This is a genomic window from Tenacibaculum xiamenense (assembly GCF_964513065.1).
GTDB lineage: Bacteria > Bacteroidota > Bacteroidia > Flavobacteriales > Flavobacteriaceae > Polaribacter > Polaribacter xiamenense.
The window spans coordinates 115,344-155,718 of record NZ_CAZEQU010000034.1 but is presented as its reverse complement, the minus strand read 5'-3'; the positions used below and the strand labels follow the sequence as shown (position 1 = coordinate 155,718).

Genomic DNA, 40,375 nt, shown 5'->3' with positions numbered 1-40,375 from the left:
CCCCCCGCCATATCATTATCGGCAGGGCTGGCAGGACAATATGATATTCCTTCAGAAAAAATAAATGTAACTGTATCCTCTTCTATCAACAACCCTATCGATGTTTCTTGGGTTACGGACAACAACACCAAAGACGCGATGCAGGTGGCCCTAACACAAGGAATTGGTATTAATGGAGAAATGAGATTAGTACCCGATAGCGAAACAGTACCCGAGCAAATAATTCCAGTTCGTGTTACCATTGCAGATCCCAGAACCATAGGACGCTTTACATTACAACCCAATCAATGGCGTGGTGAAAACTGGGTAAATCAAACCGAGTTTCCAATTAAAATGAAGAAAATTCACGCACTCATCATCGAAAAACAAGGAAGTAAATCCATTCCTTTAATTTATTCATGGGATTTAAATGATACTGATGTTCCTTCGAAAGCCAGTGTAACCTTTAACGCTTCTAAAATGCCTAAATGGATTGAGACTAAAAACAAAACTGAACGTATTTGGATAGATTACAGCATTAATGAATGCACCACCTGTGTAAATACCATTATTGACAATCTTATCGATGGAACCATTAACAAGGAAAAAACCATCACTTTTGAAACTTTGAAAGTTATTGAAGCTACAAATGCCGCTTTCTTAAAAGTAAAAATCCGATCGATTCAAGCTGATCCTAAAAAGGAACGCTTGTTAGAGCTTCCTTCAGTAAGAGTTACTGAAGATATGACCGTATACTCAACAGGTCCCCTCTATTTATCTGATGAAGAAACACCGAATTTTGAATATCAGTTTACCTTAGCCATTAACGACGATGATGGAACCATTTATAAATCTACACAATGGATTCCTGGTAATGACATCGAAGTTTTTATCAATATGCAACAGATAAAATCTGCCATACCTGAATTAGAACAAAATTCTACAGAAGACTAACAAAAAACTAAAGCATTTCAATACATCATGTCATTTTTAAAAAACATATTGTTTTTAGCATTCCTTGTACCCAATATTCTGGTAGCACAACCACGATCAGAAAGCAAACAAGTAATTGAAAAACTAGTTATTTATCAAGATAGTAACAACAAACAAGTTTTCTACTATGCTCCTGAAGGACTCCATTTGGTAAAAGATAAAAACGGCAAACCTTCCTTTAAATTTATTCAGATGCGCTATACAGGAACAAAAGCAAGAGGAGATCAAGGAAAACATCGTTTTAGAAGTTTACTGCAATTTAAAGTAGCGCAATTACTCCCTGATAAAAAGAGGAAAGAAGCAATTATAGATTCACTGAACAATCGAGGCTATAAGGTTTCTAAGTTATCGCCGATTGCCCTGAGTAATATCAAAGCAATATTGGTGCATACTGCTGTTATAACCGATTCAACAAAGAATTACCAACATGGCTTTTTTGAAAACAACAACGTTAAAAACACTACTTGGAAAGAGCTTGACTTTACCTTAAGACTTAATAATGAAGATGCTCAAATTTTCTGGGACAACTTTCATGGAAACCAACCAACCATTAGCGTTAACTATTCATTCTTTGCCAAATTAAACACCAAAAAAGTAGATGATTTAACCGTTTCTGGAAGTGACGAATTCAAAGAAACTATGGAAGCTCATCTTGAGGAAAATGATTCTTCCAAAGTTCAATTAAAAGAGTCTATCATTAACGCGGATGCACTTTCCATCAATATTGATACAGATGAATGGCCTGAGCTGATCCAACAAATTGACATCAATGAACAAGTACCTCCAGATTATGCTGCCTTAGATATTTATTGCTTCGATTTTAATAATGAAATACGTCCTGATTTATATGCTAAGAGAATTGAGATTATTGCTACTGGTGTAGGTGGTAGAGATGTAAAGCTCAGAAAAACTTTTAAATACAACGAACCTGAAATCTATGCGCAAACTCTACAATTTATCAATGCGATTAAACTCAATGAACCTTACCGGTACCGCATTACCGAGATACTACATGACGGGAATTATAACAAATCCGAATGGAAAGAACGTACCACTTGGAATGAAATTCTTGACATCACCACAAAACCCAAAAACGAATAAAAATCAAACATCATGAAAACTTTAAAACGAACTAAAATACTTCACTTTTTCATTCTGTTTTTGTCCTTCCAATTATCTGCTACCGTTAAATACGACGAAGGAAGAGTTGAAATCGATGGAATTCAACTACTACAAGATAGCGAAGATGAAAATGCCTATTATTATTTAACCAGATTCGTTCGGCTTTCTCAAAAGGAAGATGGTTCTTACGAATTACTATGTGTAAAATATGTTGGTGAAAACGAAGCCTCAAGTGGTGGACTTTTCCATGCATTAGTTGAATTTTCTTTACCTCAAGATGTCATCGATGAAGTTGCTGCTAAACTAAAAACCAGAGTTGGTGAAAACGCTCGTATCGTCGGTCCTGTTCCTATGCAACAATACACCAAAGATGGTGATAAAGGTATTGGAAAATTTGATGTAGTATCATCAATATTAACAGATACGGAAGGAGATAACGCCTTTACGAGCAATGTAGTTACTTCGGGATTTGCTCCATTACTTCCCAATTCAAAAGCGGCAATCGCTGCAAAACTAAACCCAGCAGGTGCAACACTATTATGGGAATCATTATCTGGAAACACTTCCGACATCTCAGTATCTGTTCATGGATATTACGAAGCGGTGGTAAAAGGATACAATGCCATTATCACTGCAGAAGCAAGCACTATTTATGAACATTACAGCAAGTTGAGCAATTTTCAAGAAAAATTCACCAGAGAACAAATGCGTAAAATTAACGACGGGCTAATTCAAGACCAAATTATTAAAGTTGAAGTATTTGATCGTTCAGAAGGTTTAGGTATTGATAACAAAGCCATGGAAGGGATGTTGAACATTATTAATGAAAAAATTATTGAACTAATGTTTGATACCAAAATGGGCTGGGCTCAAAAACCAAAAACAGAAGTGGCTGTCGAATTAAATCAAATTAAAGGAAGACAGAAGCGCGGCTGGTTTAGCAATGTCTTCGGAGGAAAAGACAACACAGAATACTACTCAGACAATCAATATGTGATTAAACGTAGAAAAGACGTTCGCATGAACAAATTCTATTTAAACCTGAGTAAGACCACTACCATAAAAGTTCCTATTCACACCTCTGGAAATATTGGAGGGTTGTACGGAGCCATGCAAGATGATGACCGTTACTTTAGAGTGATAAACCTCGCTGACACCGATTTCCAAAAACGAACAGTTCATTTTCAAATAGATGGTGAATTCAGCGATGCTTTCAATGACATTCTAAATTCTGTATCTGTTTCTTTTAGAAAAGTATATGGTACAAGTGCCGATGATGCTACAGGAGACTTATTATTTACCGCCAAAGATCTTAAAGCTGGAAAGGACTTTAAACAATTGTTTTATCCAAGACTCGGTATCGAAAGTAGCGATTGGCTAGATTATGAATACAAAATTAGCTGGAATCTAAAAGGAGAAGACAAACCTATTCTCATTCCAAGAAACGCCGAGTTATGGAAAAAAGGAAATTCTTCTTTAACCACTTTATCTCCTCCTTTTAAAAAGAGATCTGTTGACATTGATGCGGATAGACCTTCATTCAAAGAGAGCGGTATTCGATCAGCAGTGATCCAGTTTTTCACTGTTCTAAATGGCAAAGCCATCCCTCATAAAACAAAGGTTATTAGAGAAAGTGATACTGAGAACACTTCAAAAGTAAATCTATTTTATGATGAAAAGGAACCTATTGCCTACCAAGTTGTTTGGTATCATAAAAAAGGGAAATACTCTGAAGATATCAAAGTACTAGACACTGATTACTTGTTCTTAATGACACCTACAACAGAAGATTTAAACGAATAATCTTATGAGAAAAATTGTCCTATTTCAAATCTTGTGCTGTTTTCTTTTTGTGAAGGCAGCGGCACAACAGGTGTACATTGATCAAGGCATACAGGTAAATGGCTTATGGTGTTTTCCAACTCATAATAACCCAAAACATTATTTGTATTTACCTACACGATCACGCTTGGCACTCGATGAGGAAAAACACCCCAAATTCTCATTTATGAGATATATCACAGAACGCCCTCAAACAGAAGCCTCTGCTAATAGCATTACAGAAGCTGGTGGAGGTGGTATTCTACATTTTTTAATACTATACGACACTCCAAAAGAACAAATTGAAGAAGCTGATTCACTTTTGAAAGAACGCTTGGAAGATGACACTGTAAAGATTAAAGGTCCAATTATTTTCGAATCAGGAAAATACGCTTTGGTTTCTTCTATTCTAAATGAAAACAACGAAACTACACAAAACGTAATCTCTATGGGACAAGCTCCTGTTATGGAAAACAGTAGAATTGCCTTATCCTTTGATGTTGATCCCTTACAATCAAAAATACTTTTGGAGAGCTTCAAAATGGACACTCCTGATATCTCTATTGTTTTTGATCTATCTTTTTCTGGACTCACGGAAGCTTATGATGCCACTCTTGAAATCGATTGGTCAGAAATTAAAAAAAGTAAAAGCTTTGGCGCTGGAGGAAATGTGTATTTCGTTGGAGCTCAAGTTGAATTAGGATTGGATGAATTATTCAAAGACAATCGTATAAAACTAACTACCAACGGTTCTGATGCTCGATTAGAAGGATTATTGAATACTGTTTACAACAAGCTTCTCGATTTAATGTTTAAACCTGTTGAACCTGAAGTTGTTCCTGAGGCACAGCAAGGTGGACTTATGGATGCAGTAACGGCACTTGTTGGTCAAAACGGACCATTATCAAGTGGGAACACTACTGGTTTTGGCTTAAATGCTTCTTTTCAATTAAAAGAATTACGTACCGAAGGAAAATCAAGATTACTTTTTAAAGGTCGCTCTACTGTTGACCGCCATCATTTTATCACCTTTAATATTGGCGATTTACACCAACGTTATGGTAATGATGAACGTTTTTTTAGAGATGTTCCTATTTGGGACCCAGCCTTTCAACAACGAGAAGTCTTTGTGGGAGTTGATGGAGATTTAGAAAAAGAGTTCGAAAATATGTTGAACAGTGTTACGCTTTCATTAAAAAAGCAACACGCCAATGGTAACGTTACCTTGGAAGAAGTTTTTATAAATAAAGAACGCTTCAAAAACTACGAAGGAAACTTATCAATGCGCTATTTAAACCAAGGAGATTCTATTCGAACCGATTGGTTGCAATACGAGTACAAAACCATATGGAAGTTTAAAGGTGGAGGTAGTTACGAATCTGATTGGACTCCCGAAAGCGGCGCTATGGTCAACCTTTATATTCCTTTTAAAAGGCGAAATATCTATCTAGAAGGAGATTTAGAAAAATTAAAAAGTGAATCTGTACGGGCTGTTTCTATAAAAGTGGATTATCCCTTCTTCAACAAAGAAAAAAAACACAGAATTACCATTCGTCCTAATGATAATTTAGAAGAAAAATTCTTCAACATCACACTTCCAAATACTGAAGAAGAAGTTAACTACACCATTACATGGTTTAGAGAAAATGAAGCACCATTAAGTAAGGCATCCAAGGATAAATACGGGCTCATCTTCATTGATGAGATACCTAAAGATGAATCACCAGAATCACCTTAACCAAACAATAAAAATAAACAGATGAAACCAATATTCTACATACTATGCTTCTCCTTAGCATTTCAAATAAATGCACAAGTAATATGTAAAGAGACGAAGACTCTTATTCAACTGAGAAATGGAAATACCGTTCATATTTACAAAGAGAGGAATTCAAAGAATAGTCCTATATACTACTATGTTCCTAACCAATTAAAACTAGTAAAGAAAAACGGAAAACCCGGGTATTCTTTTCTCGATTATAAAAATGCAAACAATAGTACAACTGACGGTGCAATTTTTCACATGCTTGTTACTTGGGGGCTTAATAAGAAAGAGTTGCAAGAGTTAAAGCTAAAAATCAAAAGTAAATATGGAGACAAAGCTTCATTAGCAGGTGCAGTTTATCTAGACAATATGCGATCTAGAATAAGCTTTAGTACTCACACGAATGTAGGAAAAATTCTATCACAATCTTTAAAGAGCAAAGGCGCTCCTCCAACACATGCCAGTGGAAAAATGGCACTTTCCTTTCGTTTCAAAAAGCACCAAGTAAATATTGTTAAGCAAGCTTTAAAAACACCTTCGAAATTGAAAGGCACGAATATGAGCATTAACTATACATACAAAACAAATACTTGTAAACAAGGATTGAGTGTTGCTCAAAATACCTCAACTGTATTAAAAGGAAAACTTCAAAACTGGTTTTAATGATGCGTATTTCAAGACATATAATACTTGCTATTCTTTTGGTTTCCTTTAGCATTTCTGTAAAAGCTAAAGACATATACCTAGTATACTACGCAACCATTAATGGTAAAAGTGGCCATGTTGGAATAGCTATTGATAATTATAAAATAGTTATTCGGGATAGCATTGTTGAAGGGCATACTACTTCAAAATATATTTCTATTCAAAACAATACGCTAACCTACTATGACTTATGGCCCGAAAAAGACGATTTTAATGCCTTAAACGTAGATAAAAACACAACAGGAATATACTACAAACTTCCAGCTGCTTCTTGGGAAAATTCTATAACCGTACAAAGTCTTCTCCAAAAAGGAATTCCGCATGAAGAACATTATCCCATCGATGGACTAATTCGGATCTCATCACCCCCTCAAAAAGATCAGCAACTAAAGAAAGCCATTGAAAAACTAATCAACAAAAATATTCCCTTTAATGTAAGAACTAACAACTGTGCCGATTTTGTAGAAGCAATCATTGAAATGCATTGCAATTGCAGTATTGAAGCAGAAGAATCAATAGTACTGAGAAAATCAACCACCCCGAATAGATTGTATCAGGAAGTATCTAAAATGGAAAATGTAACCATCCTAAAAGATGGTAGTGAAAAAGCAAAAGGCTCCTTTACAAAAGAGCGCTTGTTAAAAAGAAATAACACCAAACCATAATACATCTAACCCAAAAACAAAAACAGATGAAAACAATTATAACACATGTAAAAACAACTACATCCAAACGTATTTTTACCTGGATTGTATGCTCTTTTTTCCTGATACAAGGATTAGAAGCGCAAGTGATATTAGACTCACAAAACAAAGTAAATATTTCTCTTGATGATGGTGTAGAGATTACACTCTTTGGAAAAGCTAAAACTCGAAACAATCGTTTTTCAAGTGAATATTACTACTTACCTACCAACCTTCATTTATCAAAAAGAGAAGATGGAACTCCTGAATTTCTATTTCTAAAATATACTTCAGAAAATAGAGTTGATGCCGGAGGTGCGCAAGGTGCTTTAATGCATTTCTTAATGGAATGGGGATTGAGCTCCGAGCAAAAAGCCGAAGCTCAAGAAAAATTGAAAGAGAAGATTAAAGAACTCAATAAAAACAGAGGAAGTAAATACAGAGGTGTTAGAAATCCAGTTATTGTAGGTGCTGCTGATGTGACTGTTGAAGATGGAAAATCTTTCCGAATTATTTCATCTGTGCTTACCGATGAAGGTATTGCTAAGGTTGTAGCTTCAGGAAACGCTTCGCCAATCGAAGGAAATAAAATTGCAGTAGCAGCTAAACTTGATAAAACAGCAGCACAACTATTAGCTGCTACTTTCGAAGAAAATCGTTCTATAACCGATGTATCCATTGAACTAAGTTTTAAATACAACGTACTTTTCCCTGCAGTAGACGGTAAAATCGTTATCGATTGGAAGAAAATTGAAAAAACCTTCGAAAAGTTCGAGTCTAGGTATTCTCATAATGATAGAGATACCAAAAGCGGTTCAGACGATAGATATTCTTATTCAGAAGTAGATAGCATTTACAATGCAGTAGTAGAAAGTAAAGCGGTAGACTTTCAGATAGATAAAAACACCACCGACGATGAAACCGCTGATAAAATCGTAGAAAGCTTTATGAATGTTTTTACAGAAGCCTTAACTGATAGAGATACTGATTCACGTCCTACCCCACCCTCTGAAGAGGAGAAAGCGCAAAACCCAAATGCTCGTTATGGATCAAGATACATTTACAACCGTACAAAAGCTGAAAAACGTTTTCAACGAGTTAGAGAAGTATATCACTTAAAATACAGAACAGCTGTTCCTAAGTACATGCCACTTACCGGAAACCTTGGATCTTGGTATGACGCCGTAAAGGACAATCCGAAATGTATTGGAAATATCAACCTCAACGACCCTTTCTTCGAGCATAGAGACATTAACTTAATACTTGATATTGAAGCAGAAAACATGTTTGGACAAGAGGTAAACTATGTTACGATTAATATTCGTAAAAAAAGGAATCAAGGGAATGATTTCGAAGATCAGGTTACCATTGACAGAAATTATTTAAAAGAAAAAGGGATTAGAGCTGCGTTGACCTATGCTCGTGGTGAAGACAAAAACCCAGAAACCTATCACTATAAAATGCAATGGAGCTTAAGAGGAGGTAAATTGTTTCCTGAAAATCCGGAATGGATAGTTGGCGACTGGGAAGGTGTTACGTTAGCCACTCCTATTACCCCTAGACTTATTGAACTTGAAGCGGATTTAGATGAATTGTCAAGTAATGATATTGTCAGAGTAACTGCTGCCATTCGCTATTACAAATTTGGTCAAGAAGTAGAAACAAACATTCCATTAACCGTTTCAAAAGAACAAGCTTTAATTCCATTAACCATTTTTACAGATAGAGATACAAAAGGCTATGCATATCGTTTGATTTACACGCATAAAAAAGAAGGTAAACTAGCCTTGCCTTGGGAAACAAAAATTAATGACAACTATATCTATGCCTCTGTACCTGAGGAATTCCAGGACACTGAATCTGAATTGGTTAAAGAAGCTAAAAAAGCCGGAAAAGAAGTAATTAACACCGTAAAAGATAGTGTTTTAGACAAATTTAAAGATTTAATAAAGGGAAATGATGAAAACAATTAAAAACATATTACAGATTATTGCACTCGTTTTCTTAGGAATAATACCTCTGAATGCGCAACAAGTAAACTTAGACAAAGTAGTTAAAGCAGGAGAACTTACCTTGTTTCAAGAATTAAAAAACCCAAGTACTTGGTATTATGTGATTGACAAACCTTCTATTGCCAAAGATGCTAATGGAAAACCTAAATTATCTTTTTTAAGATATGTTGATAATGTTCGTTCAGGAGCAAATGATTCAGAAGCTCGTGAAGGAAACGGAGGTGGAATTGTACATGCACTAGTAGAACTTGGGGTAACTCAAGAGCAAATCAAAGAAGCTCAAAACCAATTAAAAACTATTGTTCCTGGTGGAATTATTAAAGGTCCTGTAATTTATAAAGGAGGAACGATTACTTTGATTTCTTCTTTTGCCCAAGCAGATGGTGAACTCACAAAAAAAGTGTTAGGTATCGGAAAAGCTCCCATTTTAGATGGTCAACGTGCCGCTATTTCAATACAATTAACAAAACAAGGAGCAAAAATACTGTGGGAATCTTTTAAAACTCCAACTCCTGATTTAAGTGTTTCTTTTGAAATGACTTTAGATGGATATCGTTCTCCTAAAAAAGCAGTAATCGAAGCTAATTTCGAACAAATTTATAAGCATAAAACCTTCGAAGCTGGTGTTGCTGCACCGATTTTAGCTGCTGAAATTAAAATGGCCTATGACGACTTAGTTAAAAAAGGAGATATTAAGGTTACTCAAGTAGGAACTGATGAAAAGCTAGAAAAGATCATGGAAACCGCTTATAACAAGATTTTAAACATGATGTTTAATCCTGCTGGCGGTACTGGAACTCCTAACTTAGGTTCATTGGTATCGGGTGCAACAGGTTCAAATGGATCAAATAGTTTACTAACCAGAGCAACTACCATGTTAAATGCTGCAAGAACAGAAGCGAGAACTGAGAATGCACGAATCCGTAGAGAAAATCAACAGGCAATGGATCGTAACAATGGTACTAGTCGAAGTGGCTCTGGAACCTCGGGTAGCTCTACCTCTGGAACCTCATCTACTGCCTCATCTTCAAGCAGTACTGCAAGTACAACACGACCTGTAACGGCAAGAGCGGCAAGAACACCATCTTCACCTTCTAATCATTCAAGAACAACCAGACCGTCAGATCCTCCAACAAGAGAAACCAATAGACAACAGGAGGAAACTGTTCCTTCTTTTGCCGTGGCCCTGTCATTCCAAATGAAGGAAATAAGACAAAAGGGAATTTTTAAAATTGATTTAAATAAATATACCTCTGACAATATCACCTTACGTTTCGATAAAAACTTTGGAGATATTAAGTGTGACGATTGCTTTCATCAAGTAAATCTTGATGACGCATTATTTAAACAAAGAGAACTGGTTGCTTTTGTTGACGGAGCGAATGCAACAGACTTTGGAAGCTATATCAATTTTGTTACCATTTCTATGAAGAAGAAACATCAAAGCGGAACCGTTACCAACGATGAAGTAAGAATAGACCGCAATAACTTTAATAAGGAAGGAAATAATTTCAAACTACTGTATGGGTGGAAAGGAGATAATGATCGAAGCAAATGGCTAGATTATGAATACAAAACCTCATGGAGCTTCTTTGGTGGTCATTCAATTGAAAGTGAATGGTTAAAAAACGACAATGGTGCCCTTGCAGTTGCTCCACCTCTATTGAAAAAAACCATTGATATTGAAGCCGATCCAGAAATTATAAAAGAGAATAAAGTAAGAGCTATTGATGTAAAACTATTTTACAATATCGGTGATAAAGAGCAAACGAAAAACATTACTCTCATTCCTAGAAAAGAAGAATTTTCTAAGCAAGAAACCATTATTCTTCCAAAAAACAGTACGGATTATAGTTATGAAATTACATGGAATTTAAGAGGGAATAAAACACTGAATTCCGGTAAACAAAAAACATCTTCGAGTGTATTATTTGTAGATGAGCTTCCTGAAAATTAATAAAGTATATAAATATTGCTATAAGGTTGCCATTGAAATAGAGCGTCATTCCGAATTTATTTCGAAATCTCATCCAAAATGAGAAAACTAATAACGATGAGAACCTGAAACAAGTTCTGGTTGACACTAAATTTTAAGGTTATTTATTAAAATATAAAAGATAGAAAAATGAAAACTAAATATATAAAATTACAAGTGCTACTAATATTAGTTGGTCTGTTCAATATTAGTATGCAATCACAGAATAACAGATCTACCTTAAAAGATAAACTTCGATTTGTATATGTTGCCAATCCAAATAATTCAACTTCAGTTACCTTGGATAACACAGCCATTCACGGCGGAACAGAAACAGGTAGTTTTTGGAGAAACAACAATATGAGACGTGGTCAAGCTTTGGTAAGAGCATTGCTTAGAGATAATGCTAACGGAGGGGATAGAACTCTACAATATTTTGCAGCAAAAATTGTAAAGATCATTGACAAACCAATATTAGTTTATTTGTATGACGATGTAACCAATTCAATTACAACAGCCGCAAGAAATCAATGGGGTATGTGCCCTGACAACCCAGGTTCACCAAATGCAAAAGCATGGCCTTGTGCAAATAATCAATCTCTGGCTGATGATTTTGCACAAAATATTGCCAGATGTTTAGGTAATCCTGACCCCGGAAGAACCGACAACAATTGGGGTGGCTATATGCATATGGGTGCGCACCATATGAATGCAAATCAAGTGGCATGGACCAAAGGAACTTTTATCCACGAATTAGTGCATACCCAAGATATTTCTGATAATAGAATGCATATGTTTTGGGTTAATGGAAGTAATTTCAGGTATGGTTTAGACGGAACTCATTACGGTATCGAAGCAGTTCCTAACTTAGCTATGACCTACAAGGAAGGAATTGCCAATACCATTACCCTACTTTACGATAATGCTAAAGCAACTGAAATGTTTACGTGGTTTAAAGACAATGAAGCTCTTTTAGTTGAAATTAATCCAAATCCAACGAATACAGGACCTGGAAATGTGCATCGTTGTTTAGATGTTACACATCCGAGCCCTGACGCCTGGTTATATACGCAAATGAGAGCTGCTGGGCATAGAGAAGTTAGAACCGTTAACGTTCCTAGAGGTAGTACAAATCAATATGCAATATTCAGAATTAGAGATGTTGAACCCAAGTTCATCATCCACAACGAGTATATTTTAGCACTTATCTTCTCAGAATATGCCAGACATATTTCTTTAGGTCGATTTATTACGGCTTTAAAAAGGTCAAACAATCAATTATTTAGAGTATGTGCTAGTGGTATCGCCGTGTTATTTGAAAACATGTGTAATGAAGGAATTCCTGCAGGTGAAACTTTAGGTAGTCTATCGCAATCACAATCTGGAGTTACCATTAAAAAGTATTTACTCCCATTAGCATATGCCGATTATTTTACAGGCTATCGTTCACAAACAAAAGACGACTTTAAAGAAATTTTTGAAAATGCATTGCCTGAAGGTTGGATTGATTTATACTGGAATACTGGAAAAGACACCGTAAGAAATGCTGTACCATTAAATAGTATATCTCAAGGAAATTTAACAGATATAGCCATTGCTTTAGGTATCAATCAATCAGATTTGAATGAATAGTACGTTTTTTATTTGATCAAGAAACACTGTCATTTCGAAGGAGTGAAAAGACTGAGAAATCTAACAACACTAAAAAACCCGAACAATGACTCGTTCGGGTTTCTAATTTTAAAGAAAACAATAGCTATTATATATAGCTTCTTTGGAATTTATACTAAAAATTCAAATAAATTCGGTTTGTTATTTAAATACTCTCCATAGAAATTACGTTCCTTCATTCTATCAATTAATGGTTGTAAATCTTCAACTTTTTCGATTTCAACTCCAACTACAGCAGGTCCGTTTTCTCTACTCGTTTTTTTAGAATATTCAAAAAATGTGATATCATCATTCTTCCCTAGAACATCCATTACAAATTCTTTTAATGCTCCGGCTCTCTGAGGAAAGCGAATGATAAAATAATGCTTTAAGCCGTTAAACAACAAGGCTCTTTCCTTTATTTCGGCAGTTCGAGTAATATCATTATTACTTCCACTTACCACGCACACAACATTTTTACCTTTTATCTTATCTCGATAAAGTTCTAATGCTGCTAGCGTCAATGCTCCTGCAGGTTCCACTACAATCGCATCTTTATTATACATATCTAAAATCGTTTGACATACCTTCCCTTCAGGAACAGTTATCATCTCTGCTAGATTTTCTTTACAAATTTTATACGTAATATCTCCAACTTGTTGAACTGCCGCTCCATCAACAAACTTGTCAATATTATTTAATTTTAGATTTTCACCTTTTTCAAAGGCCGTTTTCATTGATGGAGCCCCCTCAGGTTCTACTCCGATAACCTTCGTTTCTGGTGAAAGTATTTTAAATACTGAAGAAAGACCAGAAGCTAAACCTCCGCCTCCAACAGGAACAAAAACATAATCAATAGGTTTTTCAGATTGTTCTATAATTTCCAAACCAACTGTTCCTTGCCCTTCAATAATTTTTTCATCATTAAAAGGATGAACAAAAGTTTTACCTAAACTATCACTTACATACCTTGCCGCATTGTAGGCATCGTCAAAAGTATCGCCTGATAACTGAATATCTACATATTCACCACCGAACATTCTGACTTGTTCTACTTTTTGTTTTGGTGTAGGTGTTGGCATGAATATCGTACCAAAAATTTTCATTTTGCTACAAGCCAAAGCAACACCCTGTGCATGATTTCCCGCACTGGCACAAACAATACCATTTGACAACTCTTCTTTAGAAAGAGAACTAATCTTATTATAGGCCCCTCTTATTTTATACGATCGAACTTGCTGTAAATCCTCACGTTTTAAAAAAACATTGGCATCATACTGATTAGAATAGGTATAATTTGATAACAAAGGTGTAACAGCTACCACCTTTTTCAAGGTGGTTGCTGCATTTTGTATATCTATTAATTTTGGATAATATGTTTTTGTTTCTATCTCCATTATTATGCTAAAACAGGCTCACTAGCCTCTGTTTTTACTATTTTCATTGCCGTCATTGCAGTACGTAAAACCTTTCCTGTTTGTTCAACAGAATGATTTCTTAGTGCATCATTAACAGCGATTAATTTTTGATTATCAACTTCATTTGAAGTACTAAAAGACTTTCCTATTACATCTGTTGAAACAGTTTTCATAAAGTCAGTTAACAAAGGTCTACATGCATGATCAAATAAATAACATCCATACTCAGCAGTGTCAGAAATAATTCGATTCATTTCGAATAACTTCTTTCTTGCGATAGTATTTGCAATTAATGGAGTTTCATGTAAAGACTCATAGTAAGCCGAAGCTTCAATGATTCCCGCCTCAGTCATAGTTTCGAATGCTAACTCAACACCAGCTCTTACAAAAGCAACCATTAAGGTACCATGATCAAAATATTCTTGCTCAGAAATTTCTTGACTTGTTGCAGCAGTCTTTTCAAAAGCAGTTTCACCTGTTGCTGCTCTCCATGTTAATAGATTTTTATCATCATTTGCCCAATCTTCCATCATGGTTTTTGAGAAATGACCAGACATAATATCATCCATATGTTTATGGAATAATGGACGCATAATATCTTTTAACTCTTCAGATAATTCAAAAGCTTTGATTTTTGCAGGATTTGATAATCGATCCATCATATTGGTGATTCCTCCATGCTTTAATGCTTCCGTTACAGTTTCCCAACCATATTGAATTAATTTTGAAGCATAAGCAGGTTCAATTCCTTCTTCAACCATTTTGTTGAATGATAAAATAGATCCTGTTTGCAATACTCCACAAAGAATAGTTTGCTCACCCATTAAATCAGACTTCACCTCTGCTACAAAAGAAGATTCTAAAACTCCAGCTCTGTGACCTCCTGTTGCATAAGCATAAGCTTTCGCCTCAGCCAACCCTTTTCCTTGAGGATCATTTTCAGGATGCACAGCAATTAATGTTGGTACTCCAAATCCTCTTTTATATTCTTCTCTAACTTCAGAACCGGGACACTTAGGCGCCACCATAATAACTGTTAAGTCTTTACGCACCTGCATTCCTTCTTCAACGATGTTAAATCCGTGAGAATATGCTAAAGTTGCTCCTTCCTTCATTAAAGGCATTACGGCACCTACTACTTGAGTATGTTGCTTATCTGGAGTTAAATTACACACTAAATCCGCTGTTGGGATTAACTCATCGTACGTTCCAACTTTGAATCCATTTTCAGTGGCGTTTTTATATGATTGACGTTTTTCTGTAATTGCTGATTCACGCAAAGCGTATGAAATATCTAAACCAGAATCACGCATGTTTAATCCTTGATTCAACCCTTGAGCTCCACACCCAACGATTACCACTTTAGCTCCTTCTAATGCTTTTATTCCATCCTCAAATTCAGCAGACTCCATGAATCTACATTTTCCTAATTGAGCCAATTGTTCTCTCAGTGATAATTGGTTAAAATAATTTTCCATTTTTAATTATAAAGTTTATGTTGTTTATTTTTTATTGCCAAGTTTTTAGCATTTGCGAAACTGGCATTGCTGTTTTAGTAATTGCTATTCTTCCTGATCTGACAAACTGCATGATTCCATGTTTATCTAATGTATGATACAGTTCCTCAAGCTCTTCTTTTGATCCAGATTTCTCCAAAACGAAAAAATCTTTATTAATATTAATGACTCTCGATTTACTATCGTTAATCACTTTTTGAATTTCATCATTATCAGTTAACAAATCTGTGCTTAATTTAAAAAGGCAAGACTCCTGGTAAATCGTTTCTTCATCTTTATGGTAATAAGCCTTGATTACTTCGACTTGTCTTTCAATTTGACCTAATATCTTTTTTACTTGATCTTCGGTAAGCTTCACCAATAAAGTAAATCTTGAAACACTTTTTATTTCCGATTTCGAAACATTAACACTTTCAATATTGATATGTCTTCTTTGAAATATTGAAGAAATTCTGTTTAACAATCCTACATTATTTTCTGTATAGATTGATATGGTATATGTTTGCTTATTTTCCATAATTATTCTAATCTTATATCTGAAACTGACGAACCTGTTGGTATCATAGGAAATACATTGTCTTCCTTTTCAACACATACTTCTAAAAAGTATGCCTCCTCTGACTGCATCATTTCTTGAACCGCTGACGCTAAATCTTCTCTTTTGGTTACTCGTGTAGCCGGTATGTGATATCCTTTTGCTATGGTGATAAAATCAGGATTTACCATTTCGGTAGAGGCATAACGCTTGTCAAAAAACAACTGCTGCCATTGACGTACCATTCCTAAAAACTCATTATTCAAAACCACGATTTTCACCGCTGCTTTCGTTTGTAAAATAGTTCCTAATTCTTGGATAGTCATTTGATATCCTCCATCACCAATAACAGCCACAACCTCTCTTTCTGGTGCTCCCATTTTTGCTCCAATAGCCGCTGGTAAAGCAAATCCCATAGTACCTAATCCTCCTGAAGTAATATTACTTTTTGATTGGTTGAACTCTGCATAACGACAGGCAAACATTTGATGCTGCCCTACATCAGAAACAATAACAGCATCTCCTCCAGAAGCATTATTTATTTCTTTCATTACCTCTCCCATGGTTAATCCATCTTTTTCTGGATATAACACATCTTTGATTACCTTGTCAAATTCTATGGCATCACGATCTCTAAACTCCTTCAACCACTCTTCATGAGAGTTTTCATTAATAAAAGGTAGTATTTGAGCTAAACTCTCCTTAGCATCCCCTAAAACCGCCACATCAGTTTTTACATTCTTATCAACCTCAGCAGGGTCTATTTCAAAATGAACAACCTTTGCTTGCTTTGCATACCTGCTCAAATCACCCGTTACACGATCATCGAAACGCATTCCTACAGCAATCAACACATCACATTCATTGGTTAATACATTCGGACCATAGTTACCGTGCATTCCAACCATACCTACATTTAACTCATGCGATGTTGGTAACGCAGATAATCCTAGTATTGTCCACGCAGAAGGTAAACCAGCTTTTTCAATAAAAGCCTTAAACTCAGCTTCTGCTTCTCCTAAAATAACTCCCTGTCCAAAAACTACCATTGGCTTTTTAGCCGCATTGATTAACTCGGCCGCAGCTTTTAATTGCTCGTCAAGTACTTTTGTTTTTGGAGTATAACTTCTTATTGAAGTACATTTTTCATACTCAAAATCAAATTCTTCAAATTGAGCATTTTTTGTAATATCTATTAAAACAGGTCCTGGTCGTCCTGACTTCGCTATATAGAAAGCTTTTGCCATAACTTCAGGAATCTCGCTAGCTTTTGTAATTTGATAATTCCATTTTGTTACTGGTGTTGAAATACCAACAATATCAGTTTCTTGAAACGCATCCGTTCCTAATAAATGCTCTGCTACTTGTCCTGTGATACAAACCATAGGAGTTGAATCGATTTGAGCATCTGCAATTCCAGTAATTAAATTTGTTGCTCCAGGTCCAGAAGTGGCAATTGCTACTCCTACTTTTCCAGAGACTCTAGCATATCCTTGAGCTGCATGTGTAGCTCCTTGCTCGTGACGGGTTAAAACATGATGAATTTTGTCTTGATACTTATAAAACTCATCATATACAGGCATGATCGCTCCTCCTGGATACCCATAAAGAACATCCACTCCTTCTGCCAACAAACATTTTATTACTGCCTCAGCACCGGTAATGGTTTCTTTTACCTTTACAGTATCTTGCATTTTTTCTTGTGTTTTTGTTGCCATTTTAATTTTAATTTTTGATAGCTTTCGTTTATTATTTATTTAGAATTCATCAGTAACACATCCCTTTGATGCTGACGATACTGTTTTCGCATACTTATACAGAACCCCTCTATTTACTTTCAATGGAGGCGCTTGCCAGTTCTTCCTTCTTTCTTCCAATTCCTCTTCCGAAACTTCTACATTGATTGTATTGGTTTCTGCATTTAAAGAAATTATATCTCCATCCTTAACTAAGGCAATAGTTCCTCCTTCTTGAGCTTCTGGTGTAATATGTCCTACAACGAAACCATGCGTTCCTCCTGAAAAACGTCCATCTGTAATTAATGCAACATCTTTCCCTAATCCAGCTCCCATAATAGCAGCCGTCGGTTTCAACATTTCTGGCATACCTGGTCCTCCTTTTGGTCCTTCATAACGAATTACAACTACATCTCCTTTTTCTACCTTACCATCTCTAATTCCGTCATTAGCCTCATATTCTCCTTCAAACACCTTTGCTTTCCCTTTAAAGAACAAACCTTCTTTACCAGTAATTTTGGCAACTGATCCTTCTTCAGCTAAGTTTCCATATAACATTCGTAAATGTCCTGTCTTTTTGATAGGAGATTCCACTGCTTTTATAACTTCCTGACCATCCATTAAACTTGGTACTTCAATCAAGTTTTCTGCTAATGTCTTTCCTGTTACCGTTAAACAATCACCGTGTAATAAGCCTTTTTCTAAAAGATATTTTAATACCGCTGGAATTCCTCCAACACGATGTACATCTTCCATTAAGAACTTACCACTAGGCTTTAAATCCGCCAAGAATGGTGTGTTATCTGAAATTCTCTGGAAATCTTCCAAGGTAAACTTCACGTTTGCCGCTTTCGCTATGGCTAAAAAGTGCAATACGGCATTGGTAGAACCTCCCATAACTGTAACCAATCGAACCGCATTTTCAAGCGATTTTTTAGTTACGATATCAGAAGGCTTTATATCTTTTTCTAATAAAACACGTAAAGCTTCACCTGCTCTTACGCTTTCTTGTTTTTTCTCATCACTAATTGCTGGATTCGAAGAGTTATATGGTAAACTCATTCCTAAAGCTTCAATAGCCGATGCCATGGTATTGGCAGTGTACATACCTCCACAAGCTCCAGCTCCAGGACAAGCTTTTTCTATAACACTTTGATATTGTTTATTATCGATTTTACCAGCTACTTTTTCTCCCCATGCTTCAAAAGCCGATACAACATCTAACTTTTTTCCGTCATGACAACCAGATTCAATCGTTCCTCCATATACTAAAACTGAAGGTCGGTTTAAACGTAGCATTGCCATTAATGCTCCTGGCATATTCTTATCACATCCAACAACAGTAACCAAACCATCATATGACATCGCTTGCACTACTGTTTCCATTGAATCGGCAATCACATCTCTTGAAGGTAAAGAAAAACGCATTCCTGGCGTTCCCATTGATATCCCATCCGAAACTCCAATAGTATTGAATATCAACCCTACTAAATCTTCATTTTGTGTTCCTTCTTTTACCAATTTTGCCAAGTCGTTTAAGTGCATATTACAAGGATTTCCTTCATACCCTGTACTTGCAATTCCGATAAACGGCTTTTGTAAATCTTCATTAGTTAACCCAATTGCATGCAACATGGCCTGTGCTGCTGGCTGGGTATCATCTTGAGTTACTCTTTTACTAAATTTATTTAGCTCCATTTGTTAGTTTGTTAAGCATTTTTCACGAAGCCCTAACACTTCCTGTTTGTATAGTTTCATTAATTTATGTCCGTGAGATTGTTCCCATTCTAAAGGGAATTCGTATTCATCTATTGATTGTAAGCCAACTACTTCTGCAGCTGTCCCGGTAAAAAATGCGCTATCAGCTTGTTTAAGTTCGTCTAATGTAAAATGCTTTTCGTGCACAGGAATTCCTTCCTCTTTACATAATTCGATAATCGTTGATCTTGTTATACCTGCCATGATATGACCTCTAGGTGGTGTGTACAAAACCCCTGTTCTTTCCATGAATATATTCGCGCCTGAACACTCGGCTACATTGTTATTCATATCTAAAAGTAATGCTTCATCAAAACCAGCTTTTTTCACCTCGTTACTAGCCAATATCGAATTGATATAATGTCCAGTAACCTTGGCTTCTACAAAACATGATTTAGGATTTGGACGCTGAAATCTAGAAGTTTTAACTCTCAAAAGCTTATCTCCCATCAACTTTCCCCATTCCCAGCACTGTATTATTAAATCGGAACCCTTTGCAGAAAAAACTCCCATATTTTCTCCTGTTAGAACAATAGGTCTTATGTAAGCATCTGAAAAATTATTTCTTTTAAGTAATTCGTAAGTAATTTCAGTTAATTCATTTACAGTGTACTCGAAATCAATATCCATGACTTCTACCCCAAACTTTAAACGCTCATAATGCTCCTTAGATTTAAAAATTTTTGTTCCTTCCGGAGTACCATAAGAGCGGATACCTTCAAACACCCCATTACCGTAGTGTAATGTTTGTCCATAAGCACTTGTTGAAGCTTCTTTCGCTTTAACAAATTCCCCATTGTAAAAAATTACAGATTCCTCGTTGTAATACATCTTTTACCTTTTTTATTTTTCGAAATTATTTTAATGTTTTATTGTTTTTCTTCTATAGATTCGAAATAAATGATTCTCAATTCTTATATTTTTAACATAAATGATTGTTTTTCAGCATTTTACAATTCAACCATCCATGACAGTCATATGTCAAAAAAAAGCCTGCATCAGTTCATTGATACAGGCCTCTTTTACAACATAATAGCTATCTGCATCAACTCGGTGGTGAGTTAATAATGACGATAATGACAATAACTAAGATGTTTAAAAATTGATTCATTTGAATTCTAACTAAAAAAGGCTTCCAAATTGGAAGCCTTTATTTTTTATTTTAATTATAAATATTACTTCCTTTACCCTTGCGAAATAATCACAACGACAATAATAATAGAAATAATATTTAATACTTGTTTACTCATTCTGTTGGCAAATATTTAATTTTTTTCTCATTCTCACAAATTATTTTCATTTTTTATTGTTTACCCCTTCTTTTTAAACACTCTTATAACCTACTATAAATGTTTAACTTAAAAAAAACACAATTTATATTTGTTTTTTAAAATTAATTTATAGATTTGTCCCGTTATGCAAACAAATAGAATATACAATATCATACCCAGTTTGTTAGTGCGGTGTTAATACCGACACTAGTTACTTCGCTTTTGTGAACTGAGTTTTTGTATCATTTTATTTTCAAGTTTTGGAATCAACCATTTATTTTTTTACTGACGTTAAGCAAGTTATCATATTAGATAACTTAATAGCTCGTGCTTCTTTTCCTATCCGACCTCGCCCGTAAGGGTGATACTTATTTTCTGGAGCTCAGGTGAGTCCGGCTCTTCTCTTAAAACTCAGAATCAATTTAACCAATACGTAAGAACAAATAGTTTTCACTAAATATTGTACAATGAAAATTGTTATTACAAATGCATCACATAGCTCATACGCTTCCATTATTTGTAGCACTATTGAGCAGGCCGCCGAAAAAAGAGGAACTGGTATTGCCAAGCGAGATCCGAATTATGTTATTTCTAAGATAGAACAAAGTAATGCCGTAATTGCTTTGGATGGAGACAAATTTGCTGGATTTTGCTATATCGAATCATGGGAACATGGAAAGTTTGTTGCGAATTCTGGTCTGATCGTTCATCCTGATTACAGAGGAATTGGGCTAGCAAAAAAGATTAAAAAACACATTTTCGATTTATCTAGAACTAAGTTTCCAGAGGCTAAAATTTTCAGTATTACAACAGGCTTACCTGTAATTAAAATGAACAGCGACCTAGGATACAAACCTGTAACCTTTAGCGAACTTACAGAAGATGAATCTTTTTGGAAGGGTTGCCAAACTTGCATAAACTACGATGTTTTACAAAGAACCGATAGAAAAATGTGTTTGTGCACTGGTATGTTATATGATCCAAAGAGTGAGGTATCAAAGAAGAGAAAGATTAAAGAGAAAGTTTTTCAAAGACTGAAGAGAATTAAAGAGGGGATGTACTTAAAAAAAGAGAAAAAATCGAAAGGTTCCAACAAAAAGAATAATCAAAAAAACTCAAAACAGACCTATAGAAGCATTTTCTCATAAGCAATCAGCTTGCTATAAACACAAAGTTTAAATGCATTCTACAATATTAAAATATTAAAAAAATGGAAAAATTAGTTATTGCATATAGCGGAGGTTTAGACACATCATATTGTGCCGTTAGTCTTGCAAAACAAGGATATGAAGTTCATGCCGTGAGCGTGAATACAGGAGGGTTTTCTTCAGAAGAAATCAAAAATATCGAAGAAAATGCCTATACAATGGGAGTTACAACTTACAAAAACATTGACGCAGTTAACGACTTTTATGAAAAAGTAGTTAAGTATTTAGTTTTTGGAAATGTATTAAAAAACAACACCTACCCACTTTCAGTAAGTGCTGAAAGAATTATTCAAGCTATTGAAATTATTACCTATGCAAAAAGCATTGGCGCAAAATATATTGCTCATGGAAGTACAGGTGCTGGGAACGATCAAGTAAGATTCGATATGATTTTTCAGACAATTGCTCCAGAAATTGAAATTATAACTCCAATTAGAGATTTAAAACTTTCAAGACAAGAAGAAATTGATTATTTAAAGGCTAATGGTGTTGATCTTTCATGGGAAAAAGCCAAATACTCTGTTAATAAAGGGCTTTGGGGAACAAGTGTTGGTGGTGAAGAAACATTAACTTCTGAAAAACCTTTACCTGAACACGCTTACCCTTCTCAACTCAAAAAAACGGAACCTGAAACGATAAAGTTAAGTTTTAGCAAAGGTGAAATTACGGCAATCAACGGTTTTAAAAATGATCCTGTAACTAATATTGAAACACTGAATTCTCTTGCTTCAGCATATGGTATCGGAAGAGACATTCATGTGGGTGATACTATTGTTGGTATAAAAGGTAGAGTTGGTTTTGAAGCGGCTGCGGCCTTAATAACGATCAAAGCACATCATCTACTTGAAAAACACACCTTAACCAAATGGCAAATGCAACACAAGGAATATTTAGCAAGTTTCTATGGAATGCATTTGCATGAAGGCTTGTATTTAGATCCCGTAATGAGAGATATAGAGTCTTTCCTAGAAAGTAGTCAATCAAAAGTAACGGGAGACGTGTTCATTACTTTAAAACCATACCATTTTACCCTAGATGGTATTCAATCTCCTCATGACTTAATGAATGCTAAATTCGGAAGTTATGGTGAAATGAATAAAGGTTGGACCGCAGAGGAAGCCAAAGGTTTTATCAAACTATTAGGAAATCAAAACAAAATATACCAACAGGTAAATCAATAGATAGCAATTATCAGTGATCAATTATCAATGATCAGTTAATAATTCGAAATCAGAATTAACAAAACAACATGATACAAGTAGGAATCATAGGAGGCGCTGGTTACACAGCAGGGGAATTAATTAGATTGTTATTACAACATCCAAATGCAGCTATCAATTTCGTATACAGTACGTCAAATGCAGGTAATAAAGTTTCGCATATACATCAAGATTTAGAAGGAAGTACTGAACTAAAGTTCACTCAAGAAGTGAATGAGAATATCGATGTATTGTTTTTATGTCTCGGACATGGAAACTCTAAAAAGTTTTTAGACAACAACAGTTTTTCAGCAAAAACTAAAATTATTGATTTAGGAAATGATTTCAGGTTAACACAAGACCATGTATATGAAGGTAAAAAGTTTGTTTACGGTTTGCCAGAATTCCAGAAAGAAACTATTCAAAAGAGTAATTATATTGCAAATCCAGGGTGTTTTGCTACCGCAATTCAATTGGCTCTTTTGCCTTTAGCCAATAGTGAAAAATTAGGTAATGACATCCATATTAATGCAGTTACTGGGGCTACGGGAGCGGGAACGTCTTTATCGGCAACCACTCATTTCACATGGAGAGATAATAATTTCTCATATTACAAGCCTTTTACGCATCAGCATTTGGGAGAAATTAACCAAACGGTAAAAGAATTACAATCAGATTTTGACTCGGATATTCTGTTTTTACCTAACAGAGGGAATTTTTCGAGAGGAATATTCGCTTCGTTGTACACAAACTTTGATGGAACAATTGAAGAAGCGAAAGAACTTTACACTTCTTTTTATCAGGATGATCCATTTACGCATGTTTCAAATGCTCCAATTCATTTAAAGCAAGTAGTAAATACCAACAAGTGTTTAATCCATGTGCATAAGCACAATAACAAGCTTTTAATTACAAGTATTATTGACAATCTATTAAAAGGAGCGTCTGGTCAAGCGGTTCAAAATATGAATCTATTATTTGATCTTCCTGAGGAAACTGGACTGCAATTAAAAGCCAATTATTTTTAAATCTATTCAAGGATTTTAAAACAAAACATTAAATAAACTAAAAATACACTCAAGTGAAAATAGCCATTATAGGAACGGGAAATTTAGGAAAATCAATAGCAAAAGGATTGATTACGAATAATGCGTTTGAGAGTCTTTATTTAACAAAAAGAAATTTAGAAGAACTCCAAGAATTTAGTGACATTAAGAATGTTTTCTTGGGTACAGATAACTTGGAAGCAGTAAAAAATTCAGAAGTATTAATCTTTGCTGTTCAACCAAGACATTTTGAAAAAATATTACAAGATATTCAACCAATACTAACAAAAAAACATGTAATTATTTCTACTATCACAGGATTTTCAATCCAGAAAATAGAGGACACTATTGGTGAGAAGAACAACATCCTTAGAGCCATGCCGAACACAGCAATTGCTGTAGGTAAATCTATGACTTGTATTTGTAGTAATTCACATGCCAATGGACATGTAAAAATAGCTACTTCAATTTTTAATGTTTTGGGGAATACTTTGGTTATCCCTGAAAACCAAATGCAAGCAGCAACTGTAGTTTGCGCTAGTGGAATCGCTTTTTGGATGCGTTTGATACGGGCCACCACACAAGCCGCAATACAACTTGGTTTTGACGCGAAAGAAGCTCAAGAATTAGCCATGTTTACTAGCGAAGGTGCAGCCAATCTTTTAATTACTTCTGGAAATCATCCAGAAGAAGAAATAGACAAAGTTACCACTCCTAAAGGTTGCACTATTGAAGGCTTAAATGAAATGGAACACAAAGGATTAAGCGCTGCTTTAATTCAAGGAATGGTAGCATCATTCAACAAAATTAACACGATAAAAAAAGAACAAATATGAGTTTGTTTAATGTATACCCTCTTTTCGATGTAACTCCTGTAAAAGGGAAAGATGTATTTGTTTACGATACGAACAATACTAAATATTTAGATTTATACGGAGGTCATGCCGTTATTTCAATTGGTCATGCCCATCCTACTTATACAAAAGCCATCACGGATCAGGTAAATACCCTTGGATTTTATAGTAACTCTATTCAAAATCCATTACAAGTAGAACTTGCCAAGCAAATTACTTCGATCTCTAATTGCGAAGATTACCATTTATTCTTGTGTAACTCTGGAGCTGAAGCTAATGAAAATGCTTTGAAATTAGCTTCTTTTCACACAAATAAAAAGAAAGTAATCGCGTTTAAAAATTCATTTCACGGTAGAACTTCAGCTGCTGTGGCGGCAACAGATAATCCTAAAATTGTAGCTCCAATCAATGCGCAACAAGAAGTAATCTTTTTAGAGTTTGAAGATTTAGTGGGAGTAGAAAAAGCTTTACAAAACAACGATGTTTGTGCGGTAATTATTGAAACTATTCAGGGAGTTGGTGGTTTGGACGAGGCTTCCACTAACTTTTATCAAGGATTAGAGAGATTGTGTAACGAATACAATACTTTGTTAATTGCAGATGAAATTCAATCAGGTTTTGGAAGAACTGGAGATTTCTTTGCTTTCCAAAAGCACGGTATTACTCCTGACATTATTTCTATGGCAAAAGGAATGGGGAACGGGTTTCCTATTGGAGGTATTTTAATCCACCCAAAAATTAAGGCTTCATTTGGTCTTTTAGGTACTACTTTCGGAGGAAACCACTTAGCCTGTGCGGCCTCTTTAGCCGTTATCAAAGTTTTACAAGAAGAAGACTTAATGAAGAATGTAAAAGAGATTTCAACCTATTTTACACAAAAGCTTAAGGAAATTCCTGAGGTGATTACAATAAAAGGAAGAGGTTTAATGTTGGGGATAGAATTTTCACAACCAATAGCATCATTAAGAAAATCAATGCTATTTGATCAGCATATTTTTACAGGAAGCGCTAAAAACCCGAATTTATTAAGATTACTTCCTTCTTTAACGCTAAAGAAAGAACATGTGGATACCTTTATTAGTGCCCTGAAAGAAGTTTTGAGTATGAATCAAAAAATTGCAACAGCGAACTAACCGTTTTGTAATGACAAAAATTGAACAATTATGCAACATTATACTAGCTTAAACGACATTCAAGACCTTAGCGCAATAATTGAAAAAGCTATTCAGTTAAAAAAGAACCCCTTTCAATACAATGATATAGGAAAAAATAAAACCTTAATCATGCTCTTTTTTAATGCCAGTTTGCGTACCAGATTAAGTACCGAAAGAGCCGCAAAAAACTTGGGGATGGAAGTAAGTGTTCTAAATATTTCAAATGCGTGGAATATGGAATTCGAAGATGGTACCGTTATGAACTTAAACACTTCAGAACATATTAAAGAAGCGGCAGAAGTAGTATCGCAATATGGTGATATTATTGCAGTAAGAGCTTTTCCAACATTAACAGATAAAGCCAAAGATACTTCTGAGCTAATTATCAATAGTTTTAAAAAATATGCAACTGTTCCTATTGTTAATATGGAAAGTGCTACAGACCATCCTTTACAAGCTCTGGCTGATGGAATTACCTTAGAAGAGCAAAAATCCGAGAAAAAGCCAAAAGTAGTATTGTCATGGGCACCGCACCCAAAAGCACTGCCACATTCAGTAGCCAACGGTTTTGTTCACTTAATGAATAAAATGGATGTCAACTTTGTAATTACACATCCCTCGGGGTATGAACTAGATCCTAACATTACCAAAAATGCTCAGGTTGTATACAATCAAGAAGAAGCCTTTAAAGATGCCGACTTTGTATACACGAAAAACTGGAGCTCTTTTTCTGATTACGGTAAAGTTCTACAAAGCGACGCTGACTGGATGATTACTCAAAAAAAATTGGGAAAAGCCAAATTTATGCACTGCCTACCTATCCGTAGAAATGTTGTTGCTGAAGATGCTGTTTTAGATGGAAACAATTCATTAGTCATTGAACAGGCCAACAACAGAACTTATGCGGCCCAGGTAGTATTAAAAGAATTATTAACTCAGTTGAAGTAAATTGTAAATTTTGAGTGTTGTATGGTTAAGCCCTCAACTTAAAATTCAAAATTTTAAATTAAAAACTTAAAAAATAAAGAGTGGAAACAATAAAGATTGTAAAAATAGGTGGAAACATCATTAATAATAAAGAAGCACTCGATAGCTTTATAGCGAACTTCTCTAAAATTACTGGTCCTAAAATACTAGTTCATGGCGGTGGAAAACTAGCTTCTGAACTTGCAAAAAAAATGGAGGTTCCTGTAAAAATGATTGATGGTAGAAGAGTTACAGACGAAGCTACACTTGATATTATTACAATGGTTTATGCCGGAAAAATCAATAAAAATATTGTAGCTCAATTACAAGCCAATAAGGTAAATGCTTTAGGTTTTACAGGTGCTGATGCCCAAACTATTGTTTCGGTGAAAAGACCTTCAAAACCTATTGATTTCGGTTATGCCGGTGACATTGTAAAAGTAAACACCTCAACTTTAGAATTATTGTTAAACAATGGCATCACCCCTGTGTTTTGTGCAATAACTCACGATACTGAAGGAAATTTACTGAATACAAATGCTGATACCATCGCTTCAGAATTAGCCATTGCTTTCGGACAAAACTATAGTACAGAATTGTATTATTGTTTTGAGAAGGATGGCGTTTTAAGAAATGTTGATAACCCTGATTCTGTTATTGAGGAAATCGACTTAAACACCTATCAAGAATTAAAAAATGAACAAGTGATTTTTGAAGGAATGATTCCGAAGTTAGACAACTGTTTTCACGCACTTAAAAACAAGGTTTATCAAGTACATATTGGAAAAACCGATATGCTATTTAATCAACAAACAAAACATACATTATTGCAATTATAATGATACAAGAACTCACCATAAAAGCAATTGAACTATTAAAAAATTTGATAGAAACACCGTCTTTTTCTTCTGAAGAAGACAACACTGCTTTGTTATTGGAAGCATGGTTCAAAAACCATGATATTCCATATACAAGAACTCAAAACAATATTTGGTCTGTTCACAAGGATTTTGATCCTTCAAAACCAACCTTATTATTGAACTCACATCACGACACGGTAAAACCAAATAACGGATATACAAAAGATCCATTTAAAGCGACTATTGAAGATGGTAAACTCTATGGTTTAGGCAGCAATGACGCCGGTGGTTGTTTAGTTTCCTTATTAGCAACATACACTTATTTTTATCAGCAAAATGACCTGTCATATAATTTAGTCTTCGCTGGAACTGCTGAAGAAGAAAGCAGCGGTCCGAACGGATTAAATGGTTTATTAAAAACATTGCCAAAAATTGATGTTGCCATTGTGGGTGAACCTACCTTGATGCAATTGGCCATTGCCGAAAAGGGCTTAGTCGTTTTTGATGCTGAAGTAAAAGGAACACCAAGTCATGCGGCTCACCCAAACAATGATAACGCCATATATAACACCATTAAAGTTTTGGAATGGTTCAAAAATGTGCGTTTTGATAAAACCTCAGATACATTGGGAGATGTAAAGCTAACAGTAACCCAAATTAATGCTGGAAAACAACATAATGCAGTACCTGCAAATGTTTCTTTAGTGATTGATGTAAGGGTAAATGATCAATATAGCAATCAAGAAATTAGTGATTACTTGCAAGAAAATTCACCTTGTACTTCAATAACACCAAGAGGTCTTAATTTAAACTCTTCTTCGATTCCTAAAGAACATGAATTGGTAGAAGCAGGAATAGCTCTTGGGCGGAAAACCTATGGTTCTCCTACCTTATCTGATCAATCAGTATTGAGCTGTCCTTCTTTAAAGTTAGGACCTGGAGATAGTACACGTTCACATACCGCTGATGAATTTATTTATGTAAATGAAATTGAAGAAGGTATTGATTTGTATATACAATTATTGAGCAAAGTACTGAAAGAAAAAGCTGTTACTTTAAAGACAGCAGAAAGGTAATACAAGAATTAAAAATATTAATACAACAATGGGTAAAAAATGGTTAAAACTTTGTTCGATTGCGAAAACACTCATATTGTATTAATGCTTGAATTAGTGTAAGCATTAGGCTGAGAATAGATAGAATTTTGTTTGTTTTAGAAGGGTACAACACAATTAGTACAACTATTTCGAGGCTTAATGCTCTTTTTTAAATCAGAAAATTAGAGTATTTGTAACTACATAATGTTATTCGAACGAAGAGAGTTAAGTTAAAACAAAAAGTAACTAGCTACTTTGAGACCTCTCACATAGGTTCGAGGTGACACAAAAAAACAATAAAATGAAACTTTGGGATAAAGGCATTAGCATCGACAAAAAAATAGAGAACTTTACCATTGGAAACGATAGAGAAATTGATCTTTTTATTGCTCCTTATGATGTACAAGCCTCATCAGCGCACGCTAAAATGCTTAACAGTATTGGTATTTTATCAAAAGAAGAGCTTTCTCAGCTCATTGAAGGCCTTGAAGCGTTAAAACAACAGATAAATGAAGGTACCTTTATTATTGATGCTGAGTTTGAAGATGTGCATTCGAAAATTGAATATGAACTTACCAAACAGTACGGTGAAGTAGGTAAAAAAATACATACAGCTCGTTCAAGAAACGATCAAGTTTTGGTTGCCCTACAATTGTATTATAAAGAGAATCTTGAAATACTGACTGAAAAAACGAAAACGCTTTTTAGTACCTTATTACAACTTTCGGAACAATATAAAGACAATTTATTACCTGGATATACGCACCTACAAGTTGCTATGCCATCATCATTCGGACTTTGGTTTTCAGCGTATGCCGAGCTATTAATTGACGATTTACATTTGGTAGAGGCTGCTTTAAAAACGGTAGATCAGAATCCTTTAGGTTCAGCGGCAGGTTATGGGAGTTCCTTTCCTATTGACAGAGAATTCACAACAAAAGAACTTAACTTCAACACACTAAAATACAACGTAGTAGCCGCTCAGTTAAGTAGAGGAAAAAGTGAACGCACTGTTGCCATGGCTTTAGGTGGATTAGCCAATACTTTATCTCGATTTGCTATGGACGTTTGTTTGTATATGAGTCAGAATTTTGGGTTTATTTCTTTTCCTGACGAACTAACCACAGGTAGTAGTATTATGCCTCATAAAAAGAATCCTGATGTTTTTGAATTGATTAGAGGTAAGTGCAATAAAATTCAGGCTTTATATACGGAAACTTTATTATTAACGAATAATTTACCGAGTGGATATCATAGAGATTATCAATTATTAAAAGAGAATGTTTTGTATGCTTTTGAAGATTTAAAAGATGTACTTGACATTTTTGATTATGCCATTCAACAGATTATTGTTAAAGAGATTGACTTGAATGACGATAAGTACAAGTACTTATTTACGGTTGATAATATTAATACTTTGGTTGAACAAGGTATGAGTTTTAGAGATGCTTATAAAAAAATAGGTGGTGAAGTTTCTGATGGATCGTATGTTCCAGACACCTCTAAAAAACATAGTCATTCAGGAAGTATTCATAATTTGGGCTTAGATAAAATTCAAGAAAAGATGAATCAATTATAAGTTATGAATTTTTAATTTTGAGTGTTGAGTGTATAATCTTGAGGATTTCAAACTCATAATGAGATTTGACAAACTTAAGATTTCTCCCTGCGGTCGAAATGACTCAATTGGACTCATAATAAAGAGAAATAGCTACATTATCATCTAATACTCAACTTTAGATTTTAGACAATATATTATTAGCAGAAAAGCAAGATTCTAAGTAAGTAGGTCTTGCTTTTTTTATGGTACAGAAAATCAAAAAAAATAAACAATACACCTTAATTTCAAAACTACAACTAAAAAATTATTGCTAGCACCTTACATTAATATTTAAAAAATCTAAACAAGTTATTCAAAAAGAATTATACATTCTTTAAGTACTGAAGTTAGACAAAATAAAAAGCTTCAATTAATTTCAATCCTGTATTGGTATATAAAGCTAATAAACTTAAGAAAGTCTTGGTCTTGATATTTATATTTATTAAACCAATTTTTATAAGATTCAAAACTTAATAATTTTATAATGTAATATATCCTTCATATAATTTCTTATAAGAAATCAACTATAATTGATAAAATTATTTAACAAAGAAAAATCAACAAAAAATATTGATTAACGCACTAAAATAAAATTTTAGAAAACGTTTTACTCTCTACAATAAAAAAAACTTTGTCATATTTTCTCGTTCATTCCATGAAATGGAGCTTTTAAGTAAAAAATCATTCCCCTTATAGCATTCATTTTATTCCCAAACCATTAACTCTTTAATTTAGACATCTAACTAAAAAAACAAGTATCAAATAGTAACATTTTAAAACTAACCACATGAAAAAATTTATACTTTTTCTACTATTAATTGCTGTACTCACATCTGGCTGTAAACTTATGGAGTTCGCACCTGAAAGTAAGCACACAAAAAAAATATATCGTAAATCTATTGAAAATGCGATGTCACCCGCTCCTAGTAAAGTTTATCCAAACCTAATCTCTATTACTAAACAAAATAAAAAACTAGAATGGAAAAAAATTAATGGAGAAGATTATATTTTAGTAGTATCCTGGAAAGAAAAGCGGACCCCTTATGTACCCTATGTAAATAAGAAGTATGAAACAAAAGAAAAGATATGGGTTACAACCTCTCCAGAACTATTGCTAAAAATGAAAAAAATCAAATCTAAAAATGTAAATCTAAGACTAAAACAATTAATTGGTCTCCCTCCGAACTCTACTTATAAGTATTTTATAGAGTTTTGGGTTCGTCCAAAAGATCTTATTAGACCATGTCCAGACAACAATATTACTACTAATAAGTGTGGAATTTGTTTTCCTAAAAAAACAGAAAGTAAATACAAAGAGTGGTTCAACAACTATAGAATTAATAGCTATTATCAATGTAATTTGTATGATAATTACCCTTGGACTCAATTAGGATATACTTATGATTGGAATCCTCAAAATAAAACACATGTTGGATTAAGTGAATTTGTCATTAAAACTAAAAGTGAAATAATTGTAAAACAAACCTACACAACATCAGAATATCTTAGTAAATAAGAATGACATACTAAAAAAGTATTAATCTATTAAAACAGGTAACTCATTCTATTATCAAATAAAACCACAAATGAGGCATGTAAAGTCTTTCTCTTTAGAATCTATAGTGTATATATAATAAATACCTTATTATTTGAAGTTAGATTTATGGGCTTTTAATACCGTTTTTACCTTTTATTATTTTTAGTTTGTCTCTAAAAACAACGAATAACAGCCTCGATACTACGAATATTAACTCAAAACAAATACACATATCATTCCATGTATTTTTAGCTAAAACTTTAGTTACATGGACATTGAATTAAAAACAGTTTCAACCAAAATACTTCTTACGACAATTTTTACAAGCTTCACCTTTATTATTGGTTTAAGTATTATCTTATTAATTTATACAAATAACACTAGTCTTTTTCTTTTATTCATTCCTGTATTAGGTTTAAGTATTTATTTTGCTATTAAAGTATCTAAAAAAACTACGAGAATAGATTTAAGAAATGATGATTATATTAAGATTAACGGTCAAACTATTTCTTATAAAGACATAATTGGATATTTTATTGATGATCGCGGAGGTTTGCAAAAGGCATTTTGCCTAAAACTAACAAACGATAAAACTTTAATGATAACAGGAGCTACTACTGGAAAGGAAGCCGAAGTACTTGACAATACCATTCATAAAATCATCGATGTTACTCAACAGAACAATCAGAGTTTTCGCGAACTTGAATATAAGGATATTTATAAAGAGTATGGCATTCTTTCAAAACCAGCTTTTCGTATTGTTTTGGCTGTCATACTATTTGTTTTAATTCTATTAAAAATATTGCTACTATAAGTTTGGTATTGCTCTTCAATGTTTCAACAAAAAAAATGGCTTATGCTATTACTAACCTAAATCCTTTACCATGAACATTTTGAATTTCAATATTATTTTCTGTATCCTTCTTTAAATATTTTCGGAGTTTTGTAATATAAACGTCCATACTTTTGGTTGTAAAATAGTTGTCATCGCCCCATATTTCAGAAAGTGCCTGTGAACGAAGTAAAATGTTGTCTCTAAATACAATTAACATTTTTAACAACTCGCTCTCTTTATATGTTAACTTTGTTTCAATATCATTTAAGACAAGAACTCTCTTTACCACATCTAATTTAAAATTTCCAATTTCATAATTGATGATATCATCATCTAAAATAATCTCAGTTTCTTTACTTAAAAGCGCTTGGATTTTTAAATACAGAATATCAGGATCAAAAGGTTTTTCCAAATAATCCAAAGCCCCTAACTCAAAACCTTTCACCTTGTCTTCTTTTAATATCCGAGCCGTTAAAAAAACAAAAGGGGTTTTAATTCCATTTTCTTTCAACTCCTGTGCTATTGAAAATCCATCTTTATTAGGTAACATTACATCGAGTATCAAGAAATCGAAAACTTGATTTTTTGCTATTTGAAAAGCCTCTCCTCCATCATTACATAATGTTACATTAAACTTCTTTATTTCTAAAAAAGCCTTTAAAACCATTCCGAAATTAGGATCGTCTTCAACTAATAATATTTTTTTTCGAAGTTGCATATCAATACTATTCTTTTTTTTGAGGTAAAAACAATGAAAAGACACTTCCTTTCTTGCTACTTTTAAGAGTAACATGTCCATTATGGGCATCTGCAATTTGTTTAACATAGCTCAACCCCAATCCAAATCCTTTCACATTATGAATATTATTTGTTGATACTCTATAAAACTTTTCAAAAACCCGCTTTGCATCATCCTTTTGAATTCCCATACCTTTATCTAAAACATGGATAACTAAGTATTCGTTTTTCTTTTCAATTTCAATTTTTATATGAATTTCATTCGGTGAATATTTAATAGCATTGTCTACCAAATTACTAATTGCCTGATGCAAATACATTTCATCTCCAATAACCACAGTATTATCTACTTTTACTATACATTCTATGGTGCCATTCTTTTTATCAACTCGAATTCTATTCTGAGAAACAACTTGTTTCGCAAGCTTTAATACATCAACACTTTGCATCTCTAATTCGGTAATGAAGTGATTATTTTGTGCCAACTTTAAGATCATTTCTACTTGCTTATTCATACGCTCATTCTCCTCCTTAATAACTTTTGTAAACTGTCTTACCACCGATTCATCTCCAATTATTTCAGGTTCCTCAATAGCTACTGCGGCCGTACCAATAGATGCGATAGGAGTTTTAAACTCATGTGTCATATTGTTGATAAAATCTGTTTTTATCTGAGACAATTTCTTTTGTTTTAAAATTATTCGTAACGAAAACCATAAACTAAATAGAATGATTAAAACCATTATAGTAGACAACAACACATTAAAAAACAATGATTTATACAAATACGATTCTTTATCATAAAAAACTACATAAATACTTTTATTATCAAAAACTTCTAAGACATAATCACTTTTTTCTAATAAACTGGTATCCTTCAATTCTTTCCCCCAAATGCATTCCCATTTATTAGATTTAGTATTCTTGATTCCAAAACTATAGGTCAATTTTACCCCGTTAGAGGTAAAAACTTTTTTTATTAAACTATCAAAGTCTATTTCCTTATAATAATTAAAGCCTTGTATATTTTCTTGACCATAAATAATTGAGACTGATTCTTTAAAACTACCATCAGTATTTCTTCGTCTTAAAAAAGCCTCTTGAAATTCTTCTAATGAATTATAAAAGTCTTGATCAAATTTTGGTCTAGAACCGAACCTTGAAATTGAATATAATTTAAATCTATATTTTTCGTCCTCACTAAGGTAATCATAGTCCGCTTTAAAGTTTTCGTCAATTACAATACTATTCTTTTTATTTTGAGTTTTAATAACCTCTTTCACTTCTGTAAGAGATTTCACTACCGACTCATTAAAATTCTTTTGGGTAAGCGTAAAACTATTATTTAACCAATTTATTTGAGAAAAAATTATTCCTAAGGAAGACAAGCCTATTAAAAGAATCACATATTTAAAGTTTCTTCCCATCATTTATTAAGTGTTTTAATTTTCAAAGAAACATATTTCTTCAAGGCATTCACTATTTCTTAATTTTATTTAAGGCTTTTTAAGGTTTTTTAAGGTTTTCCTTTAGCCTATGCCCATACTTACCTTTCTTTTAATTTTCTATTAAGCTTTTTTAATATTCAATTACCTAATTACCATAAACATACATAATAATTTTGTCCCATCAAATCACTTAAAACATGAATATCAAAAAGTTAATTTCTTTTGTTTGCTTACTTGGTACTTTTTATATCGGTACTGCTCAAAATAGCAACAAGCATAAAAATAATATTGAAATATCATTCAGTAACTACCATCAAAAAGCCATTGAAATAATCCTTACAAAAAACGATAAAACAATATCGGAATTGTTCCATTCTTATAAAGACCTGAGAAACACAAATAAGTTTAAAGAATTGGGTATTGATCTAGAAAATTGCATATACCTAGAAAACAATGCCATCAAAGTTAATATTGATAAAATAGGTTATGATTTAAGAGGAAAGTCTGCTAGTAACAAAACAACCATGAATATTTCTCATAACTCTGATAACGAAAAAATTACAATTGACATTCAAATCAAAAACATATAGCACAACTAAGTTTACAAATAATAAATTATGAAAAAAACCACAATCTTAATACTACTTTTCATTTCAATTACCTGTATTGCACAAGAAGAAACATTACTGACTCAAAAACAACAAAATAAAATCATAGAGAAACTATCTGATAAGTTGTTAAAGTCATACGTTTTCGAAAAAACCGCCAAGGAAGTTAGCAGTAAAATAAAACAGTATCAGTTTCCAAGAAATAAAAAAGACTTCGCAAAAGCGTTAAACGATACTATAAGAAGCATTAGTAAAGACGTTCATTTTAGGTTCTTTTTTAGCCCGCAGAGTTATAAAAACATAACCAATACCGATAAAAAACCTGAAGTTGATCATAGAAAACAAATAAGGCAAAAAAATTATGGCTTTGAAAAAGTAGCTCTTCTACCAGATAATATTGGTTATTTAAAAATTAATCAATTTCATGAATACGATGAAGCCTTTCAAATAGCGAAAGCAAGTATGGAGTTTCTACAACATGCCGACAGTTACATCATTGACCTAAAAGACAATGGTGGTGGAAGTGGTAAAATGGGACGTTTTTTGGGTAGCTATTTTTTCAAAGAAGGTGATCATCGGTTATTACTAGAAAATTACAATAGAGAAAAAGATGAACTTGTTCAGGAATGGACATTAGTTAATGTTCCTGGAAAAAGAAGACCTAATGCCACACTTTACATTATTATAGGAAAAAATACAGGGTCTGCCGCTGAGGCATTCCCATACTTTATGCAAGCAAATAAAAGAGCTACTATTGTTGGGGAAAATTCATGGGGAGGTGCTCACTCTGGAGCATTCATACCAATTGAAAAAGACTTTATTGCATTTATTCCTTCGGGAAGAGTTACTTCTCCTATTACAAAATCGAACTGGGAAGATGTTGGAGTTACTCCAGATATAAAGATATCAACTGATTTAGCTTTGGATTTTATTAAAAAAGAAATTCTCGTTAAAAAGAGCGACTCTTTAATGAAAGAAATGAAAAAAGGTAACCTCCCTAAAGAAAAAGAAGAACTCCTAACATGGAAACTAAATTATTTTAATGCAAAAACCACCGAAAATTCTGCTAAATTCTCAAAAACATTAGCCAAATCATATAGTAAATATCAAGTGAGTTTTAAGAATGATAATTTATACTTTGGTAAAAAACGGCTTATTCCTTTTTCCAATACCATCTTCTATGCTGAAAAAGGATATACGAGAGAAGGCGATCTAATTATTGAGTTTGACCATGCTATAAATCCTACTAAACTATTTTACAAGGTAATCGATTGGGACCATGGAAAAGTTACAAAGTTTGAATTAAAGGCCAATTAGAAAACAAGCACATCAAACAACTTATAGAGCAGCACGAATCACGATTTCGTGCTGTTTTTTGGGTTAAACTTTGTAATATTACTGTATTTTCTTCACATTTATTATTACTTTTACTATGCTATTGAAAGGAAAGTTTAATAAATCACTTGCTATTTTGAGTTCAAAAGAAATATATTCCTTAAAAACAAAGATTGAAGAATTAACTCAAGCATTATTTGAGTTAGTTGAAGAGACATGCTGGAATAAGTTATCAAAAAATATGTTCTATTTTATTTCAGAAATAATACCATTTGATGAAGAACAAAAAAATATTGATACTAAACCTACCCCTCTCAAATCTGTTACATTAAAATCTTTAGATGAAATTGCGGATGATTTATTTGTTTTGTATCCGAACCTTTATGATGTAAATTTTTACGTATACCAAAGTTTCTATGATAAAACTATTATTCAAATAAAGTATTTTCCAAAATCTTCCATAACAAAAAACACTTTCAGAAATCTTGAAACAACCCCCCCTATGTTTCATTGTAAAATTAGCCTCCCTGTATATGCTAAAGAGAGGAACAAAAAGTTTGATATTAACTGGGAGCACGGAGGTTTTAGGCATGAATGGAATTTGTTTTGGTATAAATTATATTTCAACTGGAAGTATCGAAATAGGATTAAAAACGTTAGCTAATGTTAAATAATTCAATCAAAAAAATATGTATTCTTTTCTTCCTTTACTTTTTGATTATCTCAAAAACAGTAGCACAATCACAAGAAAACTACAATAAAAATATGGAGCTAGCTTGCACATTATATCTCACAAAAAAGGAGATCCCTAAAAATGTGCTATTAAGGCTTACTCCTAAAACACAAGATAATTTTAGTTTATTATACAATACAACACATCCAGAAACGGAAATCGGAAGAACTGATTTCTTTTACGATATCACTCAATATATTTTTAATGAAGTCTTATTATACAAAAACATGAAGTTTTATGATGCTAGTCTCCAACTTGCTAGCTTCGCGGATGGCGAATTTGCTGAGGGATTTATCGAAAATCTTGAGAAAATAATAAATCTTAACATCAATAAGTTTTGTAAAACAATTAAAAATAAAGAATATAGACTGCATAATCCCATAAAGTATTATTCCAAATTCTATAAGTGTAATTAAAGCAGAAATGAAATATAAATTCTATGTTATTTTTTCTATCCTAATTCTATTCTCATGTAAAAATGAGAACAAGAAAGATTCTGAAATAGAAAATGAAACAATTCCTAAAACGACCGAGAAAAACCAGCATTTAATCGGAGAAAGAATAGATGGACCTGCCAATGTTAGAGATAAACCCAATGGCAAAATACTATTTGAGCTTAAAGACAATACTTTGGTGGAATGTACTCCTTTGAATAAAAACTGGCACCAAATATTAGTTTATACCGATATTAATCCAAAAGAATATGGAACAGATTCTTTAAAAAAAGGTCGTTCTATTATTACTAATAACGAGACAATAGGAATTATAAAAAACACTTTAGTTGTTGATACTGGGTATGACGGAAAAAACTATTACGCTATTCTATTGGGTTATACACATAAAAATAACATAAAGCCAGAATCTATAATTGAGAACGTAGTCGAAAAGAAACTACACGAAAAAAACTACAATCTCCATAATTGGGATAAATTTATTAGAAACTTTGATATGGAGAGAGACGCTTTCAATTATGAAGGAATTGAAAGTTTTTACAACTATGAAAATTCAATAGAAGATCCTTCTCCTGGCTTCCGAATTGTTTTACTCTTTGAAAAAAAGAAATTAATAGGTTTACTACATTCAAGAACTCTTGCTATTCCTTATAGCGAAACTCATATATTGGATTGGCCGTATTTCATCACATTTTTTAAGAGTTATTCCAGGGATAAACAATTAAGACTTATCAATTTTATTAATAAATGGTTTCAAGGAGTAGATTAATAAACTAAAAGCAAAATGAATAAATTAATTCCTCTTTTAATACTTTTCTCAACCATTGGCTTCGCTCAAGTTCTTAGTGATATCAGAATTGATGAATCTAAACTAATTCAATGGAAAACAGAAAACATAAACAATTATGAAGGGAGCTATAACTTCGGATTTTCTGAGGGCGAATCTAAAGTAACCTTCGTTATTCAAGGAGGTATTATTTGTGCTCAATTATCATATCATGAATGGAGCTCCAATACAAAAAACGGATGGTTACCTAAATACAAGAACTACACTAACGTAAGAATAAAAGACAACAAATTCTTTTCAAAAGAAAGTAATGGAGAATTTGTCTTTTACGAAGGGAGAAAATGCTTGAAACTTGAAAATCCTCATATACAAATGGGGGAGGAAGGCGAATATGAATTAGGTGAAAAGTCCATAAATAAATTATCTGATGAACAAAGAGGTAAATACAATTACACTTTTTATAAGATTGTAAATGAAAACGAACTAAAAGCTCTCTCTCTGAAAGAATTACAAATAATGAGAAATGAAATATTTGCGCGATATCATTATATATTCAAAAAAGGAGGTGAAATGGACATCTATTTTAATAAGCAGGATTGGTATTATGGATTTAATAAAGACGTAAATCATCTTCTCACTAAACTTGAAAAAATAAACCTTATGAAAATAAAGAAAGTTGAAACGGCAAAAAAGAATTAAAATAAGTTAGAGTTTTCAATTAAAACGCAGTATAACACTATTAAATTAACTTCTCTTTTATTAAATTAGTTGTAAAGAAAACATCAATAACCTAAATCTTAATGTCTATATCTCCTAAACTATTTCAAATAACTTTAATTGACCTTCAGAAAGACCTATGCGAAGAATGGCAAAAGTCATTCAAAAATAATCCTGAGGTAAAAATTATTCATGGACAATTTGAGTCAATAAAGGAATATGACTGTTTAGTCAGCCCAGCAAACTCATTCGGTCTTATGG

At 33.4% G+C, this 40,375-nt stretch carries 34 protein-coding genes (1 of these 34 running past the window's edge); 26 read left to right on the top strand and 8 right to left on the bottom strand.

What is annotated here, in order from left to right; translation table 11 throughout:
* The first annotated feature begins 960 nt into the window (after window positions 1-960).
* The 8 genes from ACKTTV_RS15380 to ACKTTV_RS15345 all read left to right on the top strand — a co-directional run bounded on the left by ACKTTV_RS15380 (window position 961) and on the right by ACKTTV_RS15345 (window position 12,687).
* A complete protein-coding gene (locus ACKTTV_RS15380; RefSeq protein WP_408031750.1) occupies window positions 961-2,073 on the top strand; it encodes a hypothetical protein in 1,113 nt (370 codons plus the stop codon).
* A 12-nt stretch (window positions 2,074-2,085) separates the two neighbouring features.
* Window positions 2,086-3,897 carry a hypothetical protein gene (locus ACKTTV_RS15375; protein ID WP_408031749.1) on the top strand — a complete coding sequence of 604 codons (1,812 nt, stop codon included), beginning with the start codon at window positions 2,086-2,088 and terminating at the stop codon, window positions 3,895-3,897.
* Between the two features lie 4 nt (window positions 3,898-3,901).
* Window positions 3,902-5,653, top strand: coding sequence for a hypothetical protein (locus tag ACKTTV_RS15370; protein WP_408031748.1), 1,752 nt, complete (start codon window positions 3,902-3,904; stop codon window positions 5,651-5,653).
* Between the two features lie 21 nt (window positions 5,654-5,674).
* A complete protein-coding gene (locus ACKTTV_RS15365) occupies window positions 5,675-6,343 on the top strand; it encodes a hypothetical protein (protein ID WP_408031747.1) in 669 nt (222 codons plus the stop codon).
* The gene (locus ACKTTV_RS15360) at window positions 6,343-7,050 is read left to right on the top strand and encodes a hypothetical protein (RefSeq protein WP_408031746.1); all 708 of its coding nucleotides are present in this window, start codon (window positions 6,343-6,345) and stop codon (window positions 7,048-7,050) included. Before ACKTTV_RS15365 ends, ACKTTV_RS15360 begins: the two co-directional genes overlap by 1 nt.
* Window positions 7,051-7,076: 26 nt before the next feature.
* Window positions 7,077-9,041 (top strand): hypothetical protein, encoded by a 1,965-nt coding sequence (locus ACKTTV_RS15355; protein WP_408031745.1) that lies wholly within the window; start codon window positions 7,077-7,079, stop codon window positions 9,039-9,041.
* Window positions 9,025-11,037, top strand: a complete 2,013-nt coding sequence (locus tag ACKTTV_RS15350; protein WP_408031744.1) for a hypothetical protein — start codon at window positions 9,025-9,027, stop codon at window positions 11,035-11,037. The genes ACKTTV_RS15355 and ACKTTV_RS15350 overlap by 17 nt, the downstream gene beginning before the upstream one ends.
* Before the next feature lie 168 nt (window positions 11,038-11,205).
* Entirely contained in the window at window positions 11,206-12,687 is a 1,482-nt protein-coding gene (locus ACKTTV_RS15345) for a hypothetical protein (protein WP_408031743.1), read from the top strand.
* Between the two features lie 149 nt (window positions 12,688-12,836).
* Here ACKTTV_RS15345 and ilvA read toward each other — a convergent pair whose 3' ends face one another.
* Genes ilvA through ACKTTV_RS15315 form a run of 6 tightly spaced genes read right to left on the bottom strand, consistent with a single transcriptional unit; the run spans window position 12,837 to window position 20,500 of the window.
* Window positions 12,837-14,102: a threonine ammonia-lyase IlvA gene (ilvA, locus tag ACKTTV_RS15340; RefSeq protein WP_408031742.1), complete on the bottom strand. Its 1,266-nt coding sequence runs from the start codon at window positions 14,100-14,102 to the stop codon at window positions 12,837-12,839.
* A gap of 2 nt (window positions 14,103-14,104) precedes the next feature.
* Window positions 14,105-15,601, bottom strand: a complete 1,497-nt coding sequence (gene ilvC, locus ACKTTV_RS15335; protein WP_408031741.1) for a ketol-acid reductoisomerase — start codon at window positions 15,599-15,601, stop codon at window positions 14,105-14,107.
* A 31-nt stretch (window positions 15,602-15,632) separates the two neighbouring features.
* On the bottom strand, window positions 15,633-16,157 hold the full coding sequence (ilvN, locus tag ACKTTV_RS15330; protein ID WP_408031740.1) for an acetolactate synthase small subunit: 525 nt from the start codon (window positions 16,155-16,157) through the stop codon (window positions 15,633-15,635).
* Between the two features lie 2 nt (window positions 16,158-16,159).
* Window positions 16,160-17,893 carry a biosynthetic-type acetolactate synthase large subunit gene (gene ilvB / locus ACKTTV_RS15325; protein ID WP_408031739.1) on the bottom strand — a complete coding sequence of 578 codons (1,734 nt, stop codon included), beginning with the start codon at window positions 17,891-17,893 and terminating at the stop codon, window positions 16,160-16,162.
* A gap of 39 nt (window positions 17,894-17,932) precedes the next feature.
* Entirely contained in the window at window positions 17,933-19,609 is a 1,677-nt protein-coding gene (gene ilvD / locus ACKTTV_RS15320) for a dihydroxy-acid dehydratase (protein WP_408031738.1), read from the bottom strand.
* Between the two features lie 3 nt (window positions 19,610-19,612).
* Window positions 19,613-20,500, bottom strand: coding sequence for a branched-chain amino acid transaminase (locus ACKTTV_RS15315; RefSeq protein WP_408031737.1), 888 nt, complete (start codon window positions 20,498-20,500; stop codon window positions 19,613-19,615).
* A 907-nt stretch (window positions 20,501-21,407) separates the two neighbouring features.
* Here ACKTTV_RS15315 and ACKTTV_RS15310 point away from each other — a divergent pair.
* The 11 genes from ACKTTV_RS15310 (at window position 21,408) to ACKTTV_RS15260 (ending at window position 33,275) form a co-directional block, all read left to right on the top strand.
* A complete protein-coding gene (locus ACKTTV_RS15310; RefSeq protein WP_408031736.1) occupies window positions 21,408-22,088 on the top strand; it encodes a GNAT family N-acetyltransferase in 681 nt (226 codons plus the stop codon).
* A 62-nt stretch (window positions 22,089-22,150) separates the two neighbouring features.
* Complete coding sequence (argG, locus tag ACKTTV_RS15305; protein WP_408031735.1) at window positions 22,151-23,329, top strand: argininosuccinate synthase; 1,179 nt, start codon at window positions 22,151-22,153, stop codon at window positions 23,327-23,329.
* Window positions 23,330-23,397: 68 nt separating this feature from the next.
* Window positions 23,398-24,375, top strand: coding sequence for an N-acetyl-gamma-glutamyl-phosphate reductase (argC, locus tag ACKTTV_RS15300; RefSeq protein WP_408031734.1), 978 nt, complete (start codon window positions 23,398-23,400; stop codon window positions 24,373-24,375).
* A 53-nt stretch (window positions 24,376-24,428) separates the two neighbouring features.
* On the top strand, window positions 24,429-25,229 hold the full coding sequence (proC, locus tag ACKTTV_RS15295) for a pyrroline-5-carboxylate reductase (protein ID WP_408031733.1): 801 nt from the start codon (window positions 24,429-24,431) through the stop codon (window positions 25,227-25,229).
* Window positions 25,226-26,380 (top strand): aspartate aminotransferase family protein, encoded by a 1,155-nt coding sequence (locus tag ACKTTV_RS15290; RefSeq protein ID WP_408031732.1) that lies wholly within the window; start codon window positions 25,226-25,228, stop codon window positions 26,378-26,380. Before proC ends, ACKTTV_RS15290 begins: the two co-directional genes overlap by 4 nt.
* A 30-nt stretch (window positions 26,381-26,410) precedes the next feature.
* Window positions 26,411-27,349, top strand: coding sequence for a Rossmann-fold NAD(P)-binding domain-containing protein (locus ACKTTV_RS15285; RefSeq protein WP_408031731.1), 939 nt, complete (start codon window positions 26,411-26,413; stop codon window positions 27,347-27,349).
* Window positions 27,350-27,429: 80 nt separating this feature from the next.
* Entirely contained in the window at window positions 27,430-28,206 is a 777-nt protein-coding gene (gene argB, locus ACKTTV_RS15280; RefSeq protein ID WP_408031730.1) for an acetylglutamate kinase, read from the top strand.
* Window positions 28,206-29,303, top strand: a complete 1,098-nt coding sequence (locus ACKTTV_RS15275; protein WP_408031729.1) for a M20 family metallo-hydrolase — start codon at window positions 28,206-28,208, stop codon at window positions 29,301-29,303. The genes argB and ACKTTV_RS15275 overlap by 1 nt, the downstream gene beginning before the upstream one ends.
* 322 nt (window positions 29,304-29,625) lie before the next feature.
* On the top strand, window positions 29,626-30,903 hold the full coding sequence (argH, locus tag ACKTTV_RS15270; protein ID WP_408031728.1) for an argininosuccinate lyase: 1,278 nt from the start codon (window positions 29,626-29,628) through the stop codon (window positions 30,901-30,903).
* An 808-nt stretch (window positions 30,904-31,711) separates the two neighbouring features.
* Complete coding sequence (locus ACKTTV_RS15265) at window positions 31,712-32,440, top strand: hypothetical protein (RefSeq protein WP_408031727.1); 729 nt, start codon at window positions 31,712-31,714, stop codon at window positions 32,438-32,440.
* A 289-nt stretch (window positions 32,441-32,729) separates the two neighbouring features.
* Entirely contained in the window at window positions 32,730-33,275 is a 546-nt protein-coding gene (locus ACKTTV_RS15260) for a hypothetical protein (RefSeq protein WP_408031726.1), read from the top strand.
* A gap of 40 nt (window positions 33,276-33,315) precedes the next feature.
* Here the strand turns inward: ACKTTV_RS15260 and ACKTTV_RS15255 are convergent, their stop codons facing one another.
* Together ACKTTV_RS15255 and ACKTTV_RS15250 are read right to left on the bottom strand one after the other, a co-directional pair.
* Window positions 33,316-34,014, bottom strand: coding sequence for a response regulator transcription factor (locus tag ACKTTV_RS15255; RefSeq protein ID WP_408031725.1), 699 nt, complete (start codon window positions 34,012-34,014; stop codon window positions 33,316-33,318).
* A 7-nt stretch (window positions 34,015-34,021) separates the two neighbouring features.
* On the bottom strand, window positions 34,022-35,464 hold the full coding sequence (locus ACKTTV_RS15250; protein ID WP_408031724.1) for a sensor histidine kinase: 1,443 nt from the start codon (window positions 35,462-35,464) through the stop codon (window positions 34,022-34,024).
* 215 nt (window positions 35,465-35,679) lie between these two features.
* Between ACKTTV_RS15250 and ACKTTV_RS15245 the strand changes: the two genes are divergently transcribed.
* The 7 genes from ACKTTV_RS15245 to ACKTTV_RS15215 form a co-directional block, all read left to right on the top strand.
* The gene (locus ACKTTV_RS15245; protein ID WP_408031723.1) at window positions 35,680-36,072 is read left to right on the top strand and encodes a hypothetical protein; all 393 of its coding nucleotides are present in this window, start codon (window positions 35,680-35,682) and stop codon (window positions 36,070-36,072) included.
* A gap of 27 nt (window positions 36,073-36,099) precedes the next feature.
* Window positions 36,100-37,407 carry a S41 family peptidase gene (locus ACKTTV_RS15240; protein ID WP_408031722.1) on the top strand — a complete coding sequence of 436 codons (1,308 nt, stop codon included), beginning with the start codon at window positions 36,100-36,102 and terminating at the stop codon, window positions 37,405-37,407.
* Between the two features lie 115 nt (window positions 37,408-37,522).
* Window positions 37,523-38,089 (top strand): hypothetical protein, encoded by a 567-nt coding sequence (locus tag ACKTTV_RS15235; protein ID WP_408031721.1) that lies wholly within the window; start codon window positions 37,523-37,525, stop codon window positions 38,087-38,089.
* Window positions 38,089-38,574, top strand: a complete 486-nt coding sequence (locus ACKTTV_RS15230; RefSeq protein WP_408031720.1) for a hypothetical protein — start codon at window positions 38,089-38,091, stop codon at window positions 38,572-38,574. The genes ACKTTV_RS15235 and ACKTTV_RS15230 overlap by 1 nt, the downstream gene beginning before the upstream one ends.
* Window positions 38,575-38,581: 7 nt before the next feature.
* Window positions 38,582-39,379: a hypothetical protein gene (locus tag ACKTTV_RS15225; protein WP_408031719.1), complete on the top strand. Its 798-nt coding sequence runs from the start codon at window positions 38,582-38,584 to the stop codon at window positions 39,377-39,379.
* Window positions 39,380-39,394: 15 nt separating this feature from the next.
* On the top strand, window positions 39,395-40,096 hold the full coding sequence (locus ACKTTV_RS15220; protein ID WP_408031718.1) for a YARHG domain-containing protein: 702 nt from the start codon (window positions 39,395-39,397) through the stop codon (window positions 40,094-40,096).
* A gap of 101 nt (window positions 40,097-40,197) precedes the next feature.
* Window positions 40,198-40,375 carry the beginning of a macro domain-containing protein gene (locus ACKTTV_RS15215; protein WP_408031717.1) on the top strand. 443 nt of this gene lie beyond the right edge of the window, so only the first 178 of its 621 coding nucleotides appear in the window; its start codon is at window positions 40,198-40,200; its stop codon lies beyond the right edge, outside the window.

Coding starts and splice junctions, on each gene's coding strand:
- ACKTTV_RS15380 (WP_408031750.1), top strand. CDS start 961: ATGTCATTTTTAAAAAACATATTGTTTTTAGCATTCCTTGTACCCAAT.
- ACKTTV_RS15375 (WP_408031749.1), top strand. CDS start 2,086: ATGAAAACTTTAAAACGAACTAAAATACTTCACTTTTTCATTCTGTTT.
- ACKTTV_RS15370 (WP_408031748.1), top strand. CDS start 3,902: ATGAGAAAAATTGTCCTATTTCAAATCTTGTGCTGTTTTCTTTTTGTG.
- ACKTTV_RS15365 (WP_408031747.1), top strand. CDS start 5,675: ATGAAACCAATATTCTACATACTATGCTTCTCCTTAGCATTTCAAATA.
- ACKTTV_RS15360 (WP_408031746.1), top strand. CDS start 6,343: ATGATGCGTATTTCAAGACATATAATACTTGCTATTCTTTTGGTTTCC.
- ACKTTV_RS15355 (WP_408031745.1), top strand. CDS start 7,077: ATGAAAACAATTATAACACATGTAAAAACAACTACATCCAAACGTATT.
- ACKTTV_RS15350 (WP_408031744.1), top strand. CDS start 9,025: ATGATGAAAACAATTAAAAACATATTACAGATTATTGCACTCGTTTTC.
- ACKTTV_RS15345 (WP_408031743.1), top strand. CDS start 11,206: ATGAAAACTAAATATATAAAATTACAAGTGCTACTAATATTAGTTGGT.
- ilvA (WP_408031742.1), bottom strand. CDS start 14,102: ATGGAGATAGAAACAAAAACATATTATCCAAAATTAATAGATATACAA.
- ilvC (WP_408031741.1), bottom strand. CDS start 15,601: ATGGAAAATTATTTTAACCAATTATCACTGAGAGAACAATTGGCTCAA.
- ilvN (WP_408031740.1), bottom strand. CDS start 16,157: ATGGAAAATAAGCAAACATATACCATATCAATCTATACAGAAAATAAT.
- ilvB (WP_408031739.1), bottom strand. CDS start 17,893: ATGGCAACAAAAACACAAGAAAAAATGCAAGATACTGTAAAGGTAAAA.
- ilvD (WP_408031738.1), bottom strand. CDS start 19,609: ATGGAGCTAAATAAATTTAGTAAAAGAGTAACTCAAGATGATACCCAG.
- ACKTTV_RS15315 (WP_408031737.1), bottom strand. CDS start 20,500: ATGTATTACAACGAGGAATCTGTAATTTTTTACAATGGGGAATTTGTT.
- ACKTTV_RS15310 (WP_408031736.1), top strand. CDS start 21,408: ATGAAAATTGTTATTACAAATGCATCACATAGCTCATACGCTTCCATT.
- argG (WP_408031735.1), top strand. CDS start 22,151: ATGGAAAAATTAGTTATTGCATATAGCGGAGGTTTAGACACATCATAT.
- argC (WP_408031734.1), top strand. CDS start 23,398: ATGATACAAGTAGGAATCATAGGAGGCGCTGGTTACACAGCAGGGGAA.
- ACKTTV_RS15290 (WP_408031732.1), top strand. CDS start 25,226: ATGAGTTTGTTTAATGTATACCCTCTTTTCGATGTAACTCCTGTAAAA.
- ACKTTV_RS15285 (WP_408031731.1), top strand. CDS start 26,411: ATGCAACATTATACTAGCTTAAACGACATTCAAGACCTTAGCGCAATA.
- ACKTTV_RS15275 (WP_408031729.1), top strand. CDS start 28,206: ATGATACAAGAACTCACCATAAAAGCAATTGAACTATTAAAAAATTTG.
- argH (WP_408031728.1), top strand. CDS start 29,626: ATGAAACTTTGGGATAAAGGCATTAGCATCGACAAAAAAATAGAGAAC.
- ACKTTV_RS15265 (WP_408031727.1), top strand. CDS start 31,712: ATGAAAAAATTTATACTTTTTCTACTATTAATTGCTGTACTCACATCT.
- ACKTTV_RS15260 (WP_408031726.1), top strand. CDS start 32,730: ATGGACATTGAATTAAAAACAGTTTCAACCAAAATACTTCTTACGACA.
- ACKTTV_RS15255 (WP_408031725.1), bottom strand. CDS start 34,014: ATGCAACTTCGAAAAAAAATATTATTAGTTGAAGACGATCCTAATTTC.
- ACKTTV_RS15250 (WP_408031724.1), bottom strand. CDS start 35,464: ATGATGGGAAGAAACTTTAAATATGTGATTCTTTTAATAGGCTTGTCT.
- ACKTTV_RS15245 (WP_408031723.1), top strand. CDS start 35,680: ATGAATATCAAAAAGTTAATTTCTTTTGTTTGCTTACTTGGTACTTTT.
- ACKTTV_RS15240 (WP_408031722.1), top strand. CDS start 36,100: ATGAAAAAAACCACAATCTTAATACTACTTTTCATTTCAATTACCTGT.
- ACKTTV_RS15235 (WP_408031721.1), top strand. CDS start 37,523: ATGCTATTGAAAGGAAAGTTTAATAAATCACTTGCTATTTTGAGTTCA.
- ACKTTV_RS15230 (WP_408031720.1), top strand. CDS start 38,089: ATGTTAAATAATTCAATCAAAAAAATATGTATTCTTTTCTTCCTTTAC.
- ACKTTV_RS15225 (WP_408031719.1), top strand. CDS start 38,582: ATGAAATATAAATTCTATGTTATTTTTTCTATCCTAATTCTATTCTCA.
- ACKTTV_RS15220 (WP_408031718.1), top strand. CDS start 39,395: ATGAATAAATTAATTCCTCTTTTAATACTTTTCTCAACCATTGGCTTC.